The 57192-nt window shown below is 68.5% G+C and carries 47 protein-coding genes (1 of these 47 only partly in view); 30 read left to right on the top strand and 17 right to left on the bottom strand.

What is annotated here, in order from left to right; all coding sequences use genetic code 11:
* Window positions 1-254: 254 nt before the first annotated feature.
* Window positions 255-785, top strand: coding sequence for a DUF2378 family protein (locus HUA76_RS37805; RefSeq protein ID WP_141645625.1), 531 nt, complete (start codon window positions 255-257; stop codon window positions 783-785).
* Between the two features lie 18 nt (window positions 786-803).
* Here the strand turns inward: HUA76_RS37805 and HUA76_RS37810 are convergent, their stop codons facing one another.
* Together HUA76_RS37810 and HUA76_RS37815 are read right to left on the bottom strand one after the other, a co-directional pair.
* Entirely contained in the window at window positions 804-4409 is a 3606-nt protein-coding gene (locus HUA76_RS37810; RefSeq protein ID WP_174463631.1) for a M1 family aminopeptidase, read from the bottom strand.
* Window positions 4410-4422: 13 nt separating this feature from the next.
* The gene (locus tag HUA76_RS37815; protein ID WP_141645627.1) at window positions 4423-5304 is read right to left on the bottom strand and encodes an ABC transporter ATP-binding protein; all 882 of its coding nucleotides are present in this window, start codon (window positions 5302-5304) and stop codon (window positions 4423-4425) included.
* Between the two features lie 39 nt (window positions 5305-5343).
* On the opposite strand from HUA76_RS37815, the gene HUA76_RS37820 reads away from it, so the two are divergent.
* Entirely contained in the window at window positions 5344-6585 is a 1242-nt protein-coding gene (locus HUA76_RS37820; RefSeq protein ID WP_141645628.1) for a cellulase family glycosylhydrolase, read from the top strand.
* Between the two features lie 66 nt (window positions 6586-6651).
* Here HUA76_RS37820 and HUA76_RS37825 read toward each other — a convergent pair whose 3' ends face one another.
* The 4 genes from HUA76_RS37825 to HUA76_RS37840 form a co-directional block, all read right to left on the bottom strand.
* A complete protein-coding gene (locus tag HUA76_RS37825; RefSeq protein WP_141645629.1) occupies window positions 6652-7209 on the bottom strand; it encodes a peptidoglycan-binding protein in 558 nt (185 codons plus the stop codon).
* 134 nt (window positions 7210-7343) lie between these two features.
* Window positions 7344-8111 carry a response regulator transcription factor gene (locus HUA76_RS37830; RefSeq protein WP_174456628.1) on the bottom strand — a complete coding sequence of 256 codons (768 nt, stop codon included), beginning with the start codon at window positions 8109-8111 and terminating at the stop codon, window positions 7344-7346.
* Complete coding sequence (locus tag HUA76_RS37835) at window positions 8108-9391, bottom strand: sensor histidine kinase (protein WP_174456627.1); 1284 nt, start codon at window positions 9389-9391, stop codon at window positions 8108-8110. Before HUA76_RS37835 ends, HUA76_RS37830 begins: the two co-directional genes overlap by 4 nt.
* A 96-nt stretch (window positions 9392-9487) precedes the next feature.
* Window positions 9488-9988 carry a hypothetical protein gene (locus HUA76_RS37840; RefSeq protein WP_174456626.1) on the bottom strand — a complete coding sequence of 167 codons (501 nt, stop codon included), beginning with the start codon at window positions 9986-9988 and terminating at the stop codon, window positions 9488-9490.
* Between the two features lie 99 nt (window positions 9989-10087).
* Here HUA76_RS37840 and HUA76_RS37845 point away from each other — a divergent pair, with 99 nt between their 5' ends.
* The 7 genes from HUA76_RS37845 (at window position 10088) to larE (ending at window position 14619) form a co-directional block, all read left to right on the top strand.
* Window positions 10088-10855, top strand: coding sequence for a HesA/MoeB/ThiF family protein (locus tag HUA76_RS37845; protein ID WP_174463632.1), 768 nt, complete (start codon window positions 10088-10090; stop codon window positions 10853-10855).
* Between the two features lie 182 nt (window positions 10856-11037).
* Entirely contained in the window at window positions 11038-11277 is a 240-nt protein-coding gene (locus HUA76_RS37850) for a sulfurtransferase TusA family protein (protein WP_174456624.1), read from the top strand.
* Between the two features lie 7 nt (window positions 11278-11284).
* The gene (locus tag HUA76_RS37855) at window positions 11285-11557 is read left to right on the top strand and encodes a MoaD/ThiS family protein (RefSeq protein WP_174456623.1); all 273 of its coding nucleotides are present in this window, start codon (window positions 11285-11287) and stop codon (window positions 11555-11557) included.
* Between the two features lie 6 nt (window positions 11558-11563).
* Entirely contained in the window at window positions 11564-12205 is a 642-nt protein-coding gene (locus tag HUA76_RS37860; RefSeq protein ID WP_174463633.1) for a ThiF family adenylyltransferase, read from the top strand.
* The gene (locus tag HUA76_RS37865) at window positions 12205-12621 is read left to right on the top strand and encodes a Mov34/MPN/PAD-1 family protein (protein WP_174456621.1); all 417 of its coding nucleotides are present in this window, start codon (window positions 12205-12207) and stop codon (window positions 12619-12621) included. Before HUA76_RS37860 ends, HUA76_RS37865 begins: the two co-directional genes overlap by 1 nt.
* A gap of 201 nt (window positions 12622-12822) precedes the next feature.
* Complete coding sequence (gene cysC, locus HUA76_RS37870) at window positions 12823-13623, top strand: adenylyl-sulfate kinase (RefSeq protein WP_141644792.1); 801 nt, start codon at window positions 12823-12825, stop codon at window positions 13621-13623.
* 102 nt (window positions 13624-13725) lie between these two features.
* A complete protein-coding gene (gene larE, locus HUA76_RS37875) occupies window positions 13726-14619 on the top strand; it encodes an ATP-dependent sacrificial sulfur transferase LarE (protein WP_174463634.1) in 894 nt (297 codons plus the stop codon).
* Between the two features lie 4 nt (window positions 14620-14623).
* Here larE and HUA76_RS45855 read toward each other — a convergent pair whose 3' ends face one another.
* Entirely contained in the window at window positions 14624-15556 is a 933-nt protein-coding gene (locus tag HUA76_RS45855; protein WP_254614755.1) for a hypothetical protein, read from the bottom strand.
* Between the two features lie 185 nt (window positions 15557-15741).
* Here HUA76_RS45855 and HUA76_RS37890 point away from each other — a divergent pair, with 185 nt between their 5' ends.
* Window positions 15742-16257 carry a hypothetical protein gene (locus HUA76_RS37890; RefSeq protein ID WP_371823577.1) on the top strand — a complete coding sequence of 172 codons (516 nt, stop codon included), beginning with the start codon at window positions 15742-15744 and terminating at the stop codon, window positions 16255-16257.
* Window positions 16258-16316: 59 nt separating this feature from the next.
* Window positions 16317-16481, top strand: a complete 165-nt coding sequence (locus HUA76_RS37895) for a ribbon-helix-helix domain-containing protein (RefSeq protein ID WP_141644788.1) — start codon at window positions 16317-16319, stop codon at window positions 16479-16481.
* A 23-nt stretch (window positions 16482-16504) separates the two neighbouring features.
* On the opposite strand, the gene HUA76_RS37900 is transcribed toward HUA76_RS37895, so the two are convergent.
* Entirely contained in the window at window positions 16505-17359 is an 855-nt protein-coding gene (locus HUA76_RS37900; protein ID WP_174463638.1) for a tRNA pseudouridine(38-40) synthase TruA, read from the bottom strand.
* Window positions 17360-17403: 44 nt separating this feature from the next.
* Between HUA76_RS37900 and HUA76_RS37905 the strand changes: the two genes are divergently transcribed.
* From HUA76_RS37905 to clpX, 3 genes are all read left to right on the top strand, one after another.
* Complete coding sequence (locus HUA76_RS37905; protein WP_141644786.1) at window positions 17404-18327, top strand: AgmX/PglI C-terminal domain-containing protein; 924 nt, start codon at window positions 17404-17406, stop codon at window positions 18325-18327.
* A gap of 27 nt (window positions 18328-18354) precedes the next feature.
* The gene (locus HUA76_RS37910; protein ID WP_141644785.1) at window positions 18355-19011 is read left to right on the top strand and encodes a hypothetical protein; all 657 of its coding nucleotides are present in this window, start codon (window positions 18355-18357) and stop codon (window positions 19009-19011) included.
* Window positions 19012-19234: 223 nt separating this feature from the next.
* Entirely contained in the window at window positions 19235-20512 is a 1278-nt protein-coding gene (gene clpX, locus HUA76_RS37915) for an ATP-dependent Clp protease ATP-binding subunit ClpX (protein WP_141644784.1), read from the top strand.
* A gap of 72 nt (window positions 20513-20584) precedes the next feature.
* On the opposite strand, the gene HUA76_RS37920 is transcribed toward clpX, so the two are convergent.
* Complete coding sequence (locus tag HUA76_RS37920; RefSeq protein WP_174463639.1) at window positions 20585-25903, bottom strand: ATP-binding sensor histidine kinase; 5319 nt, start codon at window positions 25901-25903, stop codon at window positions 20585-20587.
* A gap of 56 nt (window positions 25904-25959) precedes the next feature.
* Between HUA76_RS37920 and crtI the strand changes: the two genes are divergently transcribed.
* Together crtI and HUA76_RS37930 are read left to right on the top strand one after the other, a co-directional pair.
* Window positions 25960-27579 carry a phytoene desaturase family protein gene (gene crtI / locus HUA76_RS37925; protein ID WP_371823578.1) on the top strand — a complete coding sequence of 540 codons (1620 nt, stop codon included), beginning with the start codon at window positions 25960-25962 and terminating at the stop codon, window positions 27577-27579.
* Between the two features lie 238 nt (window positions 27580-27817).
* Window positions 27818-28627, top strand: a complete 810-nt coding sequence (locus HUA76_RS37930; protein ID WP_174463640.1) for a hypothetical protein — start codon at window positions 27818-27820, stop codon at window positions 28625-28627.
* A gap of 99 nt (window positions 28628-28726) precedes the next feature.
* Here HUA76_RS37930 and HUA76_RS44990 read toward each other — a convergent pair whose 3' ends face one another.
* Window positions 28727-28906: a hypothetical protein gene (locus HUA76_RS44990; protein ID WP_217440764.1), complete on the bottom strand. Its 180-nt coding sequence runs from the start codon at window positions 28904-28906 to the stop codon at window positions 28727-28729.
* A 21-nt stretch (window positions 28907-28927) separates the two neighbouring features.
* Here HUA76_RS44990 and HUA76_RS37935 point away from each other — a divergent pair, with 21 nt between their 5' ends.
* Window positions 28928-29752, top strand: a complete 825-nt coding sequence (locus HUA76_RS37935) for a HEAT repeat domain-containing protein (protein ID WP_174463641.1) — start codon at window positions 28928-28930, stop codon at window positions 29750-29752.
* 3 nt (window positions 29753-29755) lie between these two features.
* Here HUA76_RS37935 and HUA76_RS37940 read toward each other — a convergent pair whose 3' ends face one another.
* Window positions 29756-32002 carry a carotenoid oxygenase family protein gene (locus HUA76_RS37940; protein WP_174463642.1) on the bottom strand — a complete coding sequence of 749 codons (2247 nt, stop codon included), beginning with the start codon at window positions 32000-32002 and terminating at the stop codon, window positions 29756-29758.
* A gap of 194 nt (window positions 32003-32196) precedes the next feature.
* Between HUA76_RS37940 and HUA76_RS37945 the strand changes: the two genes are divergently transcribed.
* A complete protein-coding gene (locus HUA76_RS37945) occupies window positions 32197-34200 on the top strand; it encodes a response regulator (RefSeq protein ID WP_174456610.1) in 2004 nt (667 codons plus the stop codon).
* A gap of 15 nt (window positions 34201-34215) precedes the next feature.
* Here the strand turns inward: HUA76_RS37945 and HUA76_RS37950 are convergent, their stop codons facing one another.
* On the bottom strand, window positions 34216-35736 hold the full coding sequence (locus tag HUA76_RS37950; RefSeq protein ID WP_141644778.1) for an Hsp70 family protein: 1521 nt from the start codon (window positions 35734-35736) through the stop codon (window positions 34216-34218).
* A gap of 337 nt (window positions 35737-36073) precedes the next feature.
* Here HUA76_RS37950 and HUA76_RS37955 point away from each other — a divergent pair, with 337 nt between their 5' ends.
* From HUA76_RS37955 to HUA76_RS37980, 6 genes are all read left to right on the top strand, one after another.
* Window positions 36074-38320, top strand: a complete 2247-nt coding sequence (locus tag HUA76_RS37955) for a PrkA family serine protein kinase (RefSeq protein ID WP_141644777.1) — start codon at window positions 36074-36076, stop codon at window positions 38318-38320.
* 124 nt (window positions 38321-38444) lie between these two features.
* A complete protein-coding gene (locus tag HUA76_RS37960) occupies window positions 38445-39317 on the top strand; it encodes a serine protease (protein ID WP_141644776.1) in 873 nt (290 codons plus the stop codon).
* A gap of 63 nt (window positions 39318-39380) precedes the next feature.
* Complete coding sequence (locus HUA76_RS37965) at window positions 39381-39833, top strand: cytidine/deoxycytidylate deaminase family protein (protein WP_141644775.1); 453 nt, start codon at window positions 39381-39383, stop codon at window positions 39831-39833.
* A gap of 259 nt (window positions 39834-40092) precedes the next feature.
* The gene (locus tag HUA76_RS37970; RefSeq protein ID WP_371746092.1) at window positions 40093-40713 is read left to right on the top strand and encodes a sensor histidine kinase; all 621 of its coding nucleotides are present in this window, start codon (window positions 40093-40095) and stop codon (window positions 40711-40713) included.
* A 78-nt stretch (window positions 40714-40791) separates the two neighbouring features.
* A complete protein-coding gene (gene nla6, locus HUA76_RS37975; protein WP_141644773.1) occupies window positions 40792-42237 on the top strand; it encodes an enhancer binding protein Nla6 in 1446 nt (481 codons plus the stop codon).
* Between the two features lie 289 nt (window positions 42238-42526).
* On the top strand, window positions 42527-44494 hold the full coding sequence (locus HUA76_RS37980; protein ID WP_174463643.1) for an ArsA family ATPase: 1968 nt from the start codon (window positions 42527-42529) through the stop codon (window positions 44492-44494).
* Between the two features lie 200 nt (window positions 44495-44694).
* On the opposite strand, the gene HUA76_RS37985 is transcribed toward HUA76_RS37980, so the two are convergent.
* Window positions 44695-45390 (bottom strand): tetratricopeptide repeat protein, encoded by a 696-nt coding sequence (locus HUA76_RS37985; protein WP_174456607.1) that lies wholly within the window; start codon window positions 45388-45390, stop codon window positions 44695-44697.
* Window positions 45391-45491: 101 nt separating this feature from the next.
* Here HUA76_RS37985 and HUA76_RS37990 point away from each other — a divergent pair, with 101 nt between their 5' ends.
* From HUA76_RS37990 to cmk, 3 genes are read left to right on the top strand one after another with little or no spacing between them, the layout of a single operon-like run.
* The gene (locus HUA76_RS37990) at window positions 45492-46460 is read left to right on the top strand and encodes an acetyl-CoA carboxylase carboxyltransferase subunit alpha (RefSeq protein WP_141648761.1); all 969 of its coding nucleotides are present in this window, start codon (window positions 45492-45494) and stop codon (window positions 46458-46460) included.
* 26 nt (window positions 46461-46486) lie between these two features.
* Window positions 46487-47578: a histidinol-phosphate transaminase gene (gene hisC / locus HUA76_RS37995; protein WP_174456606.1), complete on the top strand. Its 1092-nt coding sequence runs from the start codon at window positions 46487-46489 to the stop codon at window positions 47576-47578.
* The gene (gene cmk / locus HUA76_RS38000; RefSeq protein WP_141648763.1) at window positions 47575-48267 is read left to right on the top strand and encodes a (d)CMP kinase; all 693 of its coding nucleotides are present in this window, start codon (window positions 47575-47577) and stop codon (window positions 48265-48267) included. The genes hisC and cmk overlap by 4 nt, the downstream gene beginning before the upstream one ends.
* A 37-nt stretch (window positions 48268-48304) precedes the next feature.
* Here cmk and HUA76_RS38005 read toward each other — a convergent pair whose 3' ends face one another.
* Window positions 48305-50443, bottom strand: coding sequence for a transglycosylase SLT domain-containing protein (locus HUA76_RS38005; RefSeq protein WP_174463644.1), 2139 nt, complete (start codon window positions 50441-50443; stop codon window positions 48305-48307).
* Between the two features lie 354 nt (window positions 50444-50797).
* Here HUA76_RS38005 and HUA76_RS38010 point away from each other — a divergent pair, with 354 nt between their 5' ends.
* Window positions 50798-51031: a hypothetical protein gene (locus HUA76_RS38010; RefSeq protein WP_141648765.1), complete on the top strand. Its 234-nt coding sequence runs from the start codon at window positions 50798-50800 to the stop codon at window positions 51029-51031.
* 77 nt (window positions 51032-51108) lie between these two features.
* Here HUA76_RS38010 and HUA76_RS38015 read toward each other — a convergent pair whose 3' ends face one another.
* Together HUA76_RS38015 and HUA76_RS38020 are read right to left on the bottom strand one after the other, a co-directional pair.
* Window positions 51109-52734 (bottom strand): CAP domain-containing protein, encoded by a 1626-nt coding sequence (locus tag HUA76_RS38015; RefSeq protein ID WP_174463645.1) that lies wholly within the window; start codon window positions 52732-52734, stop codon window positions 51109-51111.
* Window positions 52731-53030 (bottom strand): DciA family protein, encoded by a 300-nt coding sequence (locus tag HUA76_RS38020; protein WP_141648767.1) that lies wholly within the window; start codon window positions 53028-53030, stop codon window positions 52731-52733. The genes HUA76_RS38015 and HUA76_RS38020 overlap by 4 nt, the downstream gene beginning before the upstream one ends.
* 182 nt (window positions 53031-53212) lie before the next feature.
* Here HUA76_RS38020 and HUA76_RS38025 point away from each other — a divergent pair, with 182 nt between their 5' ends.
* Window positions 53213-55816 (top strand): carboxypeptidase regulatory-like domain-containing protein, encoded by a 2604-nt coding sequence (locus HUA76_RS38025; protein ID WP_174463646.1) that lies wholly within the window; start codon window positions 53213-53215, stop codon window positions 55814-55816.
* Between the two features lie 130 nt (window positions 55817-55946).
* Window positions 55947-56822: a GGDEF domain-containing protein gene (locus HUA76_RS38030; RefSeq protein ID WP_141647946.1), complete on the top strand. Its 876-nt coding sequence runs from the start codon at window positions 55947-55949 to the stop codon at window positions 56820-56822.
* Between the two features lie 29 nt (window positions 56823-56851).
* Here the strand turns inward: HUA76_RS38030 and HUA76_RS38035 are convergent, their stop codons facing one another.
* Window positions 56852-57192, bottom strand: the 3' end of a protein-coding gene (locus HUA76_RS38035) for a 1-acyl-sn-glycerol-3-phosphate acyltransferase (protein WP_174463647.1). It continues 2050 nt past the right edge of the window; the window shows 341 of its 2391 coding nt (coding positions 2051-2391); its start codon lies beyond the right edge, outside the window; its stop codon occupies window positions 56852-56854.

A 57192-nucleotide genomic window follows, 5' to 3' on the forward strand; every position in this document is an offset into this window, starting at 1 on the left:
TTTCCCGGCCGCAAGCCGCCGCTCCTCAAGCTGCTGCACTGTCCAGTGCTTTGGCTGCCACGCCATGGACGCCCCCCTCCATGGCATAACCCTCAGCCCCTAACCCGACTTCCCTGAAGGGGTTTAGCGCGCCTTCGGGAGCCGAGTGAGCGGGGCCTCGCTGCTGTCGGTCGAGGGTGGGGCGAAGGTCTGCCCACGTCTTGAACCACCGCGTCATGACCAGATGACGCGGCTCCCCTAGGGTGTCGCCCCACATGCCGACCGAGGTCAGAGTCCAGTCCACGTTGTTCGAGTCGCTGGTCCGCTGTGCGAATCCCGACGCGGCCATGCGCGCCGAGTTCCTCGCCGCGGGCTACGACGTGGACAAGCCCCGGGCCAGCTATCCCAGCTCCGTGTTCCTGGCCTGTCAGGCGCTGGTGCTGCGCACGACGTATGGGGGGCTCGCGTCCAAGCAGGCGCAGCGGGAGATGGGACGGGATTTGCTCCGCCAGTACTTCGACACGCTGGTGGGGCGCGTGGTGGGGATGGCCCTCAAGGTGGCCGGGCCGGAGCGGGCGATGAAGCGCGTGGCGCTCAGCTTCAGCTCCGTGTTCGAGCCGGTGAACATCCAGACCGCGCTGCTCGCGCCCCAGGACTATCGGGTGAAGTTCCGCGACTACCCGTTCCCCGCGGAGGCCGCCGCCGGCACGTGCGAGGGCGCCCTGAAGCAGGCGGGCGCCCTGAGTGTCACCGTGGACGTCGAACGGTATGAGACGGAGGGCTTCGACCTGCGCATTCGCTGGTGAAGCCCTCGGAGGTGTTGCTCAGGGCTGGGTGGGGCTCCCCAGCGCGAGCGTCGCGGCCACCTTGGGCTCCGTCACGTTGTCCTGTGACTGGCGGTCGATGAGCTTGTTGAGGGGATCCACGCCGACCTCGGCCGGCTGCACCGGCACGGTGAAGGTGATCTCCGATTCCCCCTTGCCCACCTTGCGCTTCTCCAGGAACAGCGCCTCGCCGTTGCTGTCGAGCGCGCCCACGTCCATCCAGTCGGAGAACTCCAGCTCCGTCTGGTTGCCCTTGTCGTCGCTGCGGAACTTCTTCGCGATGACCTTGAGCGTGACGTCCCAGGTCCCCTGGGTGTTCTGCCGCATCGTCGCGGACACCGCGCGGTTGTCGTAGAGGGTGATGGTCTCGAAGAGGTCTTCCAGGAGGTACTGATACTCCGGCGGCGTCTCCTCGCGCAGGAAGCCGAGCAGCTCCGCGGAGCCCGTGTACGGCGGCCCCTGGAAGCGGACCTTGTCCACGTAGCGCTTCATGGCGCGGTTGACGCGCTCCTCGCCGATGAAGTCCTGCAGCGCGTACATGGCGAGGCTGCCCTTCTGGTAGTGGATGTACATCTGGTTCTCCACCCGGGACAGCGGCACTTCCTTCTTCCGCTCCAGTGCGCGGCCCATGAGGTAGCCGTCCAGCTCGAACTTGAGGAAGCGCTTCATCTTCGTCGCGCCGAAGCGGTGCTTCATCACCATCAGCGCGGTGTACTGGGACATCGTCTCCGACGTCATCGTGCTGCCCTGCGCGCGCGCGCCCACCACCTGGTGGGCCCACCACTGATGGGCAATCTCGTGCGCGGTGACGTAGTACGGGTAGTCCACGTCATCGGGGCTGCCGTCGCGCACGCGGGCGATGAAGCCCAGTGATTCCGAGTACGGAATCGTGTTGGGGAAGGACTGCGCGAAGGCGCCGTAGCGGGGGAACTCCAGGATGCGGGCCTGCCGGTGCTGGTACGGCCCGAAGTTCTCCGTGCAGTACTCCAGCGTGTCCTTCATCCCCCGCATCATCCGGTCCAGGTTATAGACGTGCGTGGGGTGGTGGTAGATCTCCAGCGCCACGTTCTTCCACGTGTCGCGCGCCACCGCGTAGCGCGCGGACAGCACCGAGTAGAACTTGAGGATGGGCTGGTCCATCTTGTAGCGGAAGAAGCGCCGGTTCCCCTCGGTCCACTCCTTCTCCAGGTAGCCGGGGGCGATGGCGATCTGATCCGCCGAGGTGCTCACCGTGGCCTGGAAGCTGACGAAGTCCGCGTCCTGGGTGATGTAGTTGTTGGCCTTGGCCTTCGGGTCATCCCGGTCCGGCAGGCGCTCCTTGGGCGCGAGGCCGTACTCCTTGCGGTCACCGTCCTCCACCAGCTCCGCGTCCTCCTGATAGCCCAGCGTGGGGAGGTTGCCGCTGTTGAAGAAGGTGCCGTTCTCGACGATGTCCGTGCGCGTCGAGCCATGCCTCATGCCGCGCGGCGCGTACTCCAGGTCGAACACCAGGTCCGCCTCGCCGCCGGGAGCCAGCGGCGTGGGCAACTGGAAGACGAAGAGGCCGAGCGACTCGTCGCGCTTCGCCGGGGTGTCCACGCCCGCCAGGGAGAGCTTGCGCACGCGTGCGTCGCGCGGCAGCTCCATGAGCACCTGGGAGATGGGCTGCTCCGTCTTGTTGCGCACGCGATAGGTGCCCAGCGCCTCCATGCGTCGCTCTTCCGGGTGGATGTGGAAGGTGACGTCCACCGCGGTGACGCGCGGATGGGGCAGGGCGGCGAAGGACTTGTAGTCCTTCTCGTAGCGAGCCAACGCGCGCTCGCTGTCCTTCGCCGTGACGTACGGATTGAGGATGCGCGTGTTGTAGGTGATGAACGCGCCAGTCCCCACGAACACGAGCGCCGCGAGGATGGCGGTCACCGTCCAGGCCGGAGTGCGGCGGGCCCGCGCTTCAGCGAGCCGCTCCTTCCAGGCCGTCCCACGTCCCCGAACGACGAGCAGCGCGCCCGCGGCCACCATGAGCGTGGCCAGGCCGTACCAGTACAGGCGGTGCCACGCGACCGAGGCCAGGAAGTGGCCATAGCCGTTCAGGTCCGAGTAGGGCGCCGAGGGCTCCGAGCCATAACGCACCAGCGGTTCCTCGATGCCGAGCAGCCCCAGCGCGGCCTGCGAGGCGAAGTAGAGCACCATGACCAGGTACGCGGCGTACTTGTGGTGGATGAGCACCTGCGCGAAGAAGGCCAGCACGCACAGGAGGATGTTGTGCGTGAAGTCGAGCAGCAGGATGTCCGTGAAGTACAGCCACCACTCGATGTCGAAGAAGCCCCGGCTCACCTGGGAGATGACCGTCGCGAGCGCGACGACGCCCTTGAGCGACAGCACCACCAGCAGCAGCGCACCGAACTTCGCGGAGTAGCCGACCCACGTCGGAGCCCGCGTCGCGTCGACGATGTCACCCAGGCCCGCGTCCCGCTCCTTCCACACCAGCTCCCCCGCGTAGAACGTCAGGGTGATGAGCACGAAGGGATGGAAGGTGGACGTGGCCATCTCCAGCGCCTGCCACGTCACGGGCAGGGTGGCGGTGCCGAAGATCTGCTTGGAGATCAGCGAGGCGATGGTCACGAAGGCCAGGCCCGCCACCACGAAGGACCAGTACACCGGCGAGCGCAGCACGTCGCGGAACGCCAGCCACGCGGAGGACATGGCCGTGCGCACCCAGCTTCCGAACGTGGGCGCGGGCCGCGTGGTGGGGATGGCCACGGGCACGGCGGGCGTCTCCTCGCGTGCCGCGGGGCGAGCACCACTGTGCTCCTCCACGGTGGTCCGGAAGCGCGCCACCGTGAGGCCCAGCAGCAAGGCGCCCACGGCGCTCCACACGAGCCGGTTGATGAGCAGCCAGCCGGTGAACGGAATCAGGTCCCGATTGCGCTCAGCGGGCGTCCAGTACCGGGTCACCGTCTCGATGGTGGTGAACCCGAACGGGTCCAACAGCGAGCCGAGCTCCTGGTTGGCCACGTCCGACATGGCGGAGCTGATGACCACGTAGCCCAGCACCAGCACCACCATGCCCACGTACACCGGGGCCATGCGGCGCGTGAGCGCGGCCAATGAGAAGAACACCGTGCCCGCGAAGAACAGCGTGGGCCACACGCCCACCAGGTACGGCCACACGTAGGCGAGGGTCTGGTGCGGCGCGAGCTGCGTCTTGTCGACCAGCCACACGACGCCGGCGCCCACGAGCAGGCCGGGAATGATGGCCAGCATCAGTCCGGCGCTGAAGAGGTACGCGCCCAGGAAGCGGCCGAGCAGGTACGGCGTCTTCTTCACGTTCTTCGTGAAGATGAGCATCCACGTCCCGTGGCCGAAGTCCTGGTGCGCGGCCTGTCCGAAGATGGCCGCGACCATGAAGAGGCCGAACAGGGCGATGGTGGTGGTGAAGCCCAGGAGCGTGTGCGGGCTGTTGGCCAGCACGCGCTCGGAGCCGGAGCTGGCGGAGACGCTGCGGAAGACGCCGCCGGTGGCCATCATCAACAGCATGCCGGCGCCCGCCAGCACGGCGGCGTAGATCCAGGTCGAGAGCATCTTGACCCGGCGCCGCAATTCGAATGTCACGAGAGCGCTGAACATGGGGTGTCCTCGCTCACGCCTTCTTCGACGCGCGCGACAGCGCGTGGAAGTAGACGTCTTCCAGGTCGGGGCTCGCGGGCTCGAAGCCCGCCGGTGCGCTCTCCGCGTGGACGTGCACCAACCGCTGGCCGGCTACGCGCCTTACCGCGATGACCTCCAGCTCCTTCGTCAACGCGTCCAGCTCCTCCTGCTTCGTGACGAAGCGCTTCCACACGCGCCCTTGGAGCGCGTCCACCAGTCGCAGCGGGTGTCCGCTGGCCACGACGTTGCCCTGGGCGAGGATGGCCATGTTCTGGCAGAGGTCCGCCACGTCCGAGACGATGTGCGTGGACAGGAGCACCACGACGTCCGCGCTGATCTCCGCGAGCAGGTTGTGGAAGCGGAAGCGCTCGGCCGGGTCCAGGCCGGCGGTGGGCTCGTCGACGATGAGCAGCTTGGGGTCTCCCAGCAGCGCCTGGGCGATGCCGAAGCGCTGCTTCATGCCGCCGGAGAAGCCGCCGAGCCGGCGGTCCCTGTGCTCCCACAGGTTCGTCTTGGTGAGCAGCGCCTTCACCGCGTCATGGCGCGCGCCGCGCTGAGACAGGCCCTTGAGCTGCGCGAGGTGGTCCAGCATGTCCCAGGCCGTCACCTTGGGATACACGCCGAAGTCCTGGGGCAGGAAACCCAGCACGTCGCGCAGCTTGTCCTTGTCGCGGCGCACGTCGATGCCGTCGAACGTCATCGTTCCGCCGTCGACGTCCTGCAGCGTGGCGATGCTGCGCATGAGCGTCGACTTTCCGGCACCGTTGGGGCCGAGCAGTCCGAACATGCCGCGCGGAATGGTGAGGGAGACGTCGTGCAACGCCCGCGTTCCATTGGGGTACGTCTTGGACACGCCTTCGAGTCGGAGCTCCATGTCGGGCATCAACCTAGCCCATCCGTTACCATGCGCTCCATGTTCTCGCCGCGTTGGAGTCCCTGCCTCGCGCCCGTCCTCTTGCTGTGCGCGTGTGGAGAAGGGGAGCCGGTGATGTTGGAGGCAGCGGCGGCCGACTGTGGGAGCGCCGAGCCCCTGCGCCTGGAGCGCCTGCCGGTGGGCAGCATGGTGCTCAACTCCTATTTCCTCCAGGAGGAGGCCGCACGCGACGTGCGCCGTGGGTTGCATGAGTCACCCATCGTCGAGGAGGTGTTGGCCAAGACGGCTGCGCTCGGCGCCGTGGCGCTTCGGACCAATGGCCACAACGAAGCGCCGGAGAAGGTGGGCGACAGCACCATCCAGGTGGGGCCGCTCCAGTACGACGAGGTCGCCCTGCGAGGGTTGGACCGGGTGCTCGCCCGCGCGCGAGTGCATGGCGTCAGGCTGGTGCTCACGCTCGGCAACTACTGGGATGCCTACGGTGGCACTCGCCAGTATGTGACGTGGGCGGGGCTGCCTTCTCCCATTCAGGGCGACCCGCGCTTCTTCACCGACCCCGTCGTCGTGGCGCTCTACAAGGAGCACATCGCGCGGATGTTGGAGCGGGTGAACACGGAGGATGGCATCCGCTATGGCGACCATCCGGCGGTGCTCGCGTGGGAGCTGCTCAACGAGCCTCGCGGCCGCGGCCTGGACGCGGAGGGCGCGAGCATGCGGGCGTGGGTGGATGAGGTGGCGCGCGAGGTGAAGTCCCGCGCGCCAGGCCACCAGGTAGGGACGGGAGAGGAAGGCTTCGAGCCGTCGTCGGAGGGTTACGACGGCGCCTTCTGGGCTCGCGCGGGCACGACGATGCTGCGCACGCCCGGCTCCAGCTTCACGCGCAACACCGCGTCGCCGTACATCGACTTCGCGTCGGTGCACTTCTATCCGGAGTCCTGGGGCCTGGACGACGCGGACATGGCCGAGGCGGGAGCGCGGTGGATTCGCGAGCACGCGGACATCGCCCGGGGGCTGGGCAAGCCACTGTTCGTGGGCGAGCTGGGGCTGCGCAACGAAGGGGCCCTGGATTTGTCCCAGCGCCGCGCGCTGTATCGCGGCTGGCTGGAGTGCATGCGCAAATCAGGCGTGGGCGCTGGCGCGCTGTGGATGTTCGCCAACGACGCGCGGCCCGACGCGTGGGACGAACACACGTTCTACTTCCGCGATGGCACGCGGCCGGAGGACCCGGCCAACCGCTACGCCGACCTCGTCGTGGAAGCGGCGGGCGCGGCGAGGCCCTGACACACGAAGGCCCGGTCGGGAGTCATGCTCCCACCGGGCCGGAGGTGTCACGACAGTGACGGGGACTCAGTACGCGACGTGCACGTGGTCGCCGTGGCCACCGATGGCGCCAATGGGCGTGCCGTTCTTGATGCCGCCCTTCGGGTCATAGAACAGCTCGGTGGGCTTCGTGCCCGCAAGGCGCGTGTAGTACTCGGCCATCTTCGCCGGGCTGCCTGCCACGTCGATGGCGCGGCCCTTGTAGTGGTACGAGCCCGGCGTGTGCTGGCCACCCGTGGTGGAGGTGATGGTGAGCCCCATCTGCCGGGCCAGGTTCGACGCGAAGTCGAGCTTCTGGCGGTTGGTGCCGTTCACCGGGAAATTGCCCGGGACGCCGCCGGGGCCCTTGGTGCCATCCGGCTTGCCGTCCCACATGTCCTGGTTGCGCGAATTGAAGATGGAGCGGCCCGTGTTGTTGCCCACGACGCCGTCCGCCTTCAGCCCGTGCTGCTTCTGGTAGGCCGTCACCGCCGCCTTCGTCTTCGCGCCGTAGATTCCGTCCGCCGTGCCGGGGTTGTAACCGGCCTTGGCCAGGGTCTTCTGCAGCCGCGTCACATCCGAACCGCGCGTACCGACCTGGAGCATGGAGGGCCTCTTTCTCTCGCCGAAGGCGGAAGGCTTCGTACAAGAGGGTTATCGGTGCCCATGTCCGTGAGTTGCGGCTTAAGTGGGATAAAGCAGGGAATGTCTGTTCTTAGACCCTGCTTGAAAATGTCGCGTCACACCGAAATGAGGCCCTTGCGGATGCCCTCGGTGACGGCCTCGACGCGGTTGGTCACCTCGAGCTTCCGGTAGATGTGCTCCAGGTGGGTGCGGATGGTGGCCTTGCTGAGGCTGAGGAGGCGGGCGGCTTCGCTGTTGGAGACGCCCTTGGCGATGAGCTGGAGGATTTCACGCTCGCGGTCCGACAGGGGCTTGAGCAGGGGCTCTTCAAGGGAGGGGTTCGCCGCGGCGGGAGTGGGGGCCGCGGGAGGGGGCGACGCGGGCTCGGAAGGGATGGGCGTGGCATCCGGGTCGACGCGGAAGTGACGCAGCAGTCTGCGCGCGAGGTTGGGCTGGATGACGGTGCCGCCCGCGCGGACTTCCTTGATGGCCTCGATGATCTTGTCGACCGGCGAGCCCTTGAGCATGTAACCGGATGCCCCGGCCTTCACGGCCTCGAGGACTTTGTCCTCCTCGTCGAAGATGGTGAAGATGAGGATCTCCATCTTCGGGTAGACGGCCTTGATTTCGCGCGTCACGTCGATGCCGCTCATGCGGGGCAGGCCCAGGTCCAGCAGCAGGACGTCGGGCATGACGCGGGGGACTTCCTCCAGGGCGGCCTCGCCGGACAGCGCGGTGCCGACGATGTCGATCTCCGGGTGGCCCTCGAAGAGGCGCAGCTGGTTCTTGAGGATCTTGGTCTGGTCTTCCACGACGAAGACGCGGATGGGCGGCTGCGCGGGAGTGGAAGGAGGCTGCGGGGCATCCACGGGGGCTCCGGTCATGTCGGGGGGCTGGGGAGGGAGAAGGCCACCTGGGCGCCCGAGCCCGGTGACGAATCCACGATGAGCTGGCCGCCGAGCTTCATGGCGCGCTCGCGCATGTTCAGCAGGCCGTAGTGTCCGCGCGGGGTGCGCTGCGGGTCGAAGCCCTTGCCGTTGTCGTGGACGATGAGGTGCACGTGCTCCTCGGCGTAGTCGAGCTTCACCTGCACGAGCTTCGCCTCGGCGTGTTTCACCGCGTTGGAGAGGCACTCCTGGAGGATGCGGAAGAGGGCGAGCTGCGTGTCGGGGGACAGCTTGCGCTGCGGGCCCGTGCGCTCGAACTGGATGGACAGGCCCGTGCGCTCCTGGAACGTCTTGGCGTAGTCCTCCAGGCCCTGCGACAGCTCGAAGTCCTCGCGCATCATCTGGAGGCTGCGGCGCAACTCGTCGATGGACTCCTCGGCGGTGGCCTTCAGCTCGCGAATCTCCGAGCGCAGTCCGTCCTCGTTCGCGAGGTTCAGGATGTACTCCGCCTGGATGATCATCGACGAGAGCGAGGCGCCCAGGCCGTCGTGAATCTCGCGCGCCAGCCGGTTGCGCTCCTCCACCACGGCCAGCTCCTTGAGGTCTCCCTGGAGGGCCACGACCTCGCGGTGCGCGGCGGCCTCGCGCTCGTTCAGGTACACGAGCACGTAGACGATGATGAAGTTGAGCGCCAGGTACCAGAGCAGCGTGAGCAGCTCCACCGCCGTCACTGAGCGGTTGAGGAGCAGGTCCAGCCGCGTGGTGATCGGCAGCGCCAGCAGTGGCGGCAGGATGGCGAGCGGCTTGGGGTAGAGGATGGAGAAGAGGGTGGTGAAGAGCAGCTGCGTGGCCAGCAGGGGGCTCTGGAGGCCACCTCCCACCACGGGCTTGGCGATGAGCACCACGAGGATGACCAGGTCCAGGCACAGCGTGGTGTACGTCACCCAGCGGCCGGCCTTCGGGTGGTCGATGACGAGCAGGTTCGCGACGCTGTAGAGCAGCATCGTGAAGTAGCCCAGGAAGGAGAAGGCTCCGGTGAGACCGAAGTAGCCGCTCCAGGTGGGCACCGCCAGGATGAGCAATCCCAGCGTGAGGAACATCATTCGCGCATAGAAGAGGGCGCGGGCCCGGGCGACGAACCGGTCCTGTTCCCAGGACGCGGTGGCCTGCTCCGTGGAGACGCTGTCCGTCAGCTTGCGGCGCAGGAGGACCTCGCGCACTCGCGCGCGGAGGTCATTGGCCGGGGTCTCCTCGCCGAGGGCGAGATTCGAATTCATTGGGTGGCAGCTTACGAGAGCCGCCGGGTGTGCGGGAATCCCTGGGGTGCTTCGCCCACCTCCCCGGCGGGCGGGGAGGCATGCGAGACGGCGTTGTCACCGGGGAGATGAGGGCTGCATGCAGACCTTGCGGGCCTCGGGCTTGTGGTTGAACACGTAGGTCAGCCGGTCCGTGGATTCGCCGGTGCGCTCGTCGAAGAGGGGCGTGCCGCCCGCGTACATGGTGCCCTCGGCGTTGCCGTACTCGTCCAGCTTGTGCTTCTTGAGCCAGCGGTCCACGCAGGACTCGAGCGCGGCCCGGTGAGCCTCGGGGGTGCCGGTCTCCTTGAGGGTGCGCTGGGGAGGCGTGGCCGCGTCGGGCGTCCCGGACGCGAGCGTGCCGGAGTCGGCGGTCGCCTTCTCGGAGCCGATGGGCGCGGCCTCATGGAGCGCCTGGCCACTGTCGGAGGGGAACTTCGCCGCTTCGCTCGAGCCCTGGGCGTCAGCCGCGGGCAGGGATGCGTCCGCGGGGCCCTGGGCCTCGCCGGTGTTCTTGTGGCAACCGTGGACGAGCAGCAGGGTGGTGGAAAAGACGAGCACGCCGGTCAGGTTTCTCATATGTCCTGGCTGTGGAAAGGGCGCCTGCGCCCAACTGTTGACAGGTGCGACGCAGGGTCCCGCACGTTATTCGCATCCGCCCTCGCGGAGCAGCAATCGATGCACGGCCCAGAAGAGCACCACCATCCCCGGATTCCCCACGCCTCCCGCATCGAGCGCTCGCGGGTGCTCGTCGTGGGAGCAGGCGGGCTTGGCTGCCCGGCCTCGCTGGCGCTGGCCCAGGCCGGTGTCGGCCACCTGACGCTGGCGGACCCGGACCGAGTCGACGTGACGAATCTGCCCCGGCAGCTCTGGCACCGCGCGCAGGACGTGGGGCGCAACAAGGCGGAGTCCGCGGCGGCGGGGCTCATGCGGGCCTTCCCCGCGCTGACGACGGACGTGCTTCCGGAGCGCGTGGACGCGGACAATGTGGAGGGACTGTTCCGCGCGCATGACGCCGTCATTGATGCCACCGATGGCGTGGGGACGAAGTTCTTCCTCTCGGACGTGGCGGTGCTCACGGGCGTCCCGCTCGTCTACGGAGGCGTGCTGCGGATGCAGGGGCAGGCGATGCGGGTGGAGCCCCAGGGGCCCTGTCTGCGCTGCCTCTATGAATCGCCGCCTCCACCAGATTCGGTACCCACGTGCGCGCAGGCGGGAGTGCTCGGCTCGCTCGCGGGGCTGGTGGGTTCGGTGCAGGCGCTGCTGGTGCTGGAGTTGCTGGCCGGCGCCGCGCGCCGTGTGCCAGGTGAGGCCACGCTGCACGTGCTGGATGGGAACACGCTGCTGGGACGGCGTACGCGCGTCGAGCGGGCCGAGGACTGTCCAGGCTGCCGCATCACTTCTGTTCCGACGTTCCCCGAGGAGGGCCCGGCATGCGCGCGCTGAGGGCGGAGGCACGGCCGTGAGCTCGGCGACGGTGATGTCGGGCCTCCTCGATGTTCTCCAGGTACAGCGCTCTGCTCGTCGGTGCGCGGAGGCACGGCCATGAGCTCGGCGACGGCGATGTCGGGCGTCCTCGATGTTCTCCAGGTACAGCGCTCTGCTCGTCGGTGCGCGGAGACACGGCCATGAGCGAGGTGACGGCGACGCTGGACATCACTCGCGAGGTCTGCCCGATGACCTACGTGCGCACCAAGCTGCGCCTGGAGGCGCTGGAGTCGGGGGCGTTGCTGGAAGTGTTGCTCCGGGGCACCGAGCCGCTGAAGAACGTTCCCCGCAGCGCGCGCGAGGAGGGGCATGAAGTCGTCTCCCTCGAGTCGCGCGACGATGGAACGCACCGATTGGTGCTCCGCAAGCAGGGAAGGTGAGTGAGCCATGGCGACGATTCGGATTCCCTCGACGATGCGGACGCTGACGCGCAATCAGGCGGAGGTCAGCGCCTCCGGCGCCACCGTGCGCGAGGTGCTGACGGATTTGGACGCGCGCTACCCCGGCATCGGCTCGCGCCTGCTGGACGAGCGCGGCGCCGTCCGGCGCTACGTCAACGTCTTCCTCAATGAGGAGGACATCCGCGCCCTGCGTGAGTTGGACACACCGGTGAAGGACGCGGATCGGCTCACCCTCATCCCGGCGATGGCGGGAGGGTGACGTCGCATGGCCCTGCGTGAAGATCAGATCCTCCGTTACTCGCGGCAGATCCTCCTGCGCGAGGTGGGCGGTCGAGGCCAGGAAGCGCTCCTGTCCAGCGGCGCGCGCGTGGACGCCACGGGCGCTTCGGGGATGACGGCGGCGGCGTATCTGGCGGGAGGAGGATCACCCGTGGCCGGGGTGGGCTCGCTGACGCTGGGGCCATGGGCTCCAGGCTTCCTCATGTCGGCGACGGACGTGGGTCAGCCCGTGGCGGTGACGCTGGCCCGCGAGGTGGCGGCGCTCAACCCGGACGCGGCGAATCCGGAGCATGGCGGCGGACTGCTGGCGGAACTGCCCACGGCGTGGAGCGGGGATGCCCCCTGGGTGGCGCTCTGCGGCGATGGCGCTCGGGCCGGCGTGCTGTTCCGGGGCGCGAAGGGCTGCGTCTGGTGCTTCGGAGAAACGGTGCGGCACCTGGGGCCGCCTCCGGATGGCGCGCTGGGCGTGGCGCTCGGGACGCTGGGGGCCATGGTGTTCCAACGTCTCCGGCTGGGCATGGAGCCGGCCCTGGGCGGCCGCTGGTTGGTGCCCCCGGGAGGGCTGGAGGAGATGGACGTACGCCAGTGTTCGCGCTGCGCCTCGCGAGCCGAGCCTTCTTCGCCGTGATGCCCTGGTCGGATCCGCGCTGGCCGGAGGCGGTCCGTCGCGAAGTCATCCAGCACCTGGAGTCGTGCTACCCGCTGGAGGGCTGCGGAGTGATCCTCCACGCTCCCGGGGACGGCTCCTGGCGCGTGTGCCCCCTGCGCAACGCGTCCCCGCGCCCGGTACACGCCTATGCCTTCTCCCCCGAGGAGTGGCTGGCGGTGTGCGTCCAGGCGGAAACACGGGGAGAGCAGGTCGTAAGTGTGTTCCACTCCCATGTAGACGGGCCTCCCACTTTTTCGAGCGAGGACCGCTCCCTGGCCGCCCCCGCCGGGCATCCGCTCCTACCGGGAGTTTCCTATCTCATCGCATCCGTACACCGAGGCTGTGTCTCCTGGGTGTCCGAGTACGTGTGGAGGGATGGAGATTTTCAGACGTGACGGGTCTGAAAAGACCATTGCAAGAACGAAAAAGCCCAGTATGCGCAAGCACTTGACCGCCTGTTACCCCTACCTGCGGAAAGGTGCGCCTGAATTGTCAAGTGAGTGGGTTTTCGTCTATAACCACGTCCATCTTCTGGATCTGCGGCGTCCACCGCGGCGTGCAAGAAGCGCTCCGGACGCAGGGAGTTGAAAACCCTTATGGCCTCCAACACTGGATTCACCCTCTGGCTGACCGGCATGTCCGGGACCGGTAAGAGCACCACTGCCGCTTACATCGCGGCGCGGCTCCGTCAGGTCGGCCGCAACGTGGAGATCCTCGACGAGGGGGAGCTCGCCGACGAGCTGTGGGCGGGGTTGGGTGATTCGAAGGATGAGCGCAACACGATCGCCGGTCGTCTCGGCTTCGTGGCGAACGTCCTGACGCGCAATGGTGTCGCCGCCCTGGTGCCCTGCGTGAGCCCCTACAAGGGGAAGCGTGAGGAGAACCGCCGCGCCATCGGTCGCTACGTGGAGGTCTACGTCGACTGCCCCACCGAGAAGCTCATCGAGCGCGACAGCACGGGGCGCTACAAGAAGGCGCTCAACGGGGAGATCCCCAACTTCATCGGCATCACCGAGCCGTACGAGCCGCCCAACTCGCCGGAAGTCACCATCCACTCCGACGTGGAGTCGGTGGAGGACGGCGCCGCGAAGATCTTCCAGTCGCTGCTGGACCTCGGCTACATGACCACCGAGGAGCTGAAGATCATCACCGGCAAGAAGATGAAGGCCAACCCGCTGCCGGCCAAGGGTGAGCGGGCGGAGAAGGCTGAGAAGCCCGAGAAGGGTGGCGGTGCCAAGGCCCGTCGGGCTGAGGAGCCGAAGGTGGCCGCCAAGGTGAAGCCGGCCAAGGCCGACAAGGCGGACAAGGGCGCGAAGTCGCGTCCCGCCACGCGCGCTGCCCGCGTCGCCAAGCCGGCTCCCGCGGGGAAGAAGCCCGCGAAGGGCAAGTCCCGCTGAGCAGGGGGCCGGACACGGCCCTCGTTCCACTTCAAGTCAAGGGCTCCAGGTTGCCGCGCGATGCGCGTGCAATCCGGGGCCCTTTCGTTTTAGGAGTCCCCCATGCTGAGCCCCGAGCGAATCCAGGCCCTGTGTGAGTCGTCGCGTCCCAAGCTGGAGGCCATGCGCGCCGCGCTGCGCGCCCATGGAAGTGCGCTGGTGGCCTTTTCGGGAGGCGTGGATTCGACCTTCGTCCTGAAGGTGGCCGTGGAGGAGCTGGGCGAACGGGCCCTGGCGCTCACGGCGCTGTCCGCCTCGGTGGCCCCCGAGGAGGCGCAGGAGGCGCGGGAGCTGGCGGAGAAGATGGGGGCCCGGCACGTCGTCCTGGGCAGCAACGAGCTGGCCAATCCGCAGTACGCGGCCAACCCCACCAACCGCTGCTACTTCTGCAAGACGGAGCTGTACGACATCTGCGAGGCCCAGCGGACGGAGCTGGGGCTGGCGGTGGTGGTGGACGGCTTCAACGCGGACGACTTCAAGGATCACCGGCCGGGGCACAAGGCGGCGCGTGAGCACGCGGTGCGCTCTCCGTTGGCGGAGGCCGGGCTGACGAAGGAGGAGATTCGCGCCTGGAGTCAGTTCCTGGGGCTGCCCACATGGGACAAGCCGCAGATGGCGTGCCTGGCGTCGCGGATTCCGTACGGCACGGCGGTGACGCGGGACAGGCTGCTGCAGATCGCCGCGGCCGAGTCGGAGCTGCGCAAGCTGGGCTTCCGGCAGTTCCGTGTGCGCTACCACAGCGACGTGGCGCGGCTGGAAGTGGCCGCCGAGGAGTACGAGCGGTTCCTCGTCGCGGATGTGCGCCAGCGGATCAACACCGCGTTCCTGGCGCTGGGGTTCAAGTTCGTGGCGTTGGATCTGGAGCCGTTCCGCTCAGGCCGCCTGAACGAGGCCGCTGGCGTGACGAAGCCCGCGACCCAGGGGGCCACGGGCTTTGCGCTGCCGGTCGTGAGCTGAGGGATTACTTGGGAGACAGCGTGGCGCGCAGGGTGCCCACGATCTGAGGTCCGAAGTGGCTGCGGAGCGTCACGAGGCCCTCTACCTGGTAGATGCCTAGCAGAGGTAAGCCCACGGCGTCGGTGTATCCCGGGAAGTTCGCACTCTCGGCCATCGATAGCTCAAGTGGAGCCCCATTGAAGGTCCTGATGGCGAGGTTCCGCACGCGGAGTCCACCCTCGGGGCCTCCCGAAACGACGAGGAAGTTGAGTTCGTGGGCCGACAGCGTCCGTGCGACGCGCTCATTCAGGACGGCGGAGTAGGCCCCTCCGAACTGGACCGATACGGGGCTGGTCGTCACCATCAGATGAGAGCCAAACGAGGAGTCGTTGCCCTGGCGCACCTGGGCGGACTCGAAGCTGATGGCGAACGGCACCGTCTTCCCTGTCAGTTCATAAAGCTCGGAGCTGGGAGGTATCGGCGAGCCCGTGAAGTCCAGGGTGCCCGCGAGCCAGCCACCCGTGTCCACGCTGAAGCCCACGTCCGTGGTGCCCTCGGCGGGCGTCTTGAAGAGGAAGCGCACCGTGCGCGCTTCTCCCTCGGCGACCGTGAAGGACAGGGGGTTGGGGGAGATGAGCGTCGCGGGAATCGACTGACCCGGTGCGCCGACACGCTCGATGTGCCACTCGCCCTGGAGCTGGATGGTGTACCCACCCGCCGGAAGCTGCACGGCCACTGTGTCCGCGGACGTGTCGGTGATGGTGTGGTTCTTCGGCCCGGTGATGTCGAACGTTGCCCCGACAAGACGGAACGTCTGGCCACTCGTCCCCGTGGTGATCAACGGCACCTGGATGACGCCCTCGGACTCGGGCACGTCGTCCAGGCCTGTCCCGGACGACCCGCCGCAGGCCGCGACGAGCAGGGTGAGAAGCAATGCGCTCAGGTTCAACTTCTTCATTTTCATGGTCTCCACTGGAGCGATGAACCGTAGGAGTACGGGGTGATCGGGTCAAACGACGGGGAGTGCCCCGGGATGAGTCCGCGCGTGCCCTGGAGGCTGGTAGAACACGCGGTCGCAAGATGCCTCGCGAGCGCACAGTGACGTCGAGTTGGTCCTCGGTGCTGACGAATCCTCAGAGGGTCGTGGCGCTGCTGATCATGGTGCTCTCGCCGAGGGGCGCACTGGCCGCTGAGTACGTGGACTCTCCGTACCGGGACCGCAGTGCCTTCTCGCTGATCCTCGGCCCGGGCGCCTCCTACACGGAGTTGATCGACAGCGGGGATGCCGAGGTGGTGAAGGGGCTGGACGCGCTGCTCGACGTGGGGGCCAGCCTCACGGTGGGTTACGACGGGGACGAGGTCTTCGTGCTGATCCGCGGCAGCCTCCGGGAGCCGGATCTCTCGCTGGTGGGGGGCTTCCGGAGCGTCTTCGGGGACGAGTCCTGGCAGTCCTTCGTGGATCTCGGCGCCGTCGTGCGTCCGTTTTCTGGGCCGTGGGTGGGGCCTCGCGTAGCGTTGGGCCTGCGACACACCTTCTCGGAGCGGTTCGCGGTGTACGGGGGACTCGGGCTCACGCTCGGGTTCGGATCCGGACTGCGCGCCGACGCCGAGGGCTTCACCGGGCTGCAGTGGATCTTCCCGGTAGGCGGATCCGAGTGAAAATCTTGCGATCAAATAGGTCTGTGAGATGGTGTGCGCATCTGTAGGAGGTTGCGCACTTGGACATGAATCCCCGTCTCACTTCGGTGGTCTTCCGGCTGAACCGCGAGAAGCTCGATGCTCTGAAGGAGCTGTCGCGCACCACCCGCATCCGTCAGAGCGAATACCTCCGAGAGGCCATCTCGGATCTGCTGGCGAAGTACGAAGAGCGCCTCGTCGACTGATCAGCGCGAGGATCCGCCGCGTGTCACCCCGGTAGGAAGGGTGGCTCCAGCGGCAGCCCTGGAGGGTGGAGACGCTCCGGGGCGGTGAAGGGATCCACTCCAGGAGGGTAGCGGACCTCCCAGAGCATCAGGCCGTGAGCGGGCGCCTTGAAGCCCTCCATGGCCGCCCCCGTCTCCAGGGCCGCGAGCCACGCCTCTTCTGGCAACAGCCCCGCCGCCACCTTCAGCGCGCCACCCACCACGTAGCGCACCTGGTAGCGAGCAAAGCCATCCCCGGTCAGCCTCGCCTCGTAAAGGCCACCGCCCCGCTCATGCAGGGTGGCGGACTCCAACGTGCGCGGCTTGCGGGGGCTGGACTTCTCATGGAACGCGATGAAGTCCCGCGTGCCCGCCGCCATGGCGAGCAGCTCCGCCACCCGCTCGGGTGTCGCCGTCGCGCCTCGCCCCTGGAGCCCCGCTTCGCCCGCCAGGTCGAGCGAGTAGGGCGCCCACTCCGGCGACGGCGCTCCGCCGCCCAGCCACAGTCGATATCGATACTCCTTGCCGCTCGCGCTCCACTGGGCATGGAAGGAGCCGGGCCGGCGCACCAGGCACAGCCCGAGCCCCGAGGGCAGGTGCGGGGGGAGTCGCTGGGCGAGCGACTCGGGTGAGTCTCCCGCCTCCAGCCGGACGCTCACCACCTGCATCCGCGCATGGACGCCCCGGTCCGTCCGCCCCGAGGGCATCACCGTCGCGGGCACTCCCACCGAGCGCAGGGCCCCCTCCAGGGCTTCCTGGACAGTGGGGCCTTCCGGCTGGCGCTGGAATCCGCGGAAGTTTCCGCCGCGGTACCAGATCCACAGTGCGACGGGAATCCGCTTGGAGGTCGAAGTAAGCACGGCGTTGCGAGGGCGCGGGGTAACACGGGATAATCGCGCGCGAAATGGCAGCTGGACAAGAACTCGCGGCGGACGTGGATGGGCAGTGGCTCTTCCGACATGGAGACCTGGTCCTTGGACCGGTGAGTGGCTCCCAGATCGTGGAGAAGCTCAAGACGGGCGAGTTGACGCCCGATTCCCCCCTGGCCCTGGCCGGCGAGCGGGACTTCCACCCCATTAAAGATGTGGAGCCCTTCAAGGTGCACGTGGCGCTCTCCGAGGCACGGGTGCGCGTGGACGCGGCCGTCCTGGTGGAGCGGGAGAAGAACCGCAAGCGGGTGATGGTGCTCGGCGGCGTCGCGGGTGCGCTGGCGCTGGTGCTGGGCAGCGCGGGCCTGCTCCTGGCGCGCAACGCCGCGGTGCACGGCTGGTTTGGAGAGGACGAGTTCGAGGGCATCGAGATGGAGGCTCCCGTCATCCGCGTGGCGCAAGCGCGCCAGGACAACGAGGAACTCTTCGATTACCCCACGCAAGGCTCCGCCCGGCCGACCAAACCCGGGGAGACGGGCACGGCGAAGCCCGCGAACGGCACGGGCAAGCCCACGGCGGTGGCCTCCGCGTCACGCACGGAGGACCGCAAGCCGCCGCGTCCCTCGGGGAGCGTGAACACGGACGCGGAGGGCATGGAGGTGGCGCAGCAGTTCGACCAGTCCGCCATCAACCGCATCGTCGCGGGCAACAAGTCCACGCTCTTCAAGTGCTTCAAGGAGGAGGCCGAGCGCAGTCCCGGGCTGGCCACGAAAATCCCCCTGGAGTTCGTCATCGGCAACGACGGCAAGGTCAACAAGCTGTGGGTGGACAACCCCCAGTTCAAGAAGGGCCCACTCTACGACTGCCTCTTCACGGAGCTGCAGAAGTGGCCGTTCCGGGCCTACGACGGAGAGCGGGCGACGGTGGGCCTGTCGTTCAATATCGGCAAGCGGGGGTAGGGCCACTTTCTTGCCCACCTCGCGGGCATGCCGCATACCGGGGCCATGTCCGCCGCATCCGTTGCCGAGACCGAAATCGCGAAGAAAGCGCTGAGCGTGCCGCCGGGGACGTTCCGTCACACCGTGCTGATGGCCGCCAAGCGCTTCAAGTCCACCTGGGCCGAGCTGGGCAAGTTGCTCGTGACGGTCCGGGACGAGGCGAAGTTCGAGGAGTGGGGCCACCCTACCTTCGAGGCCTACTGCCTCAAGGAACTGCACATCAAGAAGCAGACGGCCCTCAAGCTCACCCGTTCCTTCAGCTTCCTGGCCAAGCATGAGCCCGAGGAGGAGCTGCGGGCTCAGGAGTTCCCGGAAAAGGCTCCGGCCTTCGAGGTCATCGAAGTGCTGGCCGACGCCGAGGAGCGGGGCCAGTTGTCACCCACTGAATACAAATCCCTACGTGACAGCATCTGGAGTCCGGAGAAGTCTCCGACGGAGCTGAAGAAGGAGTTCACCGAGCGCTTCCCCCGTCCGCCGCCCGAGCCGCCGCCCGAGAGCCTCCAGGTGCGCAAGCTGGCGTCGATGGCTCGGAAGCTCGCCAGCGAGCTGGCGGGGTGCCGCAAGATTCCGAACGCCGTTGCCGAGCGGGCAGCCGCCCTGGCGGACGACGTGGAAGAGCTCGCCGCGGGCGTGACGGACGCCTGAGCCACTGTTACTGAACGCTCACCCGTTGCGGAGGCTGTACGCTCCGTAACGGGCCCGCACCGTTGGGCTTCCTGCCCAGGGGGGAGGGCCCTATAGTGGTTATGGGCCCCCATGTAGGTGGGCCCGGCGGCTGTTCGAGACGTGGGCAGGCCGTTTGGGTTGGGGAGCGGTGGACGGCGAAGTGGCTCCGGGGGAACCGGGGTCGGCGAACTCGGAGGCGGCAGTGAAGAAGGAGCACCACGTCAACCTGTCCTGCTCGTTCTGCGGAAAATCGCAGCGCGAGGTCCGCAAACTGATTGCGGGACCTACGGTCTACATCTGCGATGAGTGCATCAAGCTCTGCAACGACATCATCGCGGATGAGAACGAGCGTGAAGAAGGCAAGCCTCAGGTCAGCCTGCCAACGCCTTCGGAAATCAAGGCGTTCCTCGATGAGTACGTCATCGGGCAGGACCAGGCCAAGAAGGTACTCGCCGTAGCGGTGTACAACCACTACAAGCGAATCTACCAGAAGAAGCCTTCGGCTCGACCGCGCCCTGGCGTGAAGAGTCCGTCGGGCGAGGAGGTGGAGCTCAGCAAGAGCAACATCCTGCTCATCGGCCCCACGGGCAGCGGCAAGACGCTGCTGGCGCAGTCGCTGGCGCGCTTCCTCAACGTCCCGTTCACCATCGCGGATGCCACCAGCCTCACCGAGGCCGGCTACGTGGGTGAGGACGTGGAGAACATCATCCAGAACCTGCTCCACAACGCCGACTACGACGTGGAGAAGGCGGCGCGCGGCATCGTCTACATCGACGAGATCGACAAGATCGCGCGCAAGGGCGACATGCCCAGCGCGACCCGCGACGTGGGCGGTGAAGGCGTGCAGCAGGCGCTCTTGAAGATCATCGAGGGCACGCGCGCCAATGTCACCCCGAGGGGTGGCAAGAAGTACAACCAACAGGAGTACGTGCAGGTCGACACGACGAACATCCTGTTCATCTGCGGCGGCGCGTTCCACGGCATCGACGGCGTCATCAAGCGCCGCGTGGGCGAGAAGGGCCTGGGCTTCGGGGCGCGAATCTCGCACCGCGAGGACCGCAGCGTGGGCGAGCTGCTGGCGCTGACGGAGCCGGAAGATTTGATGAAGTTCGGGATGATTCCCGAGTTCATCGGTCGTCTGCCGATGATCGCCACGCTGAATGATTTGAAGGAAGAGGACCTGGTCACCATCCTCGCCCAGCCGAAGAACGCGCTGGTGAAGCAGTACCAGAAGCTCTTCGAGATGGAGAAGGTGAAGCTGACCTTCACGAAGGAGGCGCTGCGCGCCATCGCTCGCGAGGCGATGCGCCGTCACTCCGGAGCGCGTGGCCTGCGCGCCATCCTCGAGGATGCGATGCTGGAGATCATGTACGACGTGCCGTTCCGCGAGGGCGTCAAGGAGTGCAAGATCACCGAGACGGTCATCACCCGTCACGAGGCACCCCAGCTCGTCATGGAGAAGGAGAAGAAGACGGCCTAGCCGCCGCGCTGCTTCTCTGCTGTTCCGGCCCCTCCTTCCCGTGTGGAACGAGGGGCCTTCTCATGTCCGGCGTCAGGCGGCGGTGGTGCCCTTGGGCGCGGGGAGGGTGATGATGAACTCCGCGTACTCGCCCAGGATGCTCTCCACCCGAATCTCGCCCTGATGCTCCTGGACGATGTCGTGGCAGAGCGACAGGCCCAGGCCCGTGCCGGAGCCGGCGGGCTTGGTGGTGAAGAACGGGTCGAACAGCTTCTCGCGAATCTCCAGCGGAATGCCCGGCCCGTTGTCTCGCACGCGCAGCTCCACGCGGTCTCCCTGCCGGCGGGTGGAGACCTGGACGCGAGGGACGAAGCCCCCGTCGGCCTTTCGCTGCTTCTGCACCGTGGCGTAGAAGGCGTTGTCGAGGATGTTGATGAACAGGCGACTGATGTCGCCGGCCACCACCTCCACGGTGCCGACGGTGGCGTCCAGCTCCGTGTCCGTCTCCACGGTGGCCGCGCCCTGACGGGCTCGCAGTCCCTGCACGGCCAGGTTGACGCTGTCGCGAATCAACATGTTCAGGTCCGCGCGGCTGCGCGAGCCCTCCGAGCGCCGCGAGTGCCGCAGCATCGTCTTGATGATTCCCGACGCACGCTGGCCGTGGGACTGGATGCGCTTGGAGTTCTGCTTCAAGTCCTCCAGCGTCTCCAGCACGTCCTCCGCCGTCGTGGCGTCGAACTTGTCCGTCATGCCCCGCAGCGTGGAGTCCAGCTCGGCGGCCAGCTTCGCGGACAGCTCAGAGAAGTTGTTCACGAAGTTGAGCGGGTTCTGCAGTTCGTGGGCGATGCCCGCGGTGAGTGAGCCCAGGGACGCCAGCTTCTCCTGTGCCACCAACTGCCGCTGCATCTCCTGGATGCGGCTGAGCGTGCCCGCCAGCTCCACGTTCTTGCTCTGGAGCTCCGCGGTGCGCTCATCCACGCGCCGCTCCAGCGTGTGGCTGTACTCCTCCAGGCTCGCGTACAGGCCCGCGTTCTCCAGGGAGATGGCGCCCTGGAAGGACAAGAGGCGCAGCACTTCCAGGCGCTCGGGGGTGAAGGCGCCTCGCGTCGCGTCGTTCTCCAGGTAGAGCACCCCCGTGAGCGAGCCCTGCTTCAGTAGCGGGCTGCACAGCACGGACTTCGGACGCGCGCTGCGGACGTACGGGTCCTCGGAGAAGGGCTCCTCCGCCGTCGCGTCATCCAGGAGCACCGTCTCCCCGGTGCGCACGACGTAATGGACGATGGAGGCCGGCAGCGCCGTGGACGACTCCACCGGCACAGCCTGCCCTTGCAGCACGCGGGCTCCATCCACGGAGCCCTCCGCTTCGATGAAGAGGCCCGCGGGCTTCTTGAGGATGAGGAAGCCGCGCCGCGCCCCCGCGTTCTCGATGAGCAGCGTCATCAATTTGCGCAGCAGCTTGTCCAACACGATTTCGCCGGACAGCGCGCGCGCCGTCTTGAGCACCGACTCCAGGTCCAGTGCGGCCAGCGGAGTGCCACCGGACTCCTCGGTCCGAGGGAACTCTGGAGCCGAAGAAGTCAGCAGGCGCGGATGCTCTCGCTCCATTCGCGAGACGAGGGCCCGTGCGCCCCAGCGCAGATACGCGCTCCGTGCCTCTTCCAGATACGAGCGGGCCACTCGCTCGCGACCCACGGACAGGTGGAAGTGCGCGGCCCGCTCGCAGGCCACGCCCTCGTCGAGCGACAAGCCGTGCTCCCGGGCCAGTCGGATGGCCCGGTCATAGCCATCCGCTGCTTCGTCGGCGCGCCCGTCGACGCGTGCGCGCTCCGCGTCGAGCAGCTCCGCGCGCGCGCCATAGTTCATCGGGGCGATGCGGGCCCAACCCCGCATCTGCTTGCGGAGGGTGTCGATGGCGCGCGAGGAGCGGATTCGCTCCAGCGGTCCCTTCGTGGGATGGAGCTGGAGGAGCGCCAGGCCCTGGAAGAACTTGTACCAGGGCAGATACATCTGCCCCGCGATGAGCTCCACGCGCGCGTCCACCGCCGCCGCGCTCTCCAGCGCTCCGCTCGCATCACCCCACAACCAGCGCCGCATGGTGCGCATGACGTCGCAGGTGGCGATGCCGTTGGCATAACCGAGCTGGTGATACGGGGCGACGATGTCCTGCTCCCGTGCCTCCACGTCCCCGGTGAATGCACCCGTGAGCACGTCGAGCGTGTGCCGCGTGTACTGGAGGAAGGGCACGTTCTGGTGCCGGTGCGAGGCGAGGGCATCGATGAAGCGGTTGACGCGCGGGCCATGCTCTCCCAGTCCATCCCGCGCGATGAGCGACACGGCGCAGCCCGCGCTCGAGTTGTATGCGAAGTACTCGATGTCGCCTGTCTCCTGGCCCTTACTCGCCCCGGCGAAGAAGTCGTCGATGCACGGCGACAGCGGCTCCTTCCAGTGCCGGATGAAGAGGTTGAAGACGAAGTGGACCATCGACCGGAGGCTCTCCGCGCTGAAGCGGTCCAGCGTCTTCAATGCCAGCCGGCCGTAGCGGTAGCCCTCCTCGGGATTGCCCAGGTGGACGCTGAGCATCAGGCCATAGCCCACGTAGCCGAAGGCCGCCGTGCCCGTCGCCCCATGCCGGATGGAAATCTGGAGGTTGCGCAGCACGACGAGCGGGAAGAGCAGCGGCCGGGCCATGAACGCGGCCGTGGCCAGCTTCATCATCACCCGCAGCGTGGCGAGCAGCAGCGGGTCCGTCAGCTCCGGAAGTGACTCCAGGTCCTCGGGCTTGCGCAGGCCCAGGTACATCTTCGTCTTCGCCACGGCGGCCAGGACATGCGCCTGCTTGGGCTTCGCGGGAAGGTGCTGCCCCAACGTCCCGAGGACCTTCAGCCCCAGGTCCACCGCGCGCTCGTGCTCACCCCGGTGCGAGTGACACTGGAGTCGCACCAGATGCACCCGCACCTGTTCGAGCCGGTCCACCGCATGGGCCAGCGCCGTGCTGGCCAGCCGCTCCATCTGCTCGAAGTCCGCAGCGAGGTACGCCGCCTCGGCCGCTTCGACGTGCAGGTCGAACGCGAGCGCGCGGTTCCACTTCCAGCCGTCGTCTCCGAGGAGCTGGCGACCTGTCGTCAGGAGCCGCAGCGCCGCGGCCCACGCACCGCGTGACTTGGCGCCGCGCCCCGCGCGCAGGTCCAGCTCCGCCACGCGGTTGCGTTCCTCCGCGTCCTTCAAGACGGGCAGGGCGAGGTGGAAGTGGCTGACGATGTCGGCGAGCTGCTCGTCCATCAGCTCGGGGGGCGTGTGCCGGAGCAGCAGCCGGCCGATGCGCGCATGCACCTCCGGATGCTCGCTGACGGGCGTCAACTCCAGGGCTGCCTGCTGGACGCGGTCGTGCGCGAACTGGAAGCTGTCGCTGCTCTCGGTATCGGCGAGCCGTTCGCCCACGGGGGCCACCAGCCCCGCCTGGAGCACTTCGTCCAGGGCCTCTTCCGCCTGCTCCGGCGAGCGCTCCAGGACGACGGCGAGGTTGCGCAACGTGAAGGTATGTCCGAGTGCCGCCGCCACGGGCAACAGGGCCTGCGCACCCGGGCTCAGCTCTCGAATTCGCGCCGTGAGCAGCGCCACCACGCCGTCGCTGAAGTCCTGTCCGCGCAGCGCTCCACCATCCCACCGGAACCCGCCGCCCTCCGCGTCGAAGCGCACGAGCCCGCGCTCGTAGAAGGCGCGCAGGAGCTGCACCGCGAAGAACGGATTGCCCTCCGTCAACGAGAGCACCACCGCGTCCAGTTGCGTGTCCGGCTGACCCGCCGCCGCGGGGAAGACATCGGCCACGAGGCGGGTGAGCTGTGCGGGTGTCAGCGGCTCCAGGTCGATGCGCTGCACGGGCGTGCCCGCATCGCGCAGTGCCTGCGTGAGTCCCTCCACCGGATGCTCGGGCCCCAGCTCCTCGGAGCGACAGGCCGCGACGACGAGCAGGTGATTGAGTCCCCGGTCCGACAAGAGCAGGCGCAGCAACTGGAGGCTCGCGCTGTCCGCCCATTGAAGGTCGTCGAGCACGATGACGAGCGGATGCTCCTTCGTGGCGAGCACCCCCACCAGCTTGCGCAACACGAGCTGGAATCGGAGCTCCGACTCCGCGGGGCCCAGCTCGGGGACAGGGGGCTGCTCGCCCAGCACCAGCGCCAGGCGCGGCACCGCGTCCACCACCAGCCGCCCCATGCCACCCAACGCCTCCAGCAAGCGCGCGCGCCAATCCTCCAGTCGCTCCTCGCCAAGCAGGCTGCGGGCCACCTCGCGGAAGGCCTCGAAGACGCCGCTGTAGGGCGTGTCCCGAAGGAGCTGGTCGTACTTGCCCCGCACGAACAGGCCATGTCTCGCCGACACGGGACGCTTGAGCGTGCCGGTCAGCGCGGACTTGCCCATGCCGGCCGCGCCCGTGAGCAGCACGAAGCCGGAGCGACCCGACGCCGCGCGATCAAAGGCGGCCTTCAGCTCGGCCTGTTGTGTCTCGCGCCCATAGAGCTTCTCGGGCACGGCGAAGCGTTCGGGCACGTCCTTCGTGCCCAGCTCGAAGTCGGGCACCGCGCCGGTGGTCTCCTCCAGCGCGTCGAGGCAGCGCTGGAGGTCGGCGACCAGTCCGTACGCGCTCTGGTATCGGTCCTCGGGTGACTTGGCGAGCAGCTTGAGGATGAGGGCCGAGAGGGGGCGAGGCAGCTCCGGCACGAGCTCCTGTGGCGCCGGCGGGGGGAGCGCCACGTGCGCGTGGATGAGCCCCAGGGCATCGGTGTCCGCGAAGGGCCGACGGCCGGTGAACAGCTCGAACAGCATGACACCCAGCGAGTAGAAGTCGCTGCGCGAGTCCACGCTGCGGTGGGTGCGGCCCGTGCCCTCGGGCGACAGGTATTCGAGCGTGCCCTCCAAGCGCTCCGGGGCCACGGGTGCCACTTCGGCCCGCGCGCGGCGCGTGGCCAGGGTGAGTCCCGTCAGTTTCACGGACGAGCCGTCCGCGCTCAGCAGCACGGAGGCGGGTTGCAGGTCCCGGTGCAGGATGCCGGCGGCGTGGAGCTGGCCCACGGCGCGAGCGAGGGCGACGGCGATCCTGCACCCGGCACGGACCTCCATGCGGCCCGCGGCGAGTCGCTGGGCGAGGGTCGTCTCTCCAAAGCCCTCGAGCACGAGCACGGACATGCCGGGGCGGGATTCTTCGAGGGAAAGAGGGTGGAGGACGCCGTCGAGGCGGAGGGTGTGGGTGAGCTCGAATTCGTGACGAAGACGATTGGTGAGGGACGGGGGCCGAGTGGGCTCCGCGACCTTCAGGGTGACCCGGGCACCATCTTCCGCGCGCGTGGCGCGAAGGAGCTGGAAGGAGCCGGAGGAGGAGAGCGCTCTGTCGCTGCGGTAGCCAGGAACCTCAATCATTGCTCAACCCGTGCGCGCAGGGGCGCGGCACCCCCCTTGGATGGGGGAGGCTAGCTGTGCCCCCCCAGGCTCGCAACAGCGCCCGGTCGCTTCGCGAGGAGGGTTGCCTGCTCGCCGGAGTGGAGCGCGCGGCCCGGGTGTGCCATGGAACCTCCACGGTGATGAGACCTTCGGCCAGGGTGGAACTCGACACGCGGCGAGACGGCAGGCGCGTTCTCGTCATCGGAAGTGGTTTTGGAGGGCTGGCGGCCGCGGTCCGATTGGCCGCGCGAGGCTGGCGAGTCACCGTCCTGGAGCGGAGGGATGGACCTGGTGGTCGGGCCCATGCCTTCCAGCAGGACGGGTTCACCTTCGATGCCGGCCCTACTGTCATCACCTGTCCGCACCTGCTCGAGGAGCTGTGGGCCCTGGCGGGACGGAAGCTGGCGGACCACGTGGAGCTCAAGCCGGTGACGCCGCTGTACCGCATGCGTTTTCCGGACGGCGTCACGTTCGACTACCACACGGACAAGGAGGCGATGCTGGAGTCCGTGCGACGCATCTCGCCTGGAGACGAGGCGGGCTACCTGTCGCTCAGTGCCCGTGTCGAGCGGATGTACGAAGCGGGCATCGGCCCGCTGATGAGTGCGCCGGTACCGCACGTGCTCAGCCTCGCGCCGTTCACTCCGGCATTGGTGCGCGATGAGGCCTTCCGGAGCATGTATGGGCTGGTGTCGCGTCACGTGAAGGACGAGCGACTGCGGCAGGCGCTGAGCTTCCATCCGCTCCTCATCGGTGGCAGTCCCTTCTCGCCCGCGAGCGCGGTGTACACGTCCATCCAGTTCGTGGAGCGGCGCTGGGGTGCGTTCTTTCCGGTGGGAGGAACGGGGGCGTTGGTGCGGGGGATGGTGTCCTTGCTGGAGTCGCTGGGGGGCGAGGTTCGCTACGGCAGCGAGGTGTCGGAAATCACGGTGGAGGGGCGCAAGGCCACGGGCGTTCGGCTCGGGGATGGTTCATGGCTTCCCGCCGAGGCCGTGGTGTCCAATGCGGACGCGGCGTGGACGTACCGCTATCTGCTGCCCAGGCATGTGCGCAGTCACTGGACGGATACGCGCATCCAGCAGGCGCGGTACTCGATGAGCGTGTTCCTCTGGTACTTCGGAACGCGGCGTCGGTATCCAGAGGTCGCGCACCACACGCTGCTGTTCGGACGCGACTTCAAGGGCATGTTCTCCGGACTGGCCGGGCCGGGGCTGCCTTCCGAGGACCCGCTGCTGTACCTCCATCGCCCCACGGCGACGGACGTGGGGCTGGCTCCTCCGGACCACGATGCGTTCTACGTGTTGGCGCCCGTGCCGCACCTGGGAGATGGCTCGAGCTGGAAGGCGAGGGCGGAGATTTTCCGTCGCAAGCTGGCGGCCCGGCTGTCGCGCACGGTGTTGCCGGGACTGGAGCAGGAGTTGGTGACGTCGCGGGTCTTCACGCCGGAGGACTTCCGGGATGACCTGCGCTCGTTCCGGGGCGCGGCGTTCAGCTTCGCGCCCACGCTGATGCAGACCACGTTCCTCCGCGCCCAGGCCAAGAGCGAGGACGTGGACCGGCTCTACCTCGTGGGTGCGGGGACGCATCCGGGGGCGGGACTGCCCGCGGTGTTGTGCTCCGCGAAGATTGTCGACACGGTGATGGCGGGGGCGTGAGTCCGCATCGTCGCATGGAGGCGTGAGCCTCGTGCTGACGAGGTGGCGGAGCGGCTTCAGGTCTCGATGGCGGCGCGTGAGTCCGTATCGCCGCACGGAGGCGTGAGCTTCGTGCTGGGGCCGGGTCTGCTTCGGACCTCGATGGCGACGGGGCAGCCCGCATCGTCACCCTGCGCTCACGCGGAGATTGAGGGCGGGGCGCGTGTGCCCGAGAATCAGGCCACGGAGGAGCGCGTGCATGGCGGCGGTCGACGAGCTGGCCCACTGTCACATCATCCTGAAGGCGGCGCTCCAGGCCGCGAGCCCGGAGGACCGGCCCGCCGGGCCGTGGGCGCTTGGGGGGCCGCGCCCTGTCTGTCCGGCAGCGGGGCAGGTGGAACTGGGGCTGTGGTTCTCCTCGCTCGTCGCGCCGCACCTCGCTGACCGGTTCGAGGAGGCCGTCGCACGACGCGTGCTGGACCACGTGCGTGACTTCCTCGCGAAGCCGTCGCGCCTCACGCCGCAGGAGTCACTCTCGCTCGGGCATCAGAAGCAACTGACCAGCCACGCGGGCCGCGCATACCACCGACTCATCGCGGACTCCCGCTCCGAGCCCAAGGAGTCGGAAGCACTCGCGGTGGCCCGGCGCACAGCGGGCGCGGCGGCGGCCCTGTGTCGGGGCAAGGACACGTATGTCCACCTCACCGCGGCGGTGGCTCGGGTGGTGAAGTACCTGCGCGAGGCGGAGACGCGCGGCGACTTGAGCGTGCATGACTTCATCGTGGAACTGGACGCGCGCATCCTCCGGCTGGAGTGTCAGGCTGCGATCACTCCATTGCTCGCGGCGGACACTCCGCCGCCGGAACTCGACGCGGTGCTGTGGCGGTTCGATGGAGGCAAGGGTCAGGCGCGGCACTTCATCGCACGTCTGCGTGGTGGAACCCTGGGCCTGGTGACGAAGCTGGGCGCGCGCTGGGCCTGGGTCGAGGGACGCCGTGATGAAGTCCTGGCCTCCGTGCCGGACACGCTCTTCGAGGACGCCACCCGTACCGTCATGGCACGGGAGTGATGCGAGGAGTCACCACGCCGCGGGGCTCGCGCGGAACTCGGGGGTGATAGGTTTTCGAGAGGCTTTCCCCTGGGAGGTATGGATTTGGGCTCAACCCCGTCAGGCCGAGTGAGTGCATTCCTCCGGAGTTTCGGTACCTGGGTCGATGGAGCTCACTCCGCCAGGGTTCAAGAACTCATCGAGCGCCTGGCGCAGCGGCCGTACGATGACTTCGCGGTGCGGGATCTCGCGGAGCTTGGCCCGCACGCGCGCCACGCGGGGGGTGTCCTCGTCGAGCATCTGGCCAGCGAAGGCTGGGACATGAGGATCACCGCGGCCCTCGCGCTCGGCCTCATCCAATACGCGGAGGCCACCGATGCGCTCATCGCGCAGCTCGAAGATGGCCCGGACTGGCGCCGTGTCCATGCCTCGGCCCGCGCTCTCGGGTTGCTCTACGCGGAGCGAGCCATCGAGTCGCTCGAGCGCATCGCGGCGAGGCATTGGTATCCGCCCGTGAAGGAGGCGGCCAGCCAGGCCGTTCGGGTCATCCGGGGCGAGGAAGAGTATCCGGCGGGGAGGACCAACTCCGTGTTCTTCGCCCATGAGCATGCGGGCGCATCCCTGACGGCCACCTCCCGTCCGTTTCTCGACCTGGGCCCGGATGAACTCCCCGCGGTCTTCCTCGCGCAACGGACCTACTCCGCCGAGGTGTTCGACATGGGCGAATATCCTTCTCGGGTGAAGAAGCGAAACCAGCGGCCCCAATGCGGCCTGCGTGTCTCGGACGGATATCTGCTGGGTGCCAGTCGGGGAGAGTGGGGTGGCGAACTCGTTCACCAGCGGGACGACGCCACCGAAACGCACATCCTCTACACCCATGTGGTTGGCATCCATCGCCTGGGGCCGCACATCATCGTCGCGACAGGACTGGCCCACCTCGGAGGGAACACGGGTCGACTGTACCGGGTGTTTGCCCAGGGCGAGACCTTCGACGTGGAGCCCTGGCGACAGCTCCCCGGTGCTCCTCAGGGCTCTGGATGGCTCGCCGACGGACGCCTCTACATCTCCTGTTTCGGGGGAGCTGTCCTCGTCTCCCCCGAGGGAGACTTCGAGATGGCGGACTCCGGGATGCTCCCGGCGAAGTGACGCTCAGTCCTTCTTGCCGCCCCCGCCCGGAGGCGACCGCGGGCGCTGGCGCGGGAAGTTCGGGAACACGTCTCGCTCGAATACCTTGCGCAGCTTCGGGAAGTTGAGCGCCCACCTCACTCCCAGCCTCCACGGCGTGAAGAGCACGCGCGGGACGCGGGGGAACAGTCCCGGGAGCCACTCCGCGTACGTCTTCTCCATCGCGTCCACGTTGTAGTCCTCGCGAACGTCCACGCAGTACTGCGGGCCCGCATTATCCGGCACGTGGCCGTCGAGGATCTCCCCCAGCCCTGGCGGAAGGAACGTGGTGTGCAACGTCATGCCCACGTCGAAGTACTTGCTGCCCAGCCGGCAGATGGGCCCCTTGCTCATGTTCTCCGAGTCGAAGATCCACACCTCGTCACCCGTGGAGTCGGCAGGCAGGTCCGGCGTCGGGTCGGAGACCACCAGCGCCACGACGTAGCCCTTCCAGTACGGCACCTTCGGCAGCTTGATGCTGGGCACGAACTGCGGCGCGAAGCCGAACCAGCCCGTGGGCAACACGTAGCCGTCGAAGCGACCCGACTTGACGTAGAACTTGAAGAAGCTCGCGGCCCGGCCTTCCTGGATGGGCAGGCCGCTCTTGTCTCCAACGATGGGCTTGTAGAGCTGGTAGACGTACTCGGGGACCATGTCCGCCGCGAACCCATCCGAGTTGAAGTAGATGGCCAGTTCGTCATCCGGAATGACCCAGTTCGGCTCCGCCCCGTCGCTGTTGTCGGACGTGGGCGAGCGCCACTTCTGCCGCAGATACAGCCGCAGGTTCGTCTCGAGTTCTCCGTTGACGAGGCCCGCGTTGGAGAAGACGGTGAGGCCCCAGGTGAAGTTGTCGTGCGAGTGCAGGCGCGACTCGATGCGCCGGTTGCGCATGTCGATGCGGTGCACCCCCAGCGAGCTGCGCGTCACCGGCACCGCCGTGGGCATGCCCTCCTGGTAGGCCTCCGCCCGGCGGCCATTGATGAGCAGGTCCCCTTCCTTGATGGTGTGGGACAGGTCCTCGGACGGCGAGTGTCCCGCGACCAGGGTGATGACGTCGTCCGGGTTCTCGTAGCGAGCCGCGAAGTGCAGGCCACCCCCGCCGGACTGGAAGCGATGCGCCGGAATCCTTGGTGGGTCGTCCCGCGACAGCGTGCCGGGAGAGGGCCGCAGGTCCGAGCGCTTCACCACCCAGAACACCGCCTGCGGGTACGCGCGCTCGGAGGTGAATCTATCCACCAGTCGCTGCACGCGCGTCATCCCCGGCAGCGCTGCCTGCACCGCGATGGTCCAGAAGTTGATGGGGAAGTTGCTGTCGAGCAACACGACGTAGTCGCGCGTGACGGCGATTTGATGGAGCGACTGGGCGACCACCGGATTGCCCGTCGCCGCGTCCATCAGTGCCCAGTGGTGCAGCCGGTTCTCCCACGTGTCCCAGCTCGACAGGTGCGTCCAGCCTTCGCCGAGCGGCCACTTGGGGGCGTGGTTGGTGAAGAAGAGGCGAGGCTTCTGCTGGGACTCGGTCTCCCGGGGAGAGATGGGCTCCGCCACTTCGGGCGCGAACGCGGGGTGCGCGGTGCTCTGGAGCAGCGGGAAGGCCCAGGGCGTGGGGATGGCGGGCTTCCACTCGCGCAGATAGCCGAGCGGCGTGTACGCCTTGAGCGTCATCGGGTGGATGGCCCACGGGCGCCCCGCGTCCGTGGTCACCAGCAACATGTTCTCACCCTCCACCAGGAACGGCGCCGTGTTGGGGGCCTCCTGCGCGCCCAGCGCGATGCTCACGTCGGAGAGCGTCGTCTCACGGAACTCGTTGAGGTAGCGGGTGATGGGGCCGCGAGAAGTCGCTCCATCGTTCACCGGTTCCCGCGCGTAGTACGACGGCGTCTCCATGATGGCGGAGCTGAAGGTCGCGTCGGCGCCGTCGAAGTCGAGCCGCAGCACCAGCCCATCCGAGGCCAGCGCGGGCGAGCCCGCATGGACGCTGGGGCCCGCGACGAAGACATGTCCATGCAGATCCGGCGGCAGCTTGCCGGCGAGCACCTTCAGCGGCTCTTTTGAGTACGGCGTCCGATCGGACGTCATCGCGTTGCGCGGCATGCCCGGGCGCAGGCCCGGATGCACGACGAGGCCGGGGTAGGTGGTCCCGTCCGGCATGTGCGGCGGCGCGGGAGCGGGCTCGTCGTCGCTGGCGGCGTGGGGAAGAGGAGGAAGAGGGGGCTTGATCGCTTCGTGCATGGACGCCTCCACGGGTAGGGAGGTGCAAGTCGTGTCAGGGGAACGGGGCCGGCACGCTATCACGCGCCGCATCTCCACCTCGCACGAGGTGGCCCGTCCGCTTGGGTAGGGAGGGACCGGGATGGGGTACCGGGTGTGGACCCCATGTGCCATCATCCCGCCGCTCGGGGCGAACAAACATGAACGAACACGACATGTCTCAGCCACGCGTCATCGGCGGGCGATACGTCCTGGAGCGGGTGCTCGGGGGCGGTGGAATGGGCACCGTGTGGGTGGCGAGGGATCCCAAGCTCCAGCGCCTGGTCGCCCTCAAGCTGATGGCGAGCCACTGCGCGCCCACCCCCCACGCGCTGCGCCAGTTCGAATGGGAAGCGCAGGCCATCGCCCGCTTCCAGAGTCCACACGTCATCCAGGTCCATGACTGCGACCTCTCCGGTGACGAGCCCTACATCGTCATGGAGCTGCTGGAAGGCGAGGACCTGGAGGCGCTGCTCAACCGGCGCGGAAGGCTGTCGCTCGCCATGGTGGAGCGGCTGCTCACGCAGGCCTCCCGCGCGCTCACCGCCGCGCACGCCGCGGGCGTCATCCACCGGGACCTCAAGCCCGCCAACCTCTTCCTCTCGCGCAGCACGGCGGGGGAGCTGGTGAAGGTGCTCGACTTCGGGCTCGCCCTGTTGACGCAGGGAGGCGACGCGCAGCCCCATCCGGACGAGGAGATGGCGGGCACGCCGCGCTACATGAGCCCCGAGCAGCTGCGCGGCCTGTCGCCCCGGTTGGACCACCGCTGTGACTTGTGGGCCCTGGCCGTGGTGGCCTACCGCGCGCTCACCGGCCAGCACCCGTTCCCCCTGGAATCGCTGCGGCAGTTGCGGCTGGGCAACGTGCCTCCGGCCCCCGTGCCGCCGTCCACGCTGGTGCCCGGGCTGGGCACGGAGGTCGACGCCTTCTTCGCGCGCGCGCTCGACGTTGAGCCCTCGCGGCGCTACCAGTCCGCGCACGAGCTGTCCTCGGACTTCATCGCGCGGGTGGAGGCGGGGCGTCCGTCACGGCCAGCGAAGGTGCTGGTGGTGGACGACGAGCCGGACGTCGCGGTGCTGATGGAGCAGAGCTTCCGCAAGCAGATCCGCCGCTCCGTGTACCAGTTCCTCTTCGCGTCGGACGGCGAGGAGGCGCTGGAGGAGCTGCGCCAGAATCCCGACACCGAAGTGGTGCTCTGCGACATCAACATGCCGAGGATGGACGGGCTCACCTTCCTGTCCCGCGTGGGCGAGGTCAGCTCTCTGACTCGGGTGGTCATCGTCTCCGCGTACGGAGACATGAGCAACCTGCGCACGGCGATGAACCGGGGGGCCTTCGACTTCATCACCAAGCCCATCGACTTCCCGGACATGGAGGCGACGCTCATCAAGACGCTCAAGCACGTGCGCGAGCTGCGCCGCACGGTGCGCTACACGGAGGAGAACGGCCTCTTGCGCATGTTCGTCCCCGGGGGGGTGCTGGAGCGGATTCCTCCGATGTTGCAGGGCACGGAGGACATGTCGGGCGAGTGGGTGGAGGGCACCGTCGTCTTCATCGACGTGGATGGCTTCACGCCCGTGCTCAGCCAGCAGGCGCCCCCGGAGTCGCTGCGCCGGCTCAACGCCAACTTCGAGGCCATTGTCCCGGAAATCCTCGCGCGCGGTGGCACGGTGGACAAGTTCGTCGGGGACGCGGTGATGGCCGTGTTCCGCGGACCTGGGCACGTGGACCAGGCGCTGGAGGCGTGTCTGTCCATCCGCCGTCAGCTGGAGACCCTGGCCACTCGCGGCGGCGCGCATGCGCCCTACGCTCATGGTGTCTGCATGGGCCTGGACTCGGGAGACCTCGTCGCCGGGAGCATCGGCGCGAAGGCGTCCGGGCGGCTCGACTACACGGTGCTGGGCGAGGTGGTGAACACCGCCTCGAAGCTCGCGGGCCTGGCCCGGAGAGGGCAGGTGCTCCTCAGCGACAGGACGCGTGAGCGCGCCCGGGAGTCCTTCGTCTACGCGCCGCAGGGAGAGCAGGTGCTGCACGGCGCGACGACGTCACTCACCGTCTTCGAGCTCTTGCGCGGCGAGGGGCCTCGAGACGTGACGCCCGAGGACTCCACGCCGTTCGTCGTGTCGGAGAAGCGTGAGGAGACGCGCGAGCAGGGACTGGCGGCGCTGCCGTCCCGGTAGGGGACGGCGGAGCGCTCAGCTCTGCGTCACTCGCACGGTGGTGTTCATCTCCCGGCCGGTGGCCGGGTCCCTGGCGCGCATGGTGAGGATGCCTTCGATGTTCACATCGAAGGTGATTTCCACCTGCACGCCGCCGGCGCGGGCCTGCTGGATGCCGGAGAAGGTGAACTCGCCGAGCATGTCATTGCGCACCACCATCTCGTGGTCGCCCTGGAAGATGCGCATGGCCAGCTCGGTCTGGTTGTCCATGCTGGTGGTGGCCAGCAGCTGCTTGGCGTTGGGAATGGGCGCGTTGCGCGGGAAGACGACGTGGAAGGCTCCACCGGCCTTCTCCAGGCCAATGGCCATGGGAATCACGTCGAGCAGCTGGATGCGCAGGTTGGTGTCGTCCTGGAGCGAGTGCGCGTAGAGCGCGGCGCCGATGGCGACGGCCTCGTCCGGGTGCACGCCCTTGCTGGGCGGCTTGCCGAAGAACTTGGTCAGCCGGTCCTGGACGACGGGCATGCGCGTCTGCCCACCCACCAGCATCACCTCGTCGATGTCCTTGGTGGACAGCCCCGAATCCACCAGCACCCGCGCCACCATCTGCAGCGTGCGGTCCACGAGGTGGTTGGTGAGCTGCTCCAGCATCTTCCGGGTGAACTTCATCTCGATGTTCAGGGGCTGGCCCTGGGACGTCATCGTGATGAAGGGGATGTTGAACGGCACCTCGTCGCGCGCGGACAGGTCGATCTTGGTGCGCTCGGCCAGGTCCTTGATGCGCTGCATCGCCACCGGGTCCGTGGCCAGGTCGATGCCCGTCTTGGCCGCGAAGTCCTTCAGGACGTGGTGGATGATGGCGTTGTCGAAGTCGATGCCGCCCAGGAAGACGTCGCCGCCGGTGGCCTTCACCTCGAAGACGCGGTCCCGGATTTCGATGATGGAGACGTCGAAGGTGCCGCCGCCCAGGTCGTAGATGACGACCTTCTGCTTCAGGCCCTTGCCCACGCCGTACGCGAGCGCCGCCGCGGTGGGCTCGTTGATGATGCGCACGACGTCCAGGTCGATGAGCTTGCCGGCGTCCTTCACCGACTGGCGCTGCCTGTCATTGAAGTACGCGGGGACCGTCACCACCGCCCGCTTGATGGGCATTTTCAGGTAGTTGGACGCGACCTCTCGAATCTTCCCGAGGATCTTCGCGCTGACTTCCTGGAGGGTGAACTCCTTCTTGCCCACATCCAGCGTGACTTCGTTCTTCTTGCCGGGGCGCAGGTTGTACGCCACGACCTTCTTCATCGTCTCCACGACGTCGCTGCCGAACGTGCGCCCCACCAATCGCTTGGCACCGTAGACGGTGTTGCGCGGGTTGAGCTGCCACTGGCGCTTGGCCTCGTAGCCGATGAGCTCGTTCCCCTTGTCGTCAATCGCGAAGATGGAGGGGATGGTGTACTCACCGCCCTTGTAGGGGATGAGCTTCACGTTCCCGCTCTCCTCGACGATCGCCGCGCACGAGTTCGTCGTGCCGAGGTCGATGCCGATGATGGGCTCCTTGTGCATCGTGTTTGGACTCCGGGTGGGCACCGAAGAGAAGGTCCGGACCGTATCTCACCCCCGGCCCCCACGCGAGTATGCTTACACCCAGCGCGCCCGCTCGCCTCCGGTCGGTTCCTGGCAAAACCCTGGAACCCCGCACGATGTCGGGCGAAAAGTCCAACCCGGCCACTCTCTTCCCTGGAGGGCAACCGGCTGCCCGAGCCCGTGGGCTGGACGACATGACGGCAAAGGGGCCTGGACTTCCAGCAGGCCGGGCGGAAAGGTCTTGGGGAGGCCAACGGAGGCTGCGGAGCGCCGGGCCCCTGACTAGAGAGAACTGACCCGTACGAGGAGAGCCACCGTGGACGCGAAGGGTTATCTGCAGGAAGTGGGCACGCAGGTGAACGCCGACTTCGTCAAGAACCGTTCGATCCTGTCCTTCGAGGAGTACCTGTCGCTCTTCATCAACGATCCGCGCGCCCAGGCGCGGAACGCGGCGCAGTACCTCCGGGACGTGATGGACCACTTCGGCACGGAGACGGTGCCGCATCCGACGGGGACGATTCGCCGCTTCAAGGTCTTCAACACGGAGGGCAGCGGGCGGGACGGCCGGGTGGCGGGGCAGGAGGAGGTGCAGAACGCCATCTACCGGGTGCTCGGCAACTTCGTGCGCGCCGGCCGCATCAACAAGCTCATCTTCCTGCACGGCCCCAACGGCAGCGCGAAGTCCACGCTGGTCAACGCGCTCAAGGCTGGCATGGAGACGTACTCCTGGCTGCCGCAGGGGGCGCTCTACCGCATCGCCTGGGTGTTCCCCTCGGAGAAGCTCATCAAGGGCTCCATCGGCTTCGGGGAGCGCACGGACGGCAACGGGGAGCTGACGACCTTCGCGCATCTGGACGCGGAGAACATCGACCTGCGCATGCCGTGCGAGCTGCGGGATCATCCGATGTTCGCCATGCCACCGGGTGAGCGGCGCAAGGTGTTGGAGACGGCCCTGAAGAAGAAGGGGCTGGGCACCGGGGACGGGGAGTCGGGGGACTACATCCTGTCCGACTACGTGCGGGACGGAGAGCTGTGCTCCAAGTGCCGCCGCATCTACACGGCGCTGCTCAACTCGTACAACGGCGACTGGCTGAAGGTGATGCGCCACGTCCAGGTGGAGCGCTTCTACGTGTCGCGCCGCTACCAGGTGGCCACGGTGACGGTGGAGCCGCAGATGAGCGTGGACGCCGTCGTCCAGCAGATCACCGCGGACCGCACCCAGCTCAACGTGCCCGCGCCGCTGCACAGCACCGTCCTGTTCGAGCCACACGGGCCGCTCGTCCACGCCAACCGGGGCCTCATCGAGTACGCGGACCTGCTCAAGCGCCCGCTGGAGGCGTTCAAGTACCTGCTGGGGTTCAGCGAGACGAGCGAGGTGCCGCTGGAGCCGTTCGTGCTCCAGCTGGACGAGGTGCTCATCGCGTCGTCCAACGAGAAACACCTGGGCGCCTTCAAGGAGCTGCCGGACTTCGCGTCGTTCAAGGGGCGCATCGAGCTGGTGCGCGTGCCCTACCTGCGCCGCTACCGCACCGAGCAGCAGATCTACGACGCGCAGGTGTCCGCGACGACGGTGGGCAAACACGTGGCGCCCCACGCGACGGAGCTGGCCGCGATGTGGGCCGTGCTCACGCGCCTGAAGAAGCCCATTCCGGACCGCTATCCCAGTGACGTGAAGGAGCTCATCGACCACGTCACGCCGGTGGAGAAGCTGCACCTGTACGAGGAGGGCGCGCCGCCGGACCGGCTCAGCCTGGCCAACACCAAGGAGCTGAGGAAGCTGCGCGAGGAGCTGTTCACCGAGTCGGACGCGTACCCCAACTACGAGGGGCGCGTGGGCGCGAGCGCGCGCGAAATCAAGACGGCGCTGTTCAACGCCGCGCAGAACCCCGACTACAAGTGCCTCAACGGACTGGCGGTGCTCGAGGAGTTGGAGGCCATCTGCAAGGACAAGAGCGTCTACGAGTTCCTGCTCCAGGAAGTGGTGGACGGCTACCACGACCATGAGGAGTTCGTGCGCGTGGCGGAGGCGGAGTACCTGGACCGCGTGGACACCGAGGTGCGCGAGTCCATGGGCCTGGTCTCCGAGGGCCAGTATCGCGAGCTGGTGGAGCGCTACATCCAGGGCGTCAGCCACTGGGTGCGCGGCGAGAAGATGCGCAACCGCATCACCGGCGAGATGGAGAAGCCCGACGAGCAGCGCATGCAGGAGGTGGAAGCCATCGTCATGCCGCGCGGAGAAGAGGTCTCCGAGTTCCGCCGCGGGCTCATCTCCTCCATCGGCGCGCACCGGCTGGACAATCCAGACCTGGCGATGGACTACCCGCGCATCTTCCCGGACATGTTCAAGCGCCTGAGGGACCACTACTTCGAAGAGCGCAAGCGGGTGCTGCGCAAGAACAAGGAGAACGTCCTCAAGTACCTCTCCGAGGACCGAAACCAGCTGTCGACGCGCGAGCAGACGCAGGTGCAGGGCACGCTGAAGACGATGGCGGAGCGCTACGGCTACTGCGAGTACTGCGCGAAGGACGCCATCCTGTTCCTGATGAAGAAGCGCTACGCCTGAGGCCGGGCGGGCAGGCGACCGGCCCCTGCAGGGCGCCTGCTTTCCAATGAGGATGGGGCGTGGGGAAGATGGGCGTCGCAAGCGAGTTCGCAGTCTCAGCGCCGTCCTTCATCCCGGAGAGTCGATGACCCGCTTCCTCCTGGGCGCCCCCGTCGCCCTGCTCGCCCTCGCATCGTGTGCCGGTGCGCCCGCGTCTCCCGCCAGCGCTCCCGTGCCACAGGCGCCGCCGGAGGTGGTGCGGGTATCCACGCCGGAGCCGTCGAGGCCGACGCGCAAGGAGATGGTGCGCCGCATCCTCCCTCACAACGTGCGCCTGCAAATCACGGAGGCGGACAAGGTGAGGCGCACGGCCTCCGGCGTGGTGGTGGGCTCCGAGCGGAGCGCGGAGGGCGTGGTCGCGTGGGTCATCACCAATGCGCACGCGGTGGTGATGGACGACCTGAAGGCCCCCACGCTGAACGTGCTGGTGGACCGCCGCGCGGATGTGGAGTCGCACGTGGGCCAGGTGGTGGCGACCGGACAGGTGCCGGACCTGGACCTGGCGCTCGTGAAGGTGCCGGGGCTGGCGTTGCCCGCGGTGGAGTTGGCGGACGAGGCGGAGCTGGAGTTGGGCGAGGACGTCGTCGTGGCGGCGTCGCCCTATGGCCGCGCGCTGTCGCTGTCCGGCGGCATGTTGTCCCAGGTGGAGTGGGACCGGGAGTCCCGGCGTCCGAGGATGGTGAAGACGGACGCGCCCATCGGCTACGGCGCGTCGGGCGGCGGCATCTTCAGCCTGGAGTCGGGCCGGCTGCTGGCCATCGTGGAGGGCTACCGCACGGCGCAGGTGGACTTCGCGGTGCGTGAGGAGAGCTACAGCTTCGACGTGCCCATGCCCGGCGAGACGTTCGCCGCGCCCAGCACCAAGGTGCGACAGTTCCTGCAAGCCAAGGGCTTCGGGCGCTTGTTGGAACGCAGCCTGCCTGGCGAGGGAGGCGTCGCTCACGCCGCCGGGCGCTGAGCCGCCTTTTTGTCGACAGCCGTCCGCTGCGCGCTACATCTGCTCGGGCCAGGAGGCGAGCGGATGTCGGGACGTGTTTCGTGGGATCAGTACTTCATGGACATCGCCAAGCAGGTGGCGACGCGGGCCACGTGTGATCGCAAGCACGTGGGGGCCGTCATCGTCCGTGGACGAACCATCCTGTCCACCGGCTACAACGGCTCCATCCGCGGCCTGCCGCACTGTGACGACGTGGGCCACATGATGGAGAACGGACACTGCGTGGCGACGGTGCACGCGGAGGCGAACGCCATCATCCAGTCCGCCACCAACGGCGTGGCCATTGATGGAGCGACCATCTACACGACCGCCAGCCCCTGCTGGCCGTGCTTCAAGCTGATCGCCAACGCGGGCCTCGTCCGCATCGTCTTCGGCGAGTTCTATCGGGATCCCCGCATCTTCGAGGTGGCCTCCCAGCTCAAGCTGGAGCTCGTTGGCCTGGGTGAGGCCGCGCGCCCTCCCGCGTCCTCGACCTGAAGCGCCTGCTGGAACCCTTCGGGAAGCGTCATCCGGACAACACTCCGGAGCCTGTCCAAGCCATTGACTCCACTCGGGAATTTGCCGTTTCCGGCAAGAATTACCGACCCAGGGTTGACGTTGTGGAACAGGCTCCCTAACTCTTGCCGGCGGTGGGGTGGCGGCGGGAGAGGGAGACGAAAAACCCGAGGAGTTTCCGTTGGTTAGCTCGACGGCTGTGTCCAGTAGCGTGGTGCGTGTCCAGGAAGCGACGGATCCCGTGGTGGGCGCTGCCCGCTATGGCGCCGTGCAGACGCTGATGGACAGCCTGCTGCACGACGTCCGCAACCCGCTCAATGCGATGGCCATCCACCTGGAGGTGCTGTCGGAGAAGCTGAAGGCGGAGACCGGGCAGGTGCCGCCGTCGCAGGAGAAGAACCTCAAGGCGCTGCGCGAGCAGATCCAGCGCGTGGACGGAATCCTGCGGCAGTTCTCCGACTTCATCGTGACCCGGGGCGGCACGGCGGGCGAAGTGGACCTGTCGGACGCGACGACGCGGGCGCTGGGCGTGGTGGCTCACGAGGGACGCAAGCGTCGGGCCACGGTGCAGGTGGCGGTGGAGGCGGGCGTGCTGGTCCGCCTGGCGGACACCTCGGAGCTGGGCTTCTTCGTCATCCAGGCGTTGCTGCGGGGCTTCCGGCGGGCCGAAGGCGGGGGCTCGGTGCGCGTCACGGTGCGAGGGGAAGGCTCGGTGGCGGTGCTGGAGGTGGAGGACACCGGGGGCGACAGCGCTCCGGAGCACGCGGACGTGGTGGCGGCCCTGGGGCTGCGCTGTGCCCAGCTGGGAGTGGACCTCCACGTCCGAGGTGGTTCCTGCCGGCTCATCTTTCCTCGCGCTTGAGGGCTGTACCGGGCGCCAGGCTTCTCCTTCAGAGTCATCCCCCATTCGCGTCACGACGCAGTACCGGAGGTCTTCATCTTGGGTAGCGCACGAATCCTGGCCGTGGACGACGAACGCGACACGTGCGAGGCGCTGGCGGAAATGCTCAGCACCTGGGGGCACAAGGTCGAGACGGCCTTCGACGGGCACGATGCCCTGCGCAAGGCCGGAGAGTTTCGACCGGACGTCGTCCTGTCGGACCTGGCGATGCCGGAGACCGACGGACTGTGGCTGCTGCGCAACCTCAAGGAAGAGCTGCCGGACTGTCCGGTGGTGTTCCTCACGGGCCGCGGCACCATCGACGCGGCGGTGGAGGCCATCCGCGAGGGTGCGTATGACTTCATCGTCAAGCCGCTGGACACCGCGCGCCTCAAGGTCTGCATCGACCGCGCGCTGGAGAAGAAGGAGACGATGCGCGAGGTGCAGACGCTGCGCCGTCGCCTCAAGCAGCTGGGCTCTTCCGACCTGATCGCCCAGTCCGCGGGCATGCGCAAGGTCATCGAGCTGGTGGAGAAGGTGGCCCCGTCCAAGGCCAGCGTGTCCATCAGCGGCGAGTCCGGCACGGGCAAGGAGGTGGTGGCGCGCGCCGTCCACAACCTGTCCCTGCGCCGCGACAAGCCCTTCATCGCCATCAACTGCGCGTCCATCCCCGCCACGCTGATCGAATCGGAGATCTTCGGCCACGAGCGCGGCGCCTTCACCGGCGCGGATCAGCGCCGTCCGGGCGTGTTCGAGCTGGCCCATGGCGGCACGCTGTTCCTGGACGAATTGGGAGAGATTCCCATCGACCTGCAGGCCAAGCTGCTCCGCGTGCTGGAAGAGAGCCGCCTGCGCCGGCTGGGTGGCAAGGTGGAGCTCGAGGTGGACGTGCGCGTGTTGTGCGCCACCAACCGCGACCTGAAGCAGGAGATCAAGAACGGGCGATTCCGCGAGGACCTCTACTTCCGGCTCAACGTGTTCCAGATCCACCTGCCGCCCCTGCGCGAGCGCCGCGAGGACGTGCCCATCCTGGTCCAGCACTTCGTGGACAAGTTCCGCGGGGACTCGGCCAAGCGCGTGTCCGGGGTGCACCCGGAGGCCATGGAGGTGCTCAAGAACTACGAGTGGCCGGGCAACATCCGCGAGCTGCGCAACGCGGTGGAGCGCGCGGTGATCCTCTGCGACGGGGAGCTGATCACCCGGGAGCACCTGCCGCCGGACATGGCGGGCAAGGGCCCGGAACGACACACGTTCCGGCTGCCTTTTGGCCTGAGCCTGGACGCGGTGGAGCGCGAGTACATCCTGGGAAGCCTCCAGCGCAATGGCAACAACAAGGCGCGCACGGCGGAGGTGCTCGGGGTGAGCGAGAAGACGCTCTACAACAAGCTCAATCGCTATGCGGCGGAGGCGCGCACTCAGCAAGGCGGGCCCTCGCGTGACAACGGGCCGCTGGGGGGACAGGGAGGCGATGGCCCCCTGAGCGCCCACAACCTGGTCGCTCGCTGACCTGACGGGTAGGAAATCCCCTCCGGATTCCGCGCTGTTGGAGCGGCTCGGAGGGGCGGTCAAGAAGGCCTTGGCAGGAGGTGCCGAGAGGGGCCGACCCTCCGCGAAACCCCGCGTCAATTCTTGACTTTTGACCTCTGGACAAGGGATTCTGTGGTCGACTCCCACCCACAGGGATGGCCCGGCCGTACAGGTCGACGCACCGGGCAAACTCCGACGCCTTCTTCTCGGCAAATCAGGAGTGTGCATCAGAGTGCCGCCGGGGGGGCACAAGGAAGGCCACAACGCAATGAGCGACGCGCGAGTTCTTCACTTCTTCGGCGGCAAGGGCGGGGTCGGTAAGACCACGCTCGCGGCGGCGTACGCGTTGCGGTTGTCGGAGGAGGTCCCGAAGGAGCGGGTGCTGCTCGTTTCGCTGGATCCGGTGCGCTCCCTGTCGGATCTGCTGAAGAAGAAGCTGACCGCGAAGCCCTCGAAGCTGGTGGCGGGCAAGGGTGAGGGTGGCGTCTGGGGCCTGGAGCTGGAGCCGGCCGCGCTGCTCAAGCCGTTCCTGGCGGACTACCTGCCCGCGCTGAAGAAGGCCGCTGGCAAGGGCACCCACTTCTCCGAGGAGGAGCTGGGCTCGCTGTATCAGCAGGCCGTCCCCGGGCTGGAGGAACTGGTCGGGCTCTTCCACGTGGTGTCGCTGCTGGAGGGTGAGGATTTCGACCGGGTGGTCGTGGACTGCTCGCCCACGAGCCACACGCTGCGCCTGTTCGACCTGCCGGTGGGGCTGCGCAAGTTCCTGGGCCTGGTGAAGGCGGGCGGCGACAAGCCGGCGCCGTCCACGGGCAAGGGCAAGAAGGCGGAGGCCGCCGCGGCGGAGCCGACGTACCTGGAAGCGCTGGGGCAGAAGGCGGAGAAGCTGCTGGGGCTCTTGAAGGACCCCGCGCGCACCGCCTTCCACCTGGTGGCGCTGGCCGAGCCGGTTCCCGAGGCGCAGACGCGCATGCTCTTCACCCAGCTGCGCGAGCGCGGGCTGCCGGTGACGGAGATCGTCGTCAACCAGGTGGAGGACCGCGAGGGGTGTCCCGCGTGTCAGGGCCGCCGGGGTCTGCAGGCGCCGCACGTGCGCAAGTTCCAGGCGCTGGACAAGGCCGTGCCGGTCCACCTGCTGGGTCGTCGTGAAGTGGCGCCGCGCGGGCTGGATGGCGTGGGCCTGTTCGCGAAGGCCTGGGCGGGTGGCAAGGAGACGAAGGCGCTGGAGTTCGCCGCCGCGGAGGGCCCTCCGGCCCTGGTGCGCGCGCCGTCCATGCCGCCCATCGCCGCGCCGCCGCTGCCGCCCACGCGGCTCATCTTCTTCGTGGGGCAGGGCGGAGTGGGCAAGAGCTCCTGCGCCGCCGCCGCCGCCGTGACGCTGACGGAGAAGGAGGGGCCGGTGCTCCTCATCTCCACGGATCCGGCGCACTCGCTGTCGGACGTGCTCCAGAGCCGGCTGACGGACACCGAGACGCAGGTGAAGGGCACCAAGGGTCTGTACGCGCGCGAGCTGGACATGGCGGGTTGGTTCAACGCCCTGCGCAAGCGGCTCAAGGAGAAGGCGGAGAAGGCCTTCGAGGGCGCGCCCAAGGCGGGCAACGACGTCCCCGCGGATCTGCTCTACCTGCGCAACCTGCTGGAGTCCGCGCCCCCGGGCATCGACGAGCTGGCGGCGATGAGCGTGCTCACCGACGCGCTGGTGCAGGAGCGCTTCAAGCGCATCGTCGTGGACTCGTCGCCGGTGGTGAACTCCGTGCGCGTGGTGGAGCTGGCGGAGACGGCGAAGACGTGGCTGGGCGCGCTGCACGCCGTGCTCAACAAGCACCGGGCCAAGGGCCTGGGCGAGCTGGCGGACGACATCGCGGGGATGATCAAACACGCGAAGCGCTTCGAGGAGGCGCTGGCGTCTCCCACGGAGGCGCGCTTCGTCGTCGTCACCCGCGGCGAGGAGCTGGCCGCGTCCCGCACCGAGCGCGTGGTGGAGTACCTGAAGGAGAGGAAGCTCCCGGTGGAGCGCATCCTCGTCAACCGCGTGGGCCCCAAGTCCACCTGCGAGAAGTGCGAGAACCGCCGCAAGCTGGAGCTGAACGCGGCGAAGGCCATCGAGAAGAAGCTGGGCCTGCCCGTCACCATGGCACCGGCGCTCGGTCGGCACCCGGCCGGGCTGCGCGAGCTGAAGGCGTTCCGGACGGCGTGGTACGCGCTGTCTCCTCCGGCCGCGAAGATCAAGGCCGCCTGAAGCAGCGAGGTGGGGGCCCCGCCATTGTGCTGGTGGCCTCCCACCTGAAACGCCCGCCGAGGCCCGTTCCCGTCCGCCCCCGCTGAGCACCTTGGCGTCCTCTCACGTGAGGACCAAGCGCTCTTCTCGTGGGGCTTCTGTATGCGTGCGAGCCCCGTCATCCCAAGTGGTGGCTGGTCAGCACTCGGACGCGGGACGTCTCAGGCGTCGCACTCCGAGGGCGCGTCGGTGAACGTTCCGAGTTCGGGGAAGGTGAGTGCTCCTGCCTCCGTCAGCGTGCCCGTGCGGGGTGCCTGTCCCTTGAGGCGCAGCTCCACCTGACGGCCGGTCACCGAATACGTCCCGGACACCTCGCTTCGCTGGGGCTTGCCCTCCGCGTCCACGGAGCGGGTCCAAAGGACGGCCCTGCCCCGGGTGAGGAAGCGCAATCCCCGGGTGCTGCCCAGGACGCCGACGCCCGGGCCGTACCAGGCCACGGTGCGCAGCAGGAAGGGCACGTCCGCCTCGCGCTCCGGGACTCGGCCCAGCAGCCGCTGCCAGCCCAGCGTGTCGCGAATGCCGTCCAGGTCGGCGTCCTGGCGGGCGCGGGCCAGTCGCCGGGCGTCCAGCCTCACCGCCTGGGAGAGGTGCTCGACGATGACGTCCCGATGGGCGCCGTACTCGCACACGCGGCCCTGCTTGCGCAGGACGCCCAGCGTGGCGGCGGCGTTGTAGCGGGGCAGGGCGTACGCCGGGTCTTCCTTGGCGGCGGCCTGGAACTTCTCCAGGGCCTCCGGGTAGCGGCCGGCCCGGTACAGGCGGAAGCCCTCGGTGTTGAGGCCCTTCGCGGAGGGGGGCGCCGGGGTGGCAGGGGGGGCGGTCAGCGCCAGGACGAGCAGCGGCAGGGCCAGAAACATGTCGCTCCGAATGGGACGCAGGTGTCCGGCAGCGTGACACGGTGCGGTGCGTAACCGCTTGCGCGTTGAAAGGTGCCTTACCCTGGTGCTAGTTCCGCGCCATGGCAACCGGCATCAGTTACGCGCTCGACTTCGAGCGCCCGCTCATCGAGCTGGAGAAGAAGATCGATGAGCTCAAGGCGTTGTCCACGGGTGGTTCCGCGGACTTCACCTCGGAGATTTCCAAGCTCGAGAAGAAGGCGAAGAAGCTCCAGACGGAGATCTTCAGTGACTTGACGCGGTGGCAGGTGGTGCAGATGTCCCGCCACCCCGCGCGCCCCTACTTCCTGGACTACATCCGCCTGCTGTTCACCGACTTCGTGGAGCTGTGTGGAGACCGGCACTTCGGCGAGGACCCGTCGATTGTCGGAGGCTTCGCCCGTTTCGACGGCAAGCCGGTGATGGTGATGGGGCACCAGAAGGGCCGCAACACCAAGGAGAACATGGCGCGCAACTTCGGCATGCCGCGCCCGGAGGGCTACCGCAAGGCCCGCCGGCTGATGGAGCTGGCGGAGCGCTTCGAGAAGCCCATCCTCACCTTCGTGGACACGCCGGGCGCCTACCCGGGCATCGGCGCGGAGGAGCGCGGCCAGGCGGAGGCCATCGCCGTCAACCTGGAGGTGATGAGCGGGCTGCGCGTGCCCATCATCTCCACGGTGGTGGGTGAGGGCGGCTCGGGTGGCGCGCTCGCCATTGGCGTGGGCAACCGCGTGCTGATGTTCCAGAACAGCGTCTATTCCGTCATCTCGCCGGAGGGCTGCGCCTCCATCCTCTTCCGCGACGCCAGCAAGGCGGACAAGGCGGCGGATGCGATGAAGCTCACCGCGGGCGACCTGCTCCAGATGAAGATCATCGACGAGGTGGTGCCCGAGCCCGCCGGTGGCGCGCATCGAGACCCCGCGAAGGCGGCCGAGGCGCTCGGCAAGGTGCTGCGCAAGCACCTGGGCCAGCTCGCCGAGCTGTCACCCGACGGTCTGGTCAAGGACCGCTACGCGAAGTTCCGCGCGCTCGGCGTGTTCACCGGTCGCTGAGGCACATCTCCAGGGCCTCTACCTCCATGCGACCTCTCGTTCCTCCCCATGTCGAAACGCTCAAGCCGTACGTGCCGGGCAAGCCCATCGAGGAGACCGAGCGCGAGTTCGGCCTGACCGGTGTCATCAAGCTCGCCTCCAACGAGAACCCGCTGGGGCCCTCCCCGCGCGCGCTCGAGGCCATGCGGCTGGCGTCAACCCAGGTGCATCTGTATCCGGATGCCACGTCGTTCCACCTGGTGCGCCGGCTGGCCGCGTCCCTGGGCGTGCAGCCGCAGGAAGTGGTGCTGGGCAGCGGCTCCAACGAGCTCATCGAGCTGCTCATCCGCACCTTCACCACGCCGGAGGACGAAATCCTCCTGTGCAGGAACTCCTTCTCCGCGTACCGCATCTCCGCGCAGGCCCACGGGCGTCCCTTCGTGGAGGTGCCCATGCGCGAGGGCTACCAGTACGACCTGGAGGCCATGGCGCGCGCGGTGACGCCGCGCACGCGGCTCATCTTCCTGGCCAATCCGGACAACCCCACGGGCACCGCGTTCGGCCGGAAGGAGCTGGAGACCTTCCTCGCGGCCGTCCCGCCCGAGGTGCTGATTGCCTACGACGAGGCCTACTTCGAGTTCGTCGACTGGCCCGACTACGTCAGCGGCGTGGAGTTGTTCCGGCGTCACCCGAACGTCGTGGCGCTGCGCACCTTCAGCAAGATTCACGGGTTGGCGGGCATCCGCCTGGGCTACGGCGTCATGGACGCGAAGCTCGCCATGTATCTGCAGCGCACGCGCATGCCCTTCAACCTGACGGTGGTGGCGCAGGCGGCGGGCCTCGCGGCGCTGGAAGACACCGAGCATGTGCGGCGCACGCGGGAGAACAACCGCGCGGGCCTGCGCTACTTCGAGGCGGAGCTGCCCCAACTGGGAATCACCCTCACGAAGAGCCACGCGAACTTCGTGTTCGCGGACTTCCGCCGCTCCTCCACCGAGCTGTACGAGCTGCTCCTGCGCAAGGGCGTCATCGTCCGGCCCTTCGCGGGCGGGGGTTTTCCCACCTGTCTTCGCATCTCCGTGGGGACGGCCTCGGAGAACGAGCGGTGCGTGCGCGCACTGAAAGAGGTGCTCTCGTGAGCCCACGGTGCTTCATCGTCGCCATCGACGGGCCGGCCGGTGCTGGCAAGTCCACGGTGTCCAAGCTGCTGGCGCGCCGGCTCGGCTTCTCCCTCGTCGACACGGGCGCCATCTACCGCTGCGTGGCGCTGATGGCGACGGACGAGCGCATCCCCTACGACGACGACGCGCGCCTGGGGGAGCTGCTGGGCCGCGTGCACATCCACTTCCAGGTGGTGGGCGAGGAGAACCGCGTCTTCCTCGGCGGCAAGGACGTGTCGGGCGACATCCGCTCGCCCGAAATCTCCATGGCCGCGTCGCAGGTGTCCGGGCGCCCTGTCGTCCGCGCGGGCCTGCTCCAGCTCCAGCGTCGCCTGGCCCTGGAGTCGAGCAAGGGCTCCATCCTGGAAGGCCGCGACATCGGCACGGTGGTGTTCCCGGACGCGGACGCGAAGTTCTTCCTGGAGGCCAACCCCGAGGTGCGCGCCCGCCGCCGCTTCGAGGAGCTGTTCCAGAAGGGCGTGGAGAGCAGCCTCGACGACGTGCTCGCCGACCAGACGAAGCGCGACAAGGATGACTCCGCGCGCGCGGTGGCTCCGCTGAAAGCCGCGGAGGACGCCATCCGCGTGGACTCCAGCAGCCTGCCGCTGTCGGAGGTGGTGCACTCCATGGAGGCGGAGATCCTCCGCCGCATGGCGGCACGCGGGTAGGGCGCGTGGGCGCTCCACCCGCCTGGGCCGGCTCGGCTCAGAAGGTGACGCCCTCCTTGGAGGGCGCCGGCACCACCAGCGACAGCCGGGGCTGCACGCCCTGGGCGTCGTAGAAGGCGTGGTAGAGGAACAGGTCCGCCACCACCTGCTTGACGTAGCCGCGCGTCTCCCGGAAGGGGATGGACTCCACGAAGAGGTCCAGCGGCAGGTCGCCGCGCTCCTGGGCCCACTTCGCCGCGGCGCTTGGTCCCGCGTTGTATGCGGCCGCCGCGAGCACCGGATGTGAGAAGCGCTCCATCAGCCGTGACAGGTACCAGGCCCCATAGCGGATGTTCCGCTCGGGCGAGAAGAGGTCCGCGGGCGCCGGGTCTGGCTCCGCGAGCTTCCGGGCAATCTCCGTCGCCGTCTTGGGGATGATCTGCATCAGCCCGCGCGCGTCCGCCGCGCTCATGACCTCCGGCTTGAAGGCGCTCTCCCGCCGCATGATGGCCCACACCAGGAACGGGTCCACCTTGTGCGCCGTCGCCGCCTGCTCCACCGCGTTCGAGAACGCCCGAGGATAGAAGGCCGCGAGCGCATCCGGCTCGCGTGAGCCGAAGGCCCGGCCCCACAGGTGTCGCGCCGCCACCGTGTGCGCATGGCCGAACTCACCCAGGCCGATCAACGCGTGCGCGAAGGGCAGGGCCTGGTCCGCGGAGCGCAGGCGCGCCACATGCGACTCCACCTCTTCGGCCGCGTCCCGGAACAGGCCCGCGCGCGTCAACTCCACCGCCAGCCCCAGCTCGGGAGGACGCGGCAGCTCCAGCGACAGGGGAGGGCGCGGGAAGCTCGCCGGTGCCACCCGTCCCAGCTCCTTGAGCCGCTCCGAGGCCAGCAGCGCGTAGAACGACGCGGGCGCCACGGTGATGAGACGCTCGTACTCCGGGCCGACCTCCGCGGCGGCCCCGCCGCCCAACTCGCGGCTGCGAGCCATCCAGTAGCGCGCCTGCGGGGCCAGGCTGCTCCTCGGGAAGGTCGCCACCAGCGACTCCAGCGACGCGCGCGCCTTCGCGTAGTCCGCCAGCCGCAGGTACGCGAGAGAACGGAACCACAGGCCCTCGTCCCGACGCCGCGAGCGCGCGTAGCGCTCCCCATGCGCGGTGAAGGACTTCGCGGCCTCGGCGAAGCGCCCCGCCTGCAGGTCGAGCCAGCCCGCGAAGAAGGCGCCTTCCTCGCCCGCCGACTGCGAGGCGTACTTCTGGTCCAACGCCGCCATCAGCGTCCGGGCCTTCTCGTTGTCGTCCGCGCGCAGGGCCCGCCGCGCCACAAGCAGCTCCGCGTCGGCCGCGACACTCGCGGGCCCCTTCTCCGCGATGGCGAGCGCCTGCCGCGCGTCCTCGTCGCGGCCCAGCGCGAACAGGGCCCTGGCCCGCAGCAGCGACACCTTCGCCGTCTGCTCCTTCGAGAGCTTGTCGCCCTTCAGCGCCTCCAACTCCTCCAGCGCGCGCTGGGACGCGCCACCGCTGAGGAAGCCCTCGGTGCGCTGCGCGCGCTCCGCGAAGCCCAGGCGCACCCCGGGACGGCGGACCTCGGTGAGCCACTTCACCGCGTCATCGGCGTACGGGTGCGTGGGAAAGCGCAGCGCCACCGTCATCAAATCCGCCTGCTGCCCCGCGCGATTGCCCGACGCGCCTCGCGCCTGGGCTCGCTGGAAGAGCAGCTCCGGGGACGGCGTCGCCTTCACCGCCGCCTCCAGCACGCCCACCGCCTGCTTCGCCTTGCCCGCCTTCAGGAGCGATTCGCCCAGCCGTGACCGGGCCCGCGTCACCAGGTCCAGGGGCGCTCCCGGGGCCTCCAGCACCCGCGCGAAGTCCAGCGCGGCCCCCGCGGCATCCCCCGCGTAGAAGCGCGCCTGGCCCAGATAGAAGGCCCGGTAGGGCTCCAGCAGGGCAGGGGCGGGGCCGGCCGCCAGCATGTCGCGCGCCTCGGCCGCTCGCCCGTCGGACAGGGCCAGTGTGCCGGCCAGCAAGGCGAGCCGCCCTGCGTCCGGACACTGCTTCACCACGCAGGCAGCCCACTCGCTCTGGGCCCGAGAGGTCGCGTCGGTCTGATGAAGCCGCACGGCCTCCAGGGTTGTCGGGGATTGTCCCAGGGAAACCCCCAGTGCCCACCCCGCGACCGTCCCCATCCAGCTCATGTGTTCTTCCTTTCAGCACGCGGCTTTGCGGCCTGCCAACGAGACGCGTCCCTCAATCATTCCCCCTCTCACACGAGGGGGGTGGTTTGACAGCCGGCCCGACAAGTCCTAAATCCGCGCGCCATCGGGCCGGTTCGAAATGTCCTCAACCCGTCGTCATTCGCTGAAAGCGTTCAGGCGATTACGTGCTCTTGGGTCATTGAAGTCGGCCCGTTGCGTCACCCGGGGTGCATCACTACTTTGCGCGGCCGTTGCACGCTACCCCGGTCCGTCGTTGTCCAGGCGGGACCTGTCGTCCGGTAACACTGCTCGTTCACAGCGCTCGGGGGGGAAACAGCACAGAGGGAGGGCTCCATGAAGCCGTGTCCAGCCGATCTGCCGCAAACCATCAATCCCGAGGCCGGGCCGAAGCGTGCCGGTGTCGAGACGCATCGCAACCTGAATTGCCACCAGTATGACAACTGCCTGGACGAAGCGGTCCGGCGAGGGTGGCAGTCCTTCACATGCATGAAGTGCCCGATGTATCAGCACGCCGCGCCGCCGCAGATGGGCCTCGAGGCTTACGCCACCCAGCGCCGTCCCGTCTGATTCGGAGTCGCTTCACCGTGTGAGGGGAGGCCCCGTTATGGAGAGGGGCGCCCCACACGGGCCGCGCCCGCCGCGCCTCACTGGACCGCGGCGTAGATGACGGCGACCCAGTATTGCTTCGCGCCAAAGCGCTTCGAATCGCCCCGCACCACGCCCACGCCCACCCGGTTGTTGGTGGCTTCGGTGACGCTGCGGGACTCGGGGAGCGCGGCCGGGTCAGAGACCACGAAGAAGTCCACCGATGCGGTCCCCGCGTCGGGGAGCACCCGGAACACCCGTTCGTGCAAGGGCGCCTCGCCAGGCTGTGCAGCGGGCTGGTCCAACTCCAGCGCATGTCGGGCATGTGCCAGCGCCAGGGACTCCAGCGCCTGACTCCGGGCCAGGGGCGGCAGCTTCTTCGCGGCGCGCCACCGCGCCAGGGCGTCATACGCGTCCTGCTGGGGATTCTGCGGGTCCGCCGAGGCGGGCGACGCGGCGGTGAAGACCTCCGTGACGGTGGCCTCGCTGCGACCGCCTGCCACTGTTCGCAGGACGACGCCCACCCCCATGAAGCGGAACCCGGGATCCAACAGGTTCCGGCGGTGACCCGGGCTGTGTTCGATGCCGAAGTGCGCCGCGAGCGGCCCGGCGGCCTGCCCCAGGTTCTCTCCGGCCCGTCCGTAGCGCGAGCCCGGGGGAAGTCGACGGGTGAGGGTGCTCCCATCCGGCGCGATGTGCGCGAAGAAGCCCTCTGTCGTCATGCGAGTGCTGTACCCCTGGGCCACGCGCTCCAGCACCGGGTCCGGCATCAGCTCCACCAGCCCATGGGCCCGGCGCAGGGCGTTGATGCGCTCGTGCAGGGCGCTCCGCGCGCCTTCCTCCGTGGTGGGCTCCACGTTGTTCTCGCGCTCGCCGCGCAGACGGACTTCCCCAATCTGCGTGAGGAACAGGGACGTGACTTCCGGCCCCGCGTCGCCCTGCGCGACCACCTCCACCGTGTAGGTACCGGGCCTGAGGAAGTCCAGGCGCGTGCAGAAATCGGAGCCCTCCGTTCCTCGCCGCGTGAGGGGGACGATGACCACTTCACCGTCGGGTCGCGTGACGTAGATCTCCGGCGCATGGAGCGGCGGATTGAGCCTTCCGCAGAGCGTCTGCACCGCGCGCTCGCCGGGCATGACGCGGGGGAACGGCTTCAGCTCCGCCTTGCGGTCCGACACCAACGTCACCAGGGCGGCGCGCTTGTCCACCAGGGCCACGCCCACGCCGAAGTGGGTGGCCCGATCCGAGTTGAGGTCGGTCCGGGCGCGCAGCGACTCGAGCGCATGCGCATGGGCCCACGCGCGGATGACGAGCGCCCGGGGCGCCGGATCCGCCGCGCCCGCGTCGCTGACGGCCTCCGTGAGGGTGAAGAGGTCGGGTGCGCCCGTGAAGACGCCGCTGAGGGCATCGTGGGCCAGTCGCCTCGCGGCCACGCTCAGCGCGCTGTCCTCCGTGGGCGCGCGACGTCCCACGCGCTCGAACTCCCGCACCACATGCTGGGCGGCCTGCCGCTCCATCGACTCCGCCGGCGTCAGCGGGGCCTTGCGCTCGGGCGGTGGGGCGCGCGGCGCCAGGGGCGCTGACGGCGGCGGCGTGGCCCTGGAAGGCGTGGCGGGCCTCGTTGCTCCCGTCGTGGGCCTGGGCGCGGCGGCCAGGAGCGCCGTCAGCGCGAGCACGGCGATCATCGGGTGTCCCACCGGAAGGTGAGCGCCTTCACCGTGCCGGGGCCCAGTCGTTCATTGAGCTGCGCGCACAGCGAGGGCGCCTCGGCCTCCAGGGTGCGGGCCCACTCGGCACTCGTGACGATGACGACGAGGGTGCCGCCCTCCAGCGCACGGGGGGAGCTATGGCGGGCAATGTGTGCTCCCACCACCGCGCCCCACACGGGCGCGAGGGCATGGCCCCGGCCTGACTCACCCGCGAGGCGCGCCAGGACACGGGGTAGGAGACTTTCCAGGGACTTGGGCTCGCCACGGGCCATCGCGCACGATGATGATTCGTGAGAACCTGAAAGCCAACCACCTGTTGCGTGACGTGGGCGAAGAGCGGGCGGCCGGGTCCGACGGTGTCCAGCGAGGGGGCTTCAGGGCCCTCCGCGCCGTCGCGCGATGGGCGTCGTGCCTGTATGGTCTTGGGCGTTCCGCCCCCCGGGAGCCGCACCGTATGAGTCCCTCGCCTCGTCCCCTGCTGCTGACAGCCCTCGTGTGCGCCCTGGGGACGCTGGCCGGCTGTGGGATGAACGCCGACGAAATCCCCGGCATCCCCGGCGACAACAAGCCGCTGCCGGGTCCCTGCGCGGTGGACCAGGACTGCCCGAACCCGTCCCTCTTCATCTGCAACACGGCGCTGTCCCGCTGTGAGCCCGCCTGTCGGACCCGCGAGGACTGTGAGGAGGGCAAGCGCCAGCAATATGCGCTGCCCATGTGTGACAACCCGCTGGGCTGTCAGTGCGACATGAACCGGTGCGTGGTGGGCCTGTGCGCCGCGGACGCGGATTGCGGCGTGGACGAGGTCTGCCGGGACGGGGCCTGCGGGGCGCCTCCGGCCCCGGCGCTCGCGGCCTCGTGCCAGGTGACGCCAGAGGTCGTCGTGGGCAGCCCCGAGTTGTCCGTCGTCTTCGGGGTGTGGGTGAAGGATGCGTCGGGGCGGCCCGTGGTGCCGCGTGATGGCGCGACGTGGTCGTCCCTCTCTCCGATGGCGACAGGCGGGGGCACGGGCGTCCGGGCTGCTTTCACGCTGCGGGTGCCCGGCGCGGAGCAGGACGTGGTGGAGGCGCGCGTCGGCTCGGCCGTCTGCCGCGCCCGCGTCATGGTGCTCAGCCCCGACGTGCCGGACGGAGGGGTGCGCGTGCTCGTGTTTGACGAGCTGACGGGACGTCCGTTGCCGCTGGCCTCCGTCGCCGTGTCGGAGGTGGGCGGGAAGATGTTGTCGGTGGCGCTGACGGGGCTCGATGGCGTCGCGTGGGTGCCCGCCTCGGGCACCGTGGGCCTGTCCGCCTTCCACCCGGACTTCGGCTACCTCACGCTGGCCCGCCATGACGTGGACGACCACCGCGATGTCCGGATGGCGCTGCGGCGCAACCCGCAGGATTTCTCCGGAGGCGTGCGGGTCGACTTCGTCGAGCCGCGTGCGGCCGGCGTCCCGGCTCCCATGCTGCGGTTGGGAATGACGGGCCTGTCGGTGCCGGGGCTCTTCTCCGAACTGGCGTCGGGGACGTTGCTGGGCTTCGAGCGCGAGGTGGAAGTGAGCGCGGGCGGCACGCGGCGACTGCCCCTGCCGTCGGGTACGGCGCTCTGGTTGGAAGGGGGCACGCCGCCTCCGGCCTCCGCACCCGGGGTGGCGGGTATCTGCGATGGCGCGCTTGCCGGGGTGTTGAATCCCGAGGAGGCCATCCTGTCCGGTACCTGTGGCACCCGCGCGGCCTGGGGGCTGACGGGGAGCGTGCCGGTGGCGGAGCTGCCGCTCAATGCGTTGGAACCCGGAGCCGACCCGCTGCTGATGCTGGGGCGCCTGCTCCCGCTGTCTCCGCGCTTCTATTCGTCCGTGGCGCGCGATGCCGCCTTCCGCCTGGTTCCCACGCCGGGCCTCTCCACGGGAGAACCAAGGCCAGACACCGTGGCGTATTCCGAGAGCGTGTCCCTGGACTTCGAGGGCGTGCGCCTGGCGTTTCCCTTCGCCATGCGCGTCCCGGAGCTTCCTCGCTACCGGGGGACCTATCTGGACCGGGCCTATGTGGTGAGCACCGTGGTGGCGCCGGGACGAGGGCTGGTGCCCCTGGGGCTTGGAGCCGCGGCCAACGTCGCGCCCGCGGATCCGAACACGGACGCGGATGTGCGGGTGGGCCGGTCCGGCGTGGTGGCCCTGCGCATGGCCCCCGCGCACCATGGCCTGGAGGGGCAGCCCTACCGACTCCTGGTGGGAGCGACCTCCCGAGCGGCCCTCGACGATGCCTCCGCGGGCACGGCGACCGGCTTCGTGGTGGCGGACCTGCCGGGATTGACCTTCGACCCCCTGGGCGAGCACCCCGTCGAGCCCACCGTCGACTTCCTCCCGATTCCCGAGGACGCCCGCTACAACTTCGACGGCGCCGAGGCCCACGGCCTCCAGGGACGAGAGCTGCGCGCCGCCGTGGACGAGCCCGCCACCCTGGTCCGCGTCGTCTTCACGGACCGCCTCGGGCGACGTTGGACGGTCCTGGCCTCACCCGACGAACTGGAGGAAGGCATCCGTGTCCCTCGACCTCCCGCGGGGATCGAGGACCGGACCTACTTCGGCGACCACCTGGGCTCGCGGGCGCTCCTGCGAGTGGAGGTGCTCCAGGTTACCGGGCGTGATGCTCGCGACACCCTGGGGCCCTCGCGGCTGGTGGCGGCGGGCGGTCCAGGCCTGGACCACGTGGGGGACCTGACTCGCGCGGCGTCGTCGCTGGACGTGGGGCGCCCGGAAGTCACCTGGCTCTATCCGGAGCTGGAGGGACAGCGGCTGAGCCGGGGAAGCGCCGTCCGCGTCCGAGTCACCGGTTTTCGCCCGGGCGCGAGCGCCGGGGCCGACGGCCGCGTGCGTGTCATGGTACGGGGGGGCGGGAAGGGCTGCGAGGAGGTCCTCGTGAGCGACTCCGCCGCCTCACCCGCGACGGGGGAAGTGCAGCTCCAGCTCCCGGCCAACTGCTCCGGGACAGGGGTGTCGCTCATCGCATCGCTGGAGGACACGGAGGGCGCGCTGCTGCGTCCACCTGTCTTCACGTCGAGGGGCGTGGATATCCCCTAGGGGGGATGAAGGAAGACGTCGTTGGTTGGATGTCCATGGACGGAGGTTCCCTACCTGGCGTCTCGCCTTGTGATTCGCTTTCTGGATTTGCAGGGTGGTAGCGTCTCGTGGGTCGTTCGCTGGAGGAGCGGTGCAGAAGGAGACGGTCGTCACGGTCATCTCGAAGATCTCCGACCGGCCGGTCAACCTCGACGCGGCGCTGGTGGTGATCTACGGATTGGACCTGGGTCGGAAGTTCGATTTGACGCGCGAGGAGACGCTGATCGGGCGCTCGTCGAAGTGCGACATCCAGATCGACCAGGAGTCGGTGAGCCGCAACCACGCGGCCATCGCGAATACCCGCGAGGGCGTGAAGATTCGCGACGCGGGTTCCACCAACGGCACGTTCATCAACGACGAGGTGGTGGAGGGTGATCGCGAGCTGCGCAACGGCGACCTGGTGAAGATTGGCCGCACCATCTTCAAGTACATCGCGGGCGGCAACATCGAGGCCGCCTACCACGATGAGATCTACCGGCTGACCACGATGGACGGCCTGACGCAGATCTACAACCGCCGCTACTTCGACGAGCAGCTGGACCGGGAGATCTCCCGCAGCCGCCGTTATGAGCGCGTGCTGTCGCTGGTGTTGGTGGACATCGACCACTTCAAGAAGGTGAACGACAAGTTCGGGCACCTGGCGGGAGACTCGGTGCTCAAGCAGCTGGCGTCCACGGTGCGCACGCGCATCCGGCGAGAGGATGTCTTCGCGCGCTATGGCGGCGAGGAGTTCGCCATCCTGTTGCCGGAAGTGGCGCTGGTCGGCGCGCGACAGCTCTCCGAGAAGGTCCGGCGGTTGGTGGAGAAGCAGCGCTTCGAGTTTGATCGCCAGCCCATCCCCGTCACCATCTCCCTGGGCGTGGCCGTGTTGGATCCCCGCCACCGCGAGCCTGGAGACCTGGTGCGCGCGGCGGACGAGAAGCTCTTCGAGGCGAAGACGGGTGGGCGCAACCGCGTCATCGCCTGACGCGGCATGCGCCCCTCGGGGCGTCCGTTTCAGCCGGCGAAGATGGAGCGCCGCTCCCGCAGCAGCGTGTGGATCATCGACTGGATGGCCTCGCGCGTGCGCTCGGTGAGTCGACCCACTTCGCCCAGGTCCTCCGCTGCTTCAGGGGGCAAGCCGTCCATGGCGATGGGTTCGCCGAAGCGGATGCTCCACTTGGCGGGCAGCGGGCCCAGCGGAGTGAGGGGCACGTAGGGCAACCCGAAGAAGCTCGCGGGAATGCGTCCCAGCAGGGGGGAGGTCTCCTCCGCGCCGACGATGGCCACCGGGACGATGGGCGCTCCCGTGCGAAGGGCGAGCTTCACGAAGCCACCTCGCCCGAAACGCTTGAGCC

Source organism: Myxococcus sp. CA056 (assembly GCF_013336715.1).
GTDB classification, from domain to species: Bacteria; Myxococcota; Myxococcia; order Myxococcales; family Myxococcaceae; genus Myxococcus; species Myxococcus llanfairpwllgwyngyllgogerychwyrndrobwllllantysiliogogogochensis.

Bases quoted from the DNA above. Each gene is read 5' to 3' on its own strand.
- HUA76_RS37805 (WP_141645625.1), top strand. From the start codon at position 255: ATGCCGACCGAGGTCAGAGTCCAGTCCACGTTGTTCGAGTCGCTGGTC.
- HUA76_RS37810 (WP_174463631.1), bottom strand. From the start codon at position 4,409: ATGTTCAGCGCTCTCGTGACATTCGAATTGCGGCGCCGGGTCAAGATG.
- HUA76_RS37815 (WP_141645627.1), bottom strand. From the start codon at position 5,304: ATGGAGCTCCGACTCGAAGGCGTGTCCAAGACGTACCCCAATGGAACG.
- HUA76_RS37820 (WP_141645628.1), top strand. From the start codon at position 5,344: ATGTTCTCGCCGCGTTGGAGTCCCTGCCTCGCGCCCGTCCTCTTGCTG.
- HUA76_RS37825 (WP_141645629.1), bottom strand. From the start codon at position 7,209: ATGCTCCAGGTCGGTACGCGCGGTTCGGATGTGACGCGGCTGCAGAAG.
- HUA76_RS37830 (WP_174456628.1), bottom strand. From the start codon at position 8,111: ATGACCGGAGCCCCCGTGGATGCCCCGCAGCCTCCTTCCACTCCCGCG.
- HUA76_RS37835 (WP_174456627.1), bottom strand. From the start codon at position 9,391: ATGAATTCGAATCTCGCCCTCGGCGAGGAGACCCCGGCCAATGACCTC.
- HUA76_RS37840 (WP_174456626.1), bottom strand. From the start codon at position 9,988: ATGAGAAACCTGACCGGCGTGCTCGTCTTTTCCACCACCCTGCTGCTC.
- HUA76_RS37845 (WP_174463632.1), top strand. From the start codon at position 10,088: ATGCACGGCCCAGAAGAGCACCACCATCCCCGGATTCCCCACGCCTCC.
- HUA76_RS37850 (WP_174456624.1), top strand. From the start codon at position 11,038: ATGAGCGAGGTGACGGCGACGCTGGACATCACTCGCGAGGTCTGCCCG.
- HUA76_RS37855 (WP_174456623.1), top strand. From the start codon at position 11,285: ATGGCGACGATTCGGATTCCCTCGACGATGCGGACGCTGACGCGCAAT.
- HUA76_RS37860 (WP_174463633.1), top strand. From the start codon at position 11,564: ATGGCCCTGCGTGAAGATCAGATCCTCCGTTACTCGCGGCAGATCCTC.
- HUA76_RS37865 (WP_174456621.1), top strand. From the start codon at position 12,205: ATGCCCTGGTCGGATCCGCGCTGGCCGGAGGCGGTCCGTCGCGAAGTC.
- cysC (WP_141644792.1), top strand. From the start codon at position 12,823: ATGGCCTCCAACACTGGATTCACCCTCTGGCTGACCGGCATGTCCGGG.
- larE (WP_174463634.1), top strand. From the start codon at position 13,726: ATGCTGAGCCCCGAGCGAATCCAGGCCCTGTGTGAGTCGTCGCGTCCC.
- HUA76_RS45855 (WP_254614755.1), bottom strand. From the start codon at position 15,556: ATGAAGAAGTTGAACCTGAGCGCATTGCTTCTCACCCTGCTCGTCGCG.
- HUA76_RS37905 (WP_141644786.1), top strand. From the start codon at position 17,404: ATGGCAGCTGGACAAGAACTCGCGGCGGACGTGGATGGGCAGTGGCTC.
- HUA76_RS37910 (WP_141644785.1), top strand. From the start codon at position 18,355: ATGCCGCATACCGGGGCCATGTCCGCCGCATCCGTTGCCGAGACCGAA.
- HUA76_RS37920 (WP_174463639.1), bottom strand. From the start codon at position 25,903: ATGATTGAGGTTCCTGGCTACCGCAGCGACAGAGCGCTCTCCTCCTCC.
- HUA76_RS37930 (WP_174463640.1), top strand. From the start codon at position 27,818: ATGGCGGCGGTCGACGAGCTGGCCCACTGTCACATCATCCTGAAGGCG.
- HUA76_RS44990 (WP_217440764.1), bottom strand. From the start codon at position 28,906: ATGCTCGACGAGGACACCCCCCGCGTGGCGCGCGTGCGGGCCAAGCTC.
- HUA76_RS37935 (WP_174463641.1), top strand. From the start codon at position 28,928: ATGAGGATCACCGCGGCCCTCGCGCTCGGCCTCATCCAATACGCGGAG.
- HUA76_RS37940 (WP_174463642.1), bottom strand. From the start codon at position 32,002: ATGCACGAAGCGATCAAGCCCCCTCTTCCTCCTCTTCCCCACGCCGCC.
- HUA76_RS37945 (WP_174456610.1), top strand. From the start codon at position 32,197: ATGTCTCAGCCACGCGTCATCGGCGGGCGATACGTCCTGGAGCGGGTG.
- HUA76_RS37950 (WP_141644778.1), bottom strand. From the start codon at position 35,736: ATGCACAAGGAGCCCATCATCGGCATCGACCTCGGCACGACGAACTCG.
- HUA76_RS37960 (WP_141644776.1), top strand. From the start codon at position 38,445: ATGACCCGCTTCCTCCTGGGCGCCCCCGTCGCCCTGCTCGCCCTCGCA.
- HUA76_RS37965 (WP_141644775.1), top strand. From the start codon at position 39,381: ATGTCGGGACGTGTTTCGTGGGATCAGTACTTCATGGACATCGCCAAG.
- HUA76_RS37980 (WP_174463643.1), top strand. From the start codon at position 42,527: ATGAGCGACGCGCGAGTTCTTCACTTCTTCGGCGGCAAGGGCGGGGTC.
- HUA76_RS37985 (WP_174456607.1), bottom strand. From the start codon at position 45,390: ATGTTTCTGGCCCTGCCGCTGCTCGTCCTGGCGCTGACCGCCCCCCCT.
- HUA76_RS37990 (WP_141648761.1), top strand. From the start codon at position 45,492: ATGGCAACCGGCATCAGTTACGCGCTCGACTTCGAGCGCCCGCTCATC.
- hisC (WP_174456606.1), top strand. From the start codon at position 46,487: ATGCGACCTCTCGTTCCTCCCCATGTCGAAACGCTCAAGCCGTACGTG.
- HUA76_RS38005 (WP_174463644.1), bottom strand. From the start codon at position 50,443: ATGAGCTGGATGGGGACGGTCGCGGGGTGGGCACTGGGGGTTTCCCTG.
- HUA76_RS38010 (WP_141648765.1), top strand. From the start codon at position 50,798: ATGAAGCCGTGTCCAGCCGATCTGCCGCAAACCATCAATCCCGAGGCC.
- HUA76_RS38015 (WP_174463645.1), bottom strand. From the start codon at position 52,734: ATGATCGCCGTGCTCGCGCTGACGGCGCTCCTGGCCGCCGCGCCCAGG.
- HUA76_RS38020 (WP_141648767.1), bottom strand. From the start codon at position 53,030: ATGGCCCGTGGCGAGCCCAAGTCCCTGGAAAGTCTCCTACCCCGTGTC.
- HUA76_RS38025 (WP_174463646.1), top strand. From the start codon at position 53,213: ATGAGTCCCTCGCCTCGTCCCCTGCTGCTGACAGCCCTCGTGTGCGCC.